The sequence below is a fragment of the Sphingobacterium nematocida genome, from assembly GCF_900168125.1.
GTDB classification, from domain to species: domain Bacteria; phylum Bacteroidota; class Bacteroidia; order Sphingobacteriales; family Sphingobacteriaceae; genus Sphingobacterium; species Sphingobacterium nematocida.
In genome coordinates, this window is sequence record NZ_FUZF01000007.1 from 1 (window position 1) to 57,671 (window position 57,671).

General features: G+C 40.2%; 34 protein-coding genes (1 of these 34 running past the window's edge). 10 read left to right on the top strand and 24 right to left on the bottom strand.

Annotated elements, in window-relative coordinates; all coding sequences use genetic code 11:
• Positions 1-243: IS66 family insertion sequence element accessory protein TnpA (tnpA, locus tag B5X76_RS09335; RefSeq protein ID WP_139375261.1), on the bottom strand; the 243-nt coding region annotated here is incomplete at its 3' end.
• Between tnpA and B5X76_RS09340 the strand changes: the two genes are divergently transcribed.
• From B5X76_RS09340 to B5X76_RS09375, 8 genes are all read left to right on the top strand, one after another.
• On the top strand, positions 243-2,870 hold the full coding sequence (locus tag B5X76_RS09340) for a SusC/RagA family TonB-linked outer membrane protein (RefSeq protein WP_245801015.1): 2,628 nt from the start codon (positions 243-245) through the stop codon (positions 2,868-2,870). The genes tnpA and B5X76_RS09340 overlap by 1 nt on opposite strands.
• 12 nt (positions 2,871-2,882) lie before the next feature.
• Complete coding sequence (locus tag B5X76_RS09345; protein ID WP_079642846.1) at positions 2,883-4,721, top strand: RagB/SusD family nutrient uptake outer membrane protein; 1,839 nt, start codon at positions 2,883-2,885, stop codon at positions 4,719-4,721.
• Between the two features lie 358 nt (positions 4,722-5,079).
• Positions 5,080-5,607 (top strand): RNA polymerase sigma-70 factor, encoded by a 528-nt coding sequence (locus tag B5X76_RS09350; protein WP_079642847.1) that lies wholly within the window; start codon positions 5,080-5,082, stop codon positions 5,605-5,607.
• A gap of 57 nt (positions 5,608-5,664) precedes the next feature.
• Complete coding sequence (locus B5X76_RS09355) at positions 5,665-6,774, top strand: FecR family protein (RefSeq protein WP_176141031.1); 1,110 nt, start codon at positions 5,665-5,667, stop codon at positions 6,772-6,774.
• 134 nt (positions 6,775-6,908) lie between these two features.
• The gene (locus B5X76_RS09360) at positions 6,909-10,343 is read left to right on the top strand and encodes a TonB-dependent receptor (RefSeq protein WP_079642849.1); all 3,435 of its coding nucleotides are present in this window, start codon (positions 6,909-6,911) and stop codon (positions 10,341-10,343) included.
• A gap of 10 nt (positions 10,344-10,353) precedes the next feature.
• Entirely contained in the window at positions 10,354-12,318 is a 1,965-nt protein-coding gene (locus B5X76_RS09365) for a RagB/SusD family nutrient uptake outer membrane protein (protein ID WP_079642850.1), read from the top strand.
• Positions 12,319-12,377: 59 nt separating this feature from the next.
• Positions 12,378-13,787: an alpha-L-fucosidase gene (locus B5X76_RS09370; RefSeq protein WP_139375262.1), complete on the top strand. Its 1,410-nt coding sequence runs from the start codon at positions 12,378-12,380 to the stop codon at positions 13,785-13,787.
• Positions 13,787-15,280 (top strand): sulfatase, encoded by a 1,494-nt coding sequence (locus B5X76_RS09375; RefSeq protein ID WP_079642852.1) that lies wholly within the window; start codon positions 13,787-13,789, stop codon positions 15,278-15,280. Before B5X76_RS09370 ends, B5X76_RS09375 begins: the two co-directional genes overlap by 1 nt.
• A 142-nt stretch (positions 15,281-15,422) precedes the next feature.
• Here B5X76_RS09375 and B5X76_RS09380 read toward each other — a convergent pair whose 3' ends face one another.
• The 18 genes from B5X76_RS09380 to B5X76_RS09465 all read right to left on the bottom strand — a co-directional run bounded on the left by B5X76_RS09380 (position 15,423) and on the right by B5X76_RS09465 (position 46,096).
• Positions 15,423-17,288, bottom strand: coding sequence for a DUF5006 domain-containing protein (locus tag B5X76_RS09380; protein WP_079642853.1), 1,866 nt, complete (start codon positions 17,286-17,288; stop codon positions 15,423-15,425).
• Between the two features lie 10 nt (positions 17,289-17,298).
• On the bottom strand, positions 17,299-19,095 hold the full coding sequence (locus B5X76_RS09385; protein WP_079642854.1) for a RagB/SusD family nutrient uptake outer membrane protein: 1,797 nt from the start codon (positions 19,093-19,095) through the stop codon (positions 17,299-17,301).
• Between the two features lie 11 nt (positions 19,096-19,106).
• Complete coding sequence (locus tag B5X76_RS09390) at positions 19,107-22,721, bottom strand: SusC/RagA family TonB-linked outer membrane protein (RefSeq protein WP_217699642.1); 3,615 nt, start codon at positions 22,719-22,721, stop codon at positions 19,107-19,109.
• 43 nt (positions 22,722-22,764) lie between these two features.
• The gene (locus B5X76_RS09395; RefSeq protein WP_079642856.1) at positions 22,765-23,835 is read right to left on the bottom strand and encodes a FecR family protein; all 1,071 of its coding nucleotides are present in this window, start codon (positions 23,833-23,835) and stop codon (positions 22,765-22,767) included.
• 53 nt (positions 23,836-23,888) lie between these two features.
• Positions 23,889-24,485 carry an RNA polymerase sigma factor gene (locus B5X76_RS09400; protein WP_079642857.1) on the bottom strand — a complete coding sequence of 199 codons (597 nt, stop codon included), beginning with the start codon at positions 24,483-24,485 and terminating at the stop codon, positions 23,889-23,891.
• A 14-nt stretch (positions 24,486-24,499) separates the two neighbouring features.
• A complete protein-coding gene (locus B5X76_RS09405; protein WP_217699643.1) occupies positions 24,500-26,158 on the bottom strand; it encodes a beta-N-acetylhexosaminidase in 1,659 nt (552 codons plus the stop codon).
• Positions 26,159-26,374: 216 nt separating this feature from the next.
• Positions 26,375-27,901, bottom strand: a complete 1,527-nt coding sequence (locus B5X76_RS09410; protein ID WP_079642858.1) for a sulfatase family protein — start codon at positions 27,899-27,901, stop codon at positions 26,375-26,377.
• Between the two features lies 1 nt (position 27,902).
• Positions 27,903-28,289 (bottom strand): BACON domain-containing protein, encoded by a 387-nt coding sequence (locus B5X76_RS09415; RefSeq protein ID WP_139375263.1) that lies wholly within the window; start codon positions 28,287-28,289, stop codon positions 27,903-27,905.
• Positions 28,290-28,294: 5 nt separating this feature from the next.
• The gene (locus B5X76_RS09420; RefSeq protein ID WP_079642860.1) at positions 28,295-30,115 is read right to left on the bottom strand and encodes a RagB/SusD family nutrient uptake outer membrane protein; all 1,821 of its coding nucleotides are present in this window, start codon (positions 30,113-30,115) and stop codon (positions 28,295-28,297) included.
• Positions 30,116-30,126: 11 nt separating this feature from the next.
• Complete coding sequence (locus B5X76_RS09425; RefSeq protein ID WP_079642861.1) at positions 30,127-33,618, bottom strand: SusC/RagA family TonB-linked outer membrane protein; 3,492 nt, start codon at positions 33,616-33,618, stop codon at positions 30,127-30,129.
• 138 nt (positions 33,619-33,756) lie between these two features.
• On the bottom strand, positions 33,757-34,809 hold the full coding sequence (locus tag B5X76_RS09430) for a FecR family protein (RefSeq protein WP_079642862.1): 1,053 nt from the start codon (positions 34,807-34,809) through the stop codon (positions 33,757-33,759).
• Between the two features lie 62 nt (positions 34,810-34,871).
• Positions 34,872-35,426, bottom strand: a complete 555-nt coding sequence (locus B5X76_RS09435; RefSeq protein ID WP_079642863.1) for an RNA polymerase sigma factor — start codon at positions 35,424-35,426, stop codon at positions 34,872-34,874.
• Positions 35,427-35,604: 178 nt separating this feature from the next.
• Positions 35,605-37,722 carry a thioredoxin family protein gene (locus B5X76_RS09440; RefSeq protein WP_079642864.1) on the bottom strand — a complete coding sequence of 706 codons (2,118 nt, stop codon included), beginning with the start codon at positions 37,720-37,722 and terminating at the stop codon, positions 35,605-35,607.
• A 12-nt stretch (positions 37,723-37,734) separates the two neighbouring features.
• Positions 37,735-39,303, bottom strand: a complete 1,569-nt coding sequence (locus B5X76_RS09445; RefSeq protein WP_079642865.1) for a PKD-like family lipoprotein — start codon at positions 39,301-39,303, stop codon at positions 37,735-37,737.
• Positions 39,304-39,315: 12 nt separating this feature from the next.
• The gene (locus B5X76_RS09450) at positions 39,316-40,137 is read right to left on the bottom strand and encodes a DUF4843 domain-containing protein (protein WP_176141032.1); all 822 of its coding nucleotides are present in this window, start codon (positions 40,135-40,137) and stop codon (positions 39,316-39,318) included.
• A 26-nt stretch (positions 40,138-40,163) separates the two neighbouring features.
• Entirely contained in the window at positions 40,164-41,642 is a 1,479-nt protein-coding gene (locus B5X76_RS09455; RefSeq protein WP_176141033.1) for a RagB/SusD family nutrient uptake outer membrane protein, read from the bottom strand.
• Between the two features lie 18 nt (positions 41,643-41,660).
• Positions 41,661-44,930, bottom strand: coding sequence for a SusC/RagA family TonB-linked outer membrane protein (locus B5X76_RS09460; RefSeq protein WP_079642868.1), 3,270 nt, complete (start codon positions 44,928-44,930; stop codon positions 41,661-41,663).
• A gap of 62 nt (positions 44,931-44,992) precedes the next feature.
• A complete protein-coding gene (locus B5X76_RS09465) occupies positions 44,993-46,096 on the bottom strand; it encodes a FecR family protein (protein WP_079642869.1) in 1,104 nt (367 codons plus the stop codon).
• Between the two features lie 85 nt (positions 46,097-46,181).
• Between B5X76_RS09465 and B5X76_RS09470 the strand changes: the two genes are divergently transcribed.
• A complete protein-coding gene (locus B5X76_RS09470) occupies positions 46,182-46,778 on the top strand; it encodes an RNA polymerase sigma-70 factor (protein ID WP_079642870.1) in 597 nt (198 codons plus the stop codon).
• On the opposite strand, the gene B5X76_RS09475 is transcribed toward B5X76_RS09470, so the two are convergent.
• The 5 genes from B5X76_RS09475 to B5X76_RS09495 all read right to left on the bottom strand — a co-directional run bounded on the left by B5X76_RS09475 (position 46,775) and on the right by B5X76_RS09495 (position 56,666).
• Positions 46,775-49,030: a beta-N-acetylhexosaminidase gene (locus B5X76_RS09475; protein WP_079642871.1), complete on the bottom strand. Its 2,256-nt coding sequence runs from the start codon at positions 49,028-49,030 to the stop codon at positions 46,775-46,777. The genes B5X76_RS09470 and B5X76_RS09475 overlap by 4 nt on opposite strands.
• A gap of 117 nt (positions 49,031-49,147) precedes the next feature.
• Positions 49,148-49,348: a helix-turn-helix transcriptional regulator gene (locus tag B5X76_RS09480; protein WP_079642872.1), complete on the bottom strand. Its 201-nt coding sequence runs from the start codon at positions 49,346-49,348 to the stop codon at positions 49,148-49,150.
• Positions 49,338-49,841 (bottom strand): hypothetical protein, encoded by a 504-nt coding sequence (locus B5X76_RS09485; RefSeq protein WP_139375264.1) that lies wholly within the window; start codon positions 49,839-49,841, stop codon positions 49,338-49,340. Before B5X76_RS09485 ends, B5X76_RS09480 begins: the two co-directional genes overlap by 11 nt.
• Before the next feature lie 170 nt (positions 49,842-50,011).
• The gene (locus B5X76_RS09490; RefSeq protein WP_079642874.1) at positions 50,012-50,899 is read right to left on the bottom strand and encodes a PorP/SprF family type IX secretion system membrane protein; all 888 of its coding nucleotides are present in this window, start codon (positions 50,897-50,899) and stop codon (positions 50,012-50,014) included.
• A 13-nt stretch (positions 50,900-50,912) separates the two neighbouring features.
• A complete protein-coding gene (locus tag B5X76_RS09495) occupies positions 50,913-56,666 on the bottom strand; it encodes a BspA family leucine-rich repeat surface protein (protein WP_079642875.1) in 5,754 nt (1,917 codons plus the stop codon).
• 379 nt (positions 56,667-57,045) lie between these two features.
• Here B5X76_RS09495 and B5X76_RS22155 point away from each other — a divergent pair, with 379 nt between their 5' ends.
• Positions 57,046-57,671 carry the 5' end (the start) of a LuxR C-terminal-related transcriptional regulator gene (locus B5X76_RS22155; RefSeq protein ID WP_217699644.1) on the top strand. 682 nt of this gene lie beyond the right edge of the window, so the window shows 626 of its 1,308 coding nt (coding positions 1-626); the start codon lies at positions 57,046-57,048; its stop codon lies beyond the right edge, outside the window.

Consider the following 57,671-nt stretch of genomic DNA (forward strand, 5'->3'; position numbering starts at 1 on the left):
TTTTAAAACCGTAATCTGTAAAGTCTGCTCGGCAACAATCCTTTTGTATTGCGCCAACTCTTTTTCCATTTCCCGCAACTGCTTAAGCTGCGAAACCTCCATACCCGAATATTTGCTCTTCCAAGAATAGAAAGTCCCTTGGCTAATACCATGCTCTCGGCAGATATCCGAAACCGATTGCCCAGCTTCCTGCTGTGATAAAATCTTGATGATTTGTGATTCGCTAAACTTACTTTTTTTCATTGTCCCTAAATTATAAAACTACATTAATAATCGTAGCTATTTTAAGGGAAGATTACACATTGGTATTGGTGGATGGGGTACCTAGAGCTATGGCCGACATAGAACCCGATGAAATTGAAACGTTTACCTTATTAAAAGATGCTGCGGCTACAGCTGTATATGGTGCCGAAGGAGCGAATGGTGTAATTATCATTACATCTAAGCGTGGACGCAATGAAAAAACCAAGGTCACATATCGTGGTGAGTATAGTATGTTAAAGCCTACAAGACTTCCTGAATTTGTAAATTCTGTAGATTATATGACTCTTTACAATGAAGCTTTACGAAATGAGGGAGCTGCACCAATGTTTTCTGATGAATTGATCAGCAACTATCGCAAAGGAGAAGATTTAGACCTATATCCAAATACAAACTGGCTGGATCTAATGCTCGATAACAAAACAAACAACATGCGTCACACGTTAAACTTCAGAGGCGGTGGTGATATTGCAAAATTCTTTGTCTCGGGAGCATATTTTTCGGAAAGTGGAATTTTCAAAGAGAATAATTTGGCGGATTATAACAACAATATCGGTTTAAAACGTTTTAATCTTCGCTCCAATATAGATCTGCAGGTTAGTAAGACTACTTCCCTATCTGTTGATCTATCCGGACAATACCTAACGACAAACTATCCCGGAGTAGGTACATCGACGATTTTTCAACGAATGACTACTATTCCAAGCTATTTATTTCCGGCAGTATATTCAGACGGTACCGTGGCAGGCCACCCAAGACCGAGTGGCAATCGTGTGAATCCATATAACCTCTTGATGGAATCGGGCTATGCAAAAGAATGGCGATCTGGAATTCAGTCTAATGTAGGCGTTAAACAAGATTTAAAATTTCTAACAGAAGGACTATCCTTGCAAGCCAATGTAAGCTACGATGCTGTAATGAATTATTACATGTCACGCACTAAAACACCAAAACAATTCTATGCTACTGGTAGAAATGAGGATGGCTCATTAAAGTTCAAAGAAGTGGTGGCTGGTAATCCGGATTTCGGGGAGCCGGCAGAGAGCAACACGGGCAGTAAGAATATCTATTTAGAAATGTCATTACGTTACAACCGTAAATTCTTTGAAAAACATGAGGTAGGCGGAATGTTGTTATCTTATCAAAAAGAAAACCAACGCCACGACGAAGCTTTAGCATTTAGAAAACAAGGATATGTGGGAAGGGTAACCTATATGTTTGATGATCGTTACGCGCTAGAAGGTAATTTTGGTTTTACAGGATCGGAAACATTTGCTAAAAATTACCGTTTCGGATTTTTTCCTGCTGTCGGTGCTTCTTGGATTGCTTCTAATGAAAAATTCTTTGGTGATGACTTTAAATCTATTGTAAACAACTTAAAATTTAGAGCTTCTGTAGGTAAAACGGGTAACGATAATACAGGGGGATCCAGATTTTTATACCGGGGAACATTTACAACGGGAACAACTGGTTATCCATTTGGTATAGGAGGATCAGGTTCCTTAAATGGGATGAATGGAGTAATAGAGGGAAGATTTGAAGCCCCATACCTATCTTGGGAAATCGAACTGAAACGTAATTTTGGAATGGAACTGGGTCTATTCAATAATAAAATTGACCTACAGGTGGATTATTTTGATAATAACCGTTCAAATATATTATTACAACGTCGTACAGTTTCTGCTGTTGCAGGTTTTCGCCAAAGCCCATGGCAAAATTATGGGGAAGTTGATAACAAGGGAATTGACGGTAGTCTGAATGTACGTCAGAAAATCGGTCAAGATTTTATATTAAGTCTTCGCGGAAACTTAACTTTTGCACGTAATAAAATTATAGAATACGATGAGATTCCACAACTATACCCGTGGATGAATCAAACTGGTAGTAGACTTAACATTTCTAGTTTATATGTCGCAGATGGGCTTTATAAACACGAGGATTTTATTATTAGCGAGGTCAATGGGGTAAAAACATATAGTCTGAAAGAGGGCATAGTCAGTTCAAGCTTAAGCTCAAATATTCGTCCAGGTGATATCAAGTACAAGGATTTGAACGGAGATGGAATAATAAATCAATATGACCAAACTCGTGAAATAGCTGACCCTTCTGTTCCTGAATTGATCTATGGATTTGGTATCTCAGGAGAGTATAAAGGCTTTTATGCAAATGTCTTCTTCCAAGGTGCCGGTAATACATCGACAGTTCTTGGGGCTAATGTACCTCAATCATTTTTCCCGTTCCAATGGGGTGTGGATGAATCCAACTTAAGAGCTGAAGCATTAAATCGCTGGACTGAAGAGGCCCCATCAGACAATGTGATGTACCCTCGCCTTCACTCTTCAACATTTGCCAACAACTCTGCTGCTAGTACATGGTGGCTTAGAGATGCCTCATTTGTCCGTTTGAAAAATGTGGAATTGGGATATCGCTTCCAGCAATCGTTTATGAACAGAGTTGGAATTAAATCTGGACGTGTATACTTGAATGGCAACAATATTTACGTATGGGACAAGGTCAAGATGTGGGATCCTGAATTAGGGAACGCAAATGAAGGAATGAACTATCCATTGCCTTCGACCTACACTGTTGGATTAGAGTTTACTTTTTAAAGACTTTCTGTTATGAAAAAAATTAGAAAAATATATTATTTGCTATTGGCATTCGTCTCCTTATCGCTTGTGCAATGTAATCCAAACTATTTGGACGTTTCAGATGAATTGGCCGGACAATTGACGATGAAAGAAGTTTTCGAGAATGCGGAATATACCCGTAATTGGCACCGTAATATTTTTTCCGGTATTCCAAATAGCTCAGGAATGATTCTAGATGCTGCAGCATTGACCAACCCATGGACGGGCGCATCGGACGAACTAAAAATGGCTCAAGGAACGCTTCGTACATTAAATGCTAACGGATACAATTCGGGGAACGCACCTTTTCACCGTTGGGGAACGCTATACACCCTTATTAGACAGGCGAATCTTTTCTTAGAGAATGCCAAAGAAATTCCCCAAACAGGTGATACAGATTTTATCAGTTCCGCTGAGCTCAATAAGATGAAAGCGCAGGCTCGCTTTTTAAGAGGATATTATCATTACCTTCTTTTTGAACAATATGGCCCTATACCTATCATCGAAAAATCAATTGATCCTTCGTTGAGCGATATCGATTTTGAACGTAATTCTGTTCAGGAAGTTGTTGATTGGATTTACAAAGAATTGACAGATGTCTCCACTGAGCTGGACGAAATAATTACAGATCAAAACTATCTGTCGTTACCAACTAAAGGTGTTGCACTAGCTGTTCGCGCCAAATTGATGATGTATGCGGCAAGTCCATTATTTAATGGTGGCTACACAGAAGCTTTGGCATTAACAAATCCTTCAGGCAAAAAGTTGTTTGACAGCGCGGACCCTGCCCGCTGGGCAAAAGCTGGAGCAGCAATGAAAGAGTTTATAGACTTTGCTGAATCGGGCAAATACGCACTATATAAAGCTTACACGAATGGCACATATGATCCTGATAAATCGCTATACGAATTGTTTATGTCTTACAACACGGAAATTATTTGGGCAAACCCAAATCAATCATGGGGCGCTGTAAATGGTGAAGGGGTTGATAGACGTAGCACACCTCGTTCTGAAAATGCAGGATTTGCTTGTATTGCCGTGACACAAGAATTAGTCGATGATTTCTTTATGAATGATGGTTTACCCATCGAAGAATCTCCGAAATATAAAGAAAGTGGATTCTCTATAGCCGGAGATGATCTTACTGGACGTACAGAGGCCGGAACCTACAACATGTGGGTAAATAGAGAACCACGTTTTTATCAAACGGTATTTTATCATGGAAGAAAATGGCACTTGACTAATCGCATAGTAAAGTTCAATCGTGGAAATGGTAATGACAACACAGCTGCAGATCATCCCTGGTCAGGATATTTACTATATAAGAGAATCTCAAGAAATGTGCATAATCAAGGCTCCTTTCCAAAAAGTCATTATAGACCGTCTATTATCTTTAGATTGGCTGAATTCTATTTACTATATGCCGAAGCAATGAATGAAATTGATCCTTCTAATCCGCTAATTCTAGAATATGTAGATAGAGTAAGAGAAAGAGCGGGTATACCCAAACTTCAGGATATAAAAGCACAAATAAAAGGTAATAAAGATCTACAAAGAAATGCTATTCGAGCTGAAATGCGTATTGAACTAGCAACTGAGGGACAACGTTATTTTGACGTTCGGAGATGGATGATAGCGGAGAATGAAGTCGGCAAAGGTGGTCAAGGAGGACTATTTTATGGCATGAATATGGGGGCTGCTACAGAGGCTGAATTCTTTAAGCGCACATCTTATGAAAACAGAGCATTTGAAAGAGAAATGTACTTATACCCTATTCCTTTGAACGAAATTCAAAAAAGCAAAAAATTAGTTCAAAACCCTGGCTGGTAAATCCAAACTGCCTATCATAAATATCAAAAGGAGCTATCTGTATTAATTGGGATAGCTCCTTTTGTAGTATAACTAACAGAAAATTCCGTTGTAGATCTATATTCACCATCTCCTGAAAGCAATAACGGAGTACTACTATTATGGTTAAGATCTTAATATACTATTAGAGAGATACTAAAACGATTCTTTAATATGCTGTTTGAAGTAGCATCCCTAACTGATTAAGGGCAATTTTCTTCTTTTCATTCATTTTGCCTACAATTACTCTTGCATCAAAATAAAATATTTTAAGTAATATTGTATTGGTTTCCGATTAAACCAAAAATTTATCTTAACATTCGCCTTAGTTATCTATATTATGTCTTTTCCAAGTAATAAGGATTTTAAGAAAGAATTTGATAAAATATATCAAGAGCATTATAGTACCTTATATTTGCATGCTCTAACCATGCTTCAAGATGGAGACGAAGCCAAAGACGTAGTCCAGGATGTCTTTTTGAAATTATGGATGAACGTTGAAACTCTCTCAGAAACCTATAACCTTAAAGCGTATTTAATTAAATCGACCCGAAACAATATCCTAGATCGTTTCGCTAAAGACGCTGTAAAAAGAAAATATCTGCTTCAAATAAACCAAATGGATTTTGTTTTTATCGAAGATGAATCAGAGGTTGAACGACAATTAATGAAAGCTGTCGAAGAAAAAATTGCAGTTCTGCCTGAACAAATGAGACTGGTTTTCCAAGAAAGTAAGTTCAACCAGAAATCAAACAAAGAGATTGCCGAAAACTTAAATATCTCCATAAACACTGTAAAAACTCATCTAAGTAGAGCTATTAAACGACTAAAAATTAAGTCTATAAATTTTTTTTCATTTTTTTTATAATATAGAGTCATCCTTTTGTCCCACTTCCTCGTTATAGCTTTAAAACCTATAATGTTGATGAATCAAGAAATTGAACAATTATTAAATAAGTGGCAGCAGGGTACATTGTCTGAAGAGGAAAGATTAGTTCTAGTAAACTGGTATTTGGCTAATACTAAGTATCAAAAATTAACTAATATTCTTCCCTCTCAAATATCGCAGGACCTAGATGAACTGGCACATTATTCTCCTGAAAAAACGCTTTTAAAAAATCAATTAAAAAAAATATGGATTATTTCTGCAGCCGCGGCAATATTAATATATGCTGCGTTTAGTATATATCAATTTAGTTTTAAGTCCTCTACGTCACTCAATGATAAGGAATTGATTGTAGTAGGCGGAAATAATGCCCATTTGCAACTGTCTGATGGAAGCAAGTTAGATTTAAACACCTTAATCAAAGACAGCCTAATATCTTATAATCATGTCAATATTGAGAAAATAGATGATGGAACAGTCGTGTATACCGCAAATAATATTGCCAATGCCCCTGCTGAAACTTATGACTGGATACAGACCCCTAGGGGTGGAGAGTTTAAAATAATCTTGGTAGATGGAACCAAAGTGTGGTTAAATAGTAATTCTAAATTAAAGTTTTTTACATCAGAATCTGGAACGAACCGTAATGTATGGCTAGATGGAGAAGCTTACTTTGAAGTTGCGCATAACGATAAAAAACCTTTTTTTGTTTTCTCTGACCAACAGAAGATTAAAGTATTAGGAACTAAATTCAACGTCAGATCTTCAGTCGGTAAAACGGAAACCACCTTAATTACAGGCAAAGTATCCGTAAATAATGATCAAACCATTCTAAAACCTGGACAACAGTTGGTAACAGCTAACAATAAAAATCAAAAAATTACAACAGTGGATACTGAACCGTATATCGCTTGGAAAAATGGATATTTCCTTTTTAACTACGAGCCCTTACAATCTGTTGCAGAAAAACTAGGCGAATGGTATAATGTTGATTTTGAATACAATAAAGAAGTTGGACAATTAAAAGTCTGGGCTACGATATCAAAATATAGGGAAATAGGAGAAGTCTTAGGACTTATTGAGCAATCTGGTATTGCTAAATTTTCAATAAAAGGAAGGAGGATACGAATAGAAAGTATAAAAGAATAATAAAAAATACTGGAGAACCGCCATTCTCCAATATCTTATCATTAATATAAACTATTAACTACTAACCAAATATAATGAAAAAATATTATTTAAGGAGAGGTGAGTTTTTATTGCCCTCTAAAGTCATATTGTATATGAAACTAACATTTATTTGTACTGTTCTTTTGACATTAAACTCATGGGCAGCAGTTCATAGCCAATCAATCACAATCCATGGAAAGAATGTACGTATTGCTGATTTTTTTAAGCTTATAAAGGAACAAACGGGTTACGATATTGTATCAAAAGCTCAAGATATACAAAACATTAACCTAAATCTCAATTTACGAGATACACCTTTAGAAAAAGCGTTAGACATTGCACTGGAAAGTGAAGGTCTTACGTATAAGATTAATAAAAAGGCAATTGTCATCAGTCGTAAAACTGCACCAAAGGCAATCAAAACTGATTATAAAGCGACAACCTATATTACCACTACTCAAAACATGGTGACAGGTAAAGTTATAAATGCACAGGAAAAACCTATTGCAAAAGTAACGGTTAAAGTGGTGAATTCGGACAGAATTGCCGAAACCGACAATAACGGAAACTTTAGAATTCACGCAGCTATTGGTGATATACTACAATTCTCGTTTATAGGCTATAATAACCAAAGGATCACCATCTCTTCTAGTCAAGCATTGACGGTTCGTTTAGTTGAATCTAATCAGGATCTAGACGAAGTGGTAGTGGTAGGATTCGGTACACAACGCAAGACGAATATAACTGGAGCAGTGGCTACTGTAGATACCAAAAGATTAGAATCAAGACCTGTAACATCTGTTGCACAGGCTTTACAGGGAACTGTACCCGGATTGAATATCTCGGCACCAGCATTAGGAGGTGAGTTGGGACAGAATATGAATATTAACATACGTGGTACCGGTACTATCAGTACGGGTTCAACAGCTAGTACCCTAGTATTAATTGATGGCGTAGAAGGAAACATCAATAATATAAACCCGGATGATATTGAGTCTATTTCAGTTTTAAAAGATGCTTCTGCGGCTTCAATCTATGGATCCAGAGCAGCGTTTGGTGTCATATTGGTAACCACCAAATCAGGAAAAGCAGGTGTTTCATCAATATCGTATTCCAATAATTTCAGAAATACGAGACCTACAAATCTACCAAAACTGCTGAACTCCTATGATTTTGCTAACTATTTTAACGAGTCTGCTCTTAACGATGGGGGTCAGGTTATTTTTGATAGCAATACTATACAACGTATTCAGGACTATATTGCCGGTAAAATAACAACCACCACCATACCGAATGAAGGGAATGGCAATTGGCAATTCCACGAAAGGGCCAACGACAATGTTAATTGGTATGATGTACACTACAAAAATGCATGGTCTGTAGAAAATAACCTAAATATCAGTGGTGGATCAGAAAAGTATCAATACTACGGTTCTGCTAACTATTTAAACCAAAATGGAAACTTGAGATACGGCGAAGATAAATATAAGCGTTTTCAGTCCATGGCAAAAATAAACGCCCAACTAAATGACCTGATCGATGTTAAATTGACAACTCGTTTTGTACGATCTAATTTAGACAACCCCTACTACAACAGTTTATCAGGCCTATTGTACCACGATATCGTACGAATGTGGCCAATGATGCCTTTTAAAGATCCGAATGGACATTATATGCGAAATGGTAAATTAGCACAGCTGACCAGTGGAAGTCGTTCTATTACAAATAATGATAACTTATTTTTACAAGGACAGATCGTATTGCATCCCGCAAAAGGCTGGAACATATATGCTGAGGCAGGGCTTCGCACCGTCAATGAAAATAATCAAAGTAATGTTAATTCTGTACGCGAGTACAATGTAAAAGGTGAGCCTTTATTATTACAGTTTGACGGATCACGAACAGCTGGTGCTACAGAAGCTTCTCAATATTATGTCAATCAAAACATGTATACCACCAGTGTATACTCCGATTACACAACTAAAATAGATAATCATGCTTTTAAGCTTATGGTCGGAGCAAATACGGAAATGTTCAAATATAGAACACTAGGTGCGCTGCGACCTAATCTATATTCAGAATCTGTACCTGAAATAAGTGCTGCGGGAGGAACAGACAAAATAACGTCTGCATCGGTATATGACTGGGCAACAGCAGGATTTTTTGGCCGTTTGAATTACGATTTTGATGACAAGTATCTTGTTGAATTTAACTTAAGATATGACGGATCTTCCCGATACCTCAGAGATCAACGCTGGTCCTTATTTCCGAGCGTATCGGTAGGATGGAATATGGCTAAAGAATCATTTATGAATACGGGAAATTACCTATCGGTATTGAAACCAAGGATTTCATGGGGCAGGCTCGGCAACCAAAATACCATCGCCATTTATCCATTCTATCTGACACAACCGATTTCAGCAAATTCGGGATCATGGTTAATAGGTGGTTCAAAACCTACGGTAGCGACTGTTCCTGGTATGATAAGTAGCACGTTAACCTGGGAAAAAATAGAAACATTAAACATAGGGTTTGATGCTGTTGCTTTCCAGAATAGACTACAATTGAACTTTGACTATTTTACCCGCACTACGGATGGTATGGTTGGCCCAGCCGCAGAAATAGGTGCTGTATTTGGTACATCTTTGCCGAACACAAACAATGCAACCTTAGAAAACAAAGGTTGGGAGCTTGTGGTCAACTGGAATGATAAAATTGGCAATCTAGGCTATACCCTTGGTGCCAATATCTCAGACAATACAGCAACAGTAAAAAAATACCCTAATGCTTCTAAATCATTATCGACTTTTTACAATGGTCAGGTATTAGGTGAAATATGGGGTTACGAGACCGAAGGTATCGCTAAGTCTCAGGAACAAATGAACGCCTGGTTAGAAAATAATAAACCTACATGGGGATCAAACTGGGGTGAGGGAGATATCATGTACAGAGATTTAAATGGAGACAAAGAAGTAAACGCTGGATCAAGCACGCTAGATAATCCAGGCGACCGTAAGATTATTGGTAATAACAGTCCTCGTTATCTAGTCGGTTTCAATCTAGGAATGGACTGGAAAGGATTTGACTTTAGCGCCTTCTTACAGGGCGTAGCCAAAAGAGATGCCTGGTTAGGTGACCCCAATTTCTGGGGAGTAGGGTCTGGACAATGGCAGTCTACTGGTTTTGAGGAACACCTTGACTATTATCGGCCTGAAGGTACAACTTCAGTGTTCGGAGCTAATACAGATGCATATTACCCTAGGCCGTACATAGGAAAAGGAATGAATCAAGAAGTGCAAACGAAATATTTACAGAATGCGTCTTACCTGCGTTTGAAAAACATTCAGTTAGGATATACAATCTCGGAAAATATATTGCAACGCAGTAAGATCAAAAGAGCTAGAGTCTATTTTAGCGCAGAGAATCTATTCACCATCACAAGCATTTCGGACGTATATGACCCTGAAGCCATCAACGGTCCATGGGGTAACGGAAAAACGTACCCTCTTTCGAAAACGTTTTCTTTTGGTTGTAATATCACTTTTTAATCTTAAAGTCATGAAAAAAATATTTTTCTATACCCTTATAGGTTCCTTACTATTCAGCTCTTGCAACGAATTTTTAGATAGAGAGCCCTTAGGAGAAATTTCAACAGAAACCTATTTAAAAACGGATAATGATTTAGCCTCCTATGCAGCAGGCTTATATACTCAATTACCATCACACACAGCTGGCGCTTATGGGCTAGGTACATTTGCTACCGACAATGGAACTGACAATCAGGCTGCTACCGCACCAAACACAGTTTTTGTGAAAGGCCAGACTCGCGTACCTAACACGGGGGGGGATTGGGATTTTTCAACCATCCGCTCCACAAACTACTTTATTAATACCGTAACCCCTCGTATCGAAAAAGGAGAAATATCAGGTAATGAAACTTTAATAAAACATTGCCTCGGAGAAGTATACTTCTTTAGGGCATTTACCTATTTTAATAAGTTAGTAAGCTTGGGGGATTTCCCAATCGTTACAGAAGCTGTTACAGACAATTATGAAGCTGTAGTTGAGCAAAGTAAAAGGAGGCCTCGTAATGAAGTTGCCAGATTTATTTTAGCCGACCTCGATAAAGCTTTTTCATTAATGCAAGCGACTGCCCCTGCTCAGAACCGTTTAAGTAAAAACGTAGCTGCATTACTCAAAAGCAGAGTGGCACTATTTGAAGCGACTTGGGAAAAATATCATAAAGGTACTGCAAGAGTACCAGGAGGACCCGGCTGGCCTGGCGCTAACAAAGATTATTTGAAGGATTTTAGCATCAATATTGATCAGGAAATCCGATTTTTTCTAGAGCAGGCCAAGGAGTCAGCAAAAATTGTAGCTGAACAATATACTTTGGCTGCCAACTATCAAAGCATGTTTAACAGTAATTCCTTGACAGGCAATTCAGAAGTTTTACTTTGGAGAGCGTACAGCACAAATTCTGAAATCAATATTTTCCACTATGTAGTCGGTAATATCCAACGAAATGGTGGTGGAAATACGGGCTTTACAAAAGATATAGTTGAATCACACCTTATGCAAAATGGCTTACCTATATACGCAAATGGGTCTGGCTACCAAGGTGATAAAACTTATGCTAATACCTTCGCAAGTAGGGACCCAAGGATGGGATATAATATATTAAAAACCGGTGACCTATTGGCCGATGACCCATCGTTCAATGAATGGGCGTTAAATGGCAAAGGCTACTTTTATAGACCTCCGATTGTAATCGGACTGGCAGAACTGAGGTCAACAACAGGCTATTCATTGAAGAAAGGCCTGACGCCAGATGCTAATCAGGCCCCTACTAAAACCAGTACAATCGCGAGTGTGGTTTTCCGCGCGGCTGAAGCATACTTGAATTATATAGAAGCCGATTTTGAATTAAATGGAGTACTAGATCAAAATAGTATAAAATACTGGAAGGCGATTAGAACGCGCAGCAACATGGATACGGACATTGACAAAACAATTCAATATACCGATTTGTCTAAAGAAAACGACTGGGCAAAGTACTCCGCAGGTGTTATCATTTCTCCAACGTTGTATAATATACGTAGAGAACGTAGAATCGAGTTCGCGGCTGAAGGTATGCGATGGAATGACCTTAAGAGATGGAGAGCGCTAGATCAGGTTAGTGAGTATCATGTTCAAGGATTTAATCTATGGGATGAGAACTACAAACTCTATAGTAATCCAGAGCACAACATATCGCCAATACAGTTGATAGAAAACGGAAATGCCAATTCCAATGTATCTGCTCGCACAGATAGCAAATACCTCCGCATATACCGAGCTAACGCAGGAAATATAGCATTTAATGGTTACACGTGGAATCAAAATAAATATCTTAATCCGATAGCTACAACACACTTTAGATTAACAACCGCTGAGGCTGGTAATGAGGATTATTCAACCTCAAGTATTTATCAAAATCCAGGTTGGTCTACCGTGACCAATTCGGTTGCTGTTGGTGACTAATTAAAATACATTCACCTTAAATAACTAGGGTGAATGTATTTATACATTTTTAAAATAATATGATGAACTTTAGAAAACTGCTGTACCAATTCACTTTTTTACTGTTAACTTGTACCCAAGCTATATCCATAAATGCTCAAAATCTAGTAGTACCCAATGCAAGACAGGTCGCTTGGCAACAAGCGGAATTGGGTGTTGTATTTCATTACGATCTACATGTTTTTGACGGTAAAAAATACAGTCAAACGCGTAATAGGCTGGAGCCCATGCCTGATATTCAAATTTTTAATCCAGAAAAATTAAATGTAGAACAATGGGTACTGAGTGCAAAAGCAATGGGGGCTAAATTTGCTATTATTACAGCCACGCACGAAACAGGATTTGCTATCTTCCCTTCAAAATACAATCCTTACAACGTAAGCCAACTTAGTTTTAAAGACGGTAAAGCAGATCTACTTAAGGATTTTGTTGAAGCTTGCAGAAAACATGGAATAAAACCTGGTGTATACGTAGGCATTAGATGGAATAGCTTCTTTGGTGTACACGATTTTAAAGTGGATGGAACAGGACAGATGCAAAAGAATCGTCAAGAGTATTATAATCGTATGGCCGAAGGTATGGTACAGGAAATATGCACAAACTATGGTGAATTGTTCGAAATTTGGTTTGACGGGGGAGCAAGCCACCCTGATAAAGGAGCTCCTAATGTACTGCCTATTGTGCAAAAATATCAACCAAACTGTCTATTCTACCATAACGACCAATTGGCTGAGGCTAGATGGGCAGGATCAGAATCGGGTACAGTTGGCTACCCTAATTGGTCAACATTTACCTACAACTTTACCGGCTCGGGAGAGTCTGCACCTAAGCCCATATCGGAAAACAATTACTACTTACTTAAACATGGAGATCCTGAAGGAAAATACTTCGTACCAGCCATGTCGGACGCTCCCCTACGCGGTGCAAATGGTAGACATGAATGGTTTTGGGAGCCAGGGGATGAAAACTCGGTATATCCGTTAAACGAATTAGTCGACATGTACTGCAAGTCTGTAGGACGCAACTCCACGCTTATCATGGGAATTACGCCAGATAACACCGGATTGGTACCCAAAGGTGATGCTAAACGGATGGAAGAGTTCGGAGAAAAGATCAAAACACTATTTGATATTCCATTAGCAAAAACACAAACAGAAGGTAAGCAAGCTAGGCTTCAGCTCAAGGGCAACAAAGCGGTGAACTATATCATGATTCAAGAAGATATTGCGTTAGGACATCGTATTTCAGAATTTATTGTAGAAGCTAAAATCGGTAAACAATGGAAAGAAATTGACAGAGGAACGGCTGTGGGCCACAAATACATTAAGAAGCTCGCACAAACGTGCAACGCAAAAGAGTTTAGGTTAACCGTATTGCAAGCTAAAGCAACTCCTAAGATTATAAACTTCTCAATTTACGATACAGAATAATGAAATTTAGATTAAAACTTGCCTTTATAGGCATGTTGCTGGCAACATCATCCTTTGCCCAAAAGAAACCTAACATTATCGTCTTTATGGTGGATGATATGGGATGGCAAGATACTTCTTACCCTTTCGATAGTATTGCAAGTGCATTCAACAAGATTTACAATACACCAAATATGGAGCGTATGGCTAAAGAAAGCATAGCCTTTACTAATGCCTATAGTACGCCTGTATGTACCCCATCCCGAGTGAGCCTAATCACGGGGATGAACGCCAGTCAACACCATGTCACCAATTGGACGGCTCCAATGAAGGATCGACCTACGGGTAGAAAAGATGATGAGTTGCAAGAGCCGATCTGGAATCATAACGGCTTAAGTCCAATAGCTGGAATAGCCAATACCATTCATGCAACCTCTCTTTCTCAAATCCTGAAGGACAACGGATACTTCACCATTCATGCTGGTAAGGCACATTGGGGATCTGCTGGCACTCCGGGATCTAACCCCTATTCATTGGGTTTTGTCGTCAATATAGCAGGTACCTCTACCGGAAGACCGGCAAGTTATTGGGGAACTCAAAATTTCGGACGAAATGAAAAAGACTATCATGGTGTTGAAAACCTGCAAGAATATTTTGAAGATGATATCTACCTGACCGAAGCGCTGACTAGAGAGGCTATCAAGACACTAGACTACCCTATTGATAATAAGATTCCTTTCTTCTTAAACCTTGGCCACTATGCTATCCACGACCCTTTAATGGAAGACAAACGATACTACCAAAAATATATCGACAGGGGAATTAGTAAAAATGAAGCAAAATACGCATCTATGATAGAGGGGATGGATAAAAGCTTAGGCGATGTATTAGATTATCTTGCTTCTAAAAAGGCATTAGACAATACATACATAGTTTTTATCAGTGACAATGGCGGTCTAAGTCTAACGTATACTAGAGATGGCATGGAGCACACACACAATAAACCTTTACGATCGGGCAAAGGTTCGATCTATGAGGGAGGAATACGTGTTCCGCTGCTCATCAAAGGGATTAAAGGGAATATAAAAGGACGGAGAGAGAATTCTCCTGTCATTATTGAAGACATATTCCCTACTGTACTGGATATGGCAAACATCAAAAATCCTACAGTCATACAACATATTGATGGAAAATCTCAAATCAACAGACTGCGCAAGCATATCGAACCAGATACGACTAGAGATTTGATATTCCATATACCAAATAAATGGATTGATGGGGACGGCGATGGATTTAACTACCGATCTGCAATCCGTAAAGGGGATTTTAAATTGATCTATTCCTATAGGTCGAATAATTACGAACTTTATAATGTAGAAAAGGATTTAGGAGAGCAACACAACCTAATTGATGACAATAGATATGATAAAATAGTTGAAGATCTAAAAAACAGATTGGACGCTGCTCTTAAAAAATATAATGCTCCGGTACCCGTAAAAATAAGTTCCAAATAAACGATTTTTAGACATTATCAATTAATGAAGATAAATGATTCAAAGTCTCTTTCTCTTCGTCTTGCTTTAATTAAAATCGTTTCAATGATATCAAAATAAAAAGGGAGTTCAAATTTGAACTCCCTTTTTATTTTATAACGTATTAGTAGAAATACATGTTATTATGTGTGTAAGCACTTTTACGATCGCCTATACTATAATTGGCATTCGTGTAGTAACGAATCCAATCTAGCTCCATCCGCGGAGTGCGGCTATTGGTTTTGCTATCGTTAAATAATATATCCGCAAAGCCAGAATCCCAACCTGAAGGAACCGGGCTACCTAGCCCCCACTCACTTGGCGCGCCCATCGTCAATAAGAAATGTAATCCCTCAGGATTGATGGTCTTATCAAAAGGCCATAATGCTGGATTTTTCATATCCGACTTACGTAATGTCACATTCTTTTGTCCATTAATACCCATATGAATCGTATTGGCATCCACCAGCTCTACCCAATAGATATTCCATTCATTCATTTTACTGATGGTACCACTGTAATGCGGATTAAAATCGGCTACTCCTTGATCGGCCAGATGGAAGGTTTGAAATGCTACATTTGTACCCGTCTTAGGCCCTACCGGGTTTTCCAGAATATCAATTTCTCCGTAGGATGGCCAGCTGAGCTTATTTTGCGCATTGCCCTGCAACCAGATGGCACAGTTGAATCCGTTCTTTTCGCCCCGGATTCGAGCACGTACTTCGATACGCATACCGGGATAGATGCGCGTATGCTGTGGTGCGAAAGTAACATTTGCCCCATTATTATCAGCAAACTTGGACGAATAAAAGGCTGCTGTACCATAAGCACGCGCACCCGATGCCCCACCACTTGCTGTAGCACTCTCTTTTACTGCCCACATTTTCATAATACCATCCGGTGTAATGGTAGAATACTTTTCGTTATTGACTGCCATTACTGTCTGCACTAAAGCTGTATTTTGTGCAGCAAATCCCTTCGGCACATAATTGCCGAATGCATTCGGAACGACAGCCGATGCATAAGCTGCCGGGATAGCATGAAATTCCATCGCATTATAGAAGTTCCAACCGGCTAATTTCGGATGTGGATCGCCTAAACGTATCTCCCGCAACTCTTTGTCGTACCAGCCCTGCACAGCAGTCTTATTCTGAGGCGACATAAAAGGAATATCAGGATTATCATAAACCCAGCGCTCATCTACTGATAGGTCTCCCAATGGCGCATCGATATCGCGCTTTAGTATCTGGATTTCATTCTCGTATAATGGATGTATACTGGAACTTCCGACCAGCTGTAAGGTTAAATTCGTATTGCCCGTATAGATGAGGTCTTTCTTCAACAGTACAGCAGTGCTTTCTACCGTAGTAGCTCCGGCAGGAATGATCAATTTTTCAACCAATCCTTCGTAATTGCCCTCTTCGCCAGCTTTAGCCTGTACCTGAACGGTTACAGCTTCTTTTGCTGGTGCACCGATGCTTGCTGTCAAAATAAATGACTCACCCTCCCCTACCTCTTTATCGGGGTTATTCTTCAGCCCGACGACGGTATAATGATAATCGGAAACCAACACCGACTGTGTTGAACCGTTTACTTTATAACCTCTGACAAAAGCAGTTAAATCAAAGTCGTAATTACGATCGATACCCGTTTTCTTGACAGGTATCTGCAAATGCACTTGACGCTCGCCTGCCGGAAAGATGATCTTTTCAGGGAATGACTCGAAAACTGTGGCAGCTACGTTGGCAGAACCCGCTTTGGCCGATAAATAGATATCAAACTCCTCGTTGCTACGGAGCTCGGGATCGTCCACGAAAATATCTATTTCCAGAATATCACCCATGACCAAACTTTGGCTGCTTAGCTTAACGACCAAAGGAACAGGTTTGGGCAGCGGATTTAATAACTCGTCGCTACACGATTGAAATATAGCTACCCCCCCAATGAAGAGGATAGCCAAAAATATGAGGTATGTAATTCTTGATTGCATGGGATAAAATTTAATTCCACTTAGGATTTTGCTTTAACTTCTTATTTAACGAAAGCTCTTCGGGAGGTACCGGAAGTAAATAGTCTCGATTTTCTTTAAACTGATACCCCCCTGGCAATAATTGTTGAAGCGGGTTCATCCAGCCTTGCGCATCTACTAAAACGCGCGCTAAGATATCGGCATCTTTACCCGGAAAGGATTTGTATAGTACCCCATCTTTTCCAAAATAAGCTCCTCTACCCGTCTTGCCCTGAACGACACTATGCCCACGCCAGCGTAATAGGTCTTGCAAACGGTAACCTTGTAGTGCTAATTCGGCCCGTCTCTCTCTCCGTATCTCTTGCATATTGGCCGTGAGTGGATATCCAAAATTGGTAAAATTTGGATCCAATAATGCGGGCTTTATATAAGCAACACCTGCACGTTCGCGCAACAAGCGCAGTGTTTTGTTAAGCACAGCATCATCACAGCGTCCCAGCTCTTCGGCTGCTTCAGCATAGCTAAGCAACGCCTCGGCATAACGTATTAGCGTGAACGCATTTTCACCGTTACCGGATACAAAGTTCTCGTCGACACCGAGACGGATATGAAATCCCGTCACGTTGCGCCCCTGACCATCGCCTCGTAGATAGGGCGGATTTATTATATCTTTCTCTGCTTCTGTATATTCCTTTACAACCAATGGCTTAGCACCGCTAGCAGCTGATTTGAACTTGGTATTGCTATGCATTACCGTTGCTAGAAGCCTGGCGTCCCGCCCAGCAAACATGGTATTAAAGTCTTTGTATTTGGCATCGTTTGGATCGATAAAACTTCCATCCGTATTTAAATAGTTATTGACTAGTGATAAGGAAAGTCCTGCTGGCCCTTCCTGATCCACAACACCGGTACCTAACAAGCCTGTTAATGCATGAAATACGCCCGTAGAACTGGAGTACTGCCTCCAAAAAACAGCCTCACTGATATTGGAAAGGTCTTTAAGGTTAAAAAGCTGACCAAAAACAGCCTCTTCGCTGGTGACCGTCTGGTCTTTACGCTGTAACTGTAGGCTATTTAAAGCAAATAATTCATCGCCCCATTGCATAACCTGCTCCAGAAAATATGTGGACTGGTTATCTTTTGCGTCAAACTCGGTACCTTTATGGTACTTCTGCCAAGTACCCTCATGTAAAGCTACACGCATAGCCAAAATGGAAGCGGCCTCTTTAGATATACGTAACCCTTTGTATCGAGAACGTGGATGTAAGAATTCTTTTGCACGCTGCAAGTCGGCCAAGATAAATTTGGCCATCTCGGTACGGTCTGCAGCTTCTATCTGCAACCCTTCTAAGGTAGCGCGATCGTCCCAAAGGGTATCCATGATGGGCACTCCACCAAAACGAGTCAATAGGTAATAATGCCAATAGGCACGTAAAAAGTAAGCTTCGCCTTTAAAAGATAAAATATCGGCTGTTTCTAGCTCGGGTTTAATTTTGTAGTAGTCGAAAAAGTAATTTATGTTACGTAGATTTTGATAGGCTACGGTCCAATCGCTGCCACCATCAAATATAGGTAGCTCGCCATTGAGACGCTTATCATAATTTTCAGCCAATATATTGTCCGAGTTTTTCTCCTCGCCACGTGCACCCATACCGAACTTAGGTAAAGACGGCAATACGGTATACAGTCCGTTGATATAGTTTAACACTTGTGGCTGCCCTTGCAGAAAATTTTCACTATTAGGCATAGTCAACGGCTCGCGGTCCAAAAAACCGGAACAACCGCTCAAAAATAAACTCACAAGAATGGGTATAAATATTTTTTTCATGTCGTTTGCTATTAAAAGTTCAGATTTAAGCCCAAAACAATGTTCTTATTTAATGGATATACCTTCCCGTTTCCGTTCTGCAACAGAACTGATGTTAAGCCGGGAGCGGCAGCATTACTACCTCCAGCCCAGGTATTAACCTGATTGATGGTCTCGGGATCAAACTGCCCCGGTAGGGAACTTATCGTGAATAAATTATCGGACGTAGCATATATACGTAGATTGCTAATACCCAACTTCTTGATAGACTCGTTGGCAAAGCTATACGAAACCATCAGGTTTTTCATACGCAGATAGGATGCATCGAGCAAGTAACGACTGGTATTATAACCGGTATTAACCTGATAATCGGTCTGAACAGGATCGGACAAACGAGGAAGGTATCCTCCCGGATTATCATAGCTAAAATAATCTAAGTGTTCTTTAAAAAAGTTACGCCCGCCAAAAAGATAGGTACTTCCGGCCATTGGAAAATCGCGCTTAGCTACACCTTGCAAGAACGCTGAAATCTCAAACCCTTTATAACCCAATTTTAAATTAACACCGAAAGAATAACGAGGAGTGGCATTGCCTATAATCGCTAAATCGCCATGATCGGATAACGTACCTTTTCCTGGATTTACCTTTCCATCGCCGTTGAGATCCAGGTATTTTAGGTCTCCCATCTGCCAGTTATTGTTGCCCTTAAAGAAGGAAAGATCGACCTGCGATAAGTAGGCGTCGATGTCACGGTTAGACATAAATAGATCGTCGGCACGGTATCCCCATACTTCGCCTATATCCATGCCTTCGTAATACCCCTTGTTGCGTGTAAGCCCTGTATGGTTGTTAAAAATAACACCTTCTGGGTTATTATACCTGGTGACGATAGCCTTATAATCGAACAGGTTGAATCCTAGTCCATAGCTAAAGCCAGATTTTAGCTTTTCTGCCCAATTAACAGAAAGCTCCCAGCCTCTGTTTCGCAGTGTAGCATTATTCACTTTAGAACGAGACTCTATGGCAATACCGGATAATAGTGGAATAGCCTCGGCAGGGCCAATCATATCGCGGGTAGTGCGCTCATATACATCTGCTGTCAGCGTAAGACGACTATCAAAAGCGCTGAGGTCTATACCCAAATTGGCATTATCTACCTTTTCCCATGTGATATAGGGGCTCACCATATTGGGTGTTAAAGCTATTGTACCACGGCTTGGCGTAGCCGTCGCTCCAGGCAATAACCAAGCATTGGCATGATCGGCTACCAGATTCATCGAGCTGATATAATCGTATAGCCCCGCTCCATTCTGGTTGCCAAGACGGCCATAGGACAACCGCAGCTTTAACTGCGATACAGGTAGGTTTAACTTTTGGAAATAATCTGCTTTGGCCATATCGTAGCCCAAAGACACAGAAGGGAATAATCCCCAACGGTGCCCGGGAGCAAAGCGAGAGGAACCATCGTAACGCCCACTCATCTCTACAAAATAGGTGTCTTGATAATGCCAGTTGAGGCGTGCAAATGTACCCATGGTAGACCAATGGCTACGGGCCTCGTCGCCAAAAATCTGACCATTAGCGTTGTCAAAAGAATAGATCCCCTCGCTCATCATATTGTCTTTGTACATATACTCGCTTGAGTAATTTTGTACTTCGGCCTGAAAACCACCCATGATCTTGAAGAAATGCTCGCCAATTCTGGATTGGTAACTTGAGGAAAGGTTGGGCGACAGATAGTAATTGAACGCCGAACCCCGGGTATAGGATCCAAACTGTGTATTTTGCCAGGTCATGCCGGGATAGTGATAGCCCTGCTTATTGCCTTGCGTAACTAAAAACGCTCCGGTAGGCTGCTCGTATTGCGGTCGCTTGAGGGTGAAATTATTGTTTTCAACGTCAAATCTTACTTTCATATCGCCAATGATATCCCAATTTTTGACCGGAGTTATCGTGCCTGATAACGACAAAGCATCGGAAATACGGGACTGCTTATAAAATGCTTCTTTAAGGAACATCATTTCGTTCCAGTTGGGCAGATTGTAAGATGAGCTAACAGGAAGATGTGTAGGTCTATTGGGATACGCATTGCCTATGGTCCCATAAAATATGGTTTGATTGGGCATAGGACGATCAATAGCATTGTACGAGAGGTTGTTGTTGAAATTGAATTTTAACCATTCTCTTGCGCGAATTTCCAGCTTACTATTAAGATTGTATTTCTTCATCTTATCCGTAACGCTATTCAACAACCCTTGTTGATCAACAAAACCGGTACCCACGTAGTAGTTGATCTTGTCCGACCCTCCCGTAATATTAAGATTGTGAATATGAAGACGGGATACATCTTTAAAATAATAATCAAACCAATCGGTATTCGCATATTGATTGTCGTAGGCACTGGCCCAGTCGGATCCATCGGTATTTAAACCAAGCCCTGGAAGACCTGTACCATATGGATTTGCCAAAAATTGCTCCATCTTCTCGATGGTGGCGTCGGTAAAGATGGGCTTTACCCCCATATTATCATTTCGTTGATTGATATAACGGGCAAACTCTACAGAGCTCATCATCTCGGGTAGATTGATCGGACTGTTAAACCCGACAGTACCCTGATAGCTTAATCGGGCTTTTTCCGCACGTCCGCTTTTGGTTGTTATTAGTACGACACCATAGGCGGCCCGTGCCCCATAAACGGCAGAAGCGGAGGCATCCTTAAGTACGGTAATAGATTCTACATCGGCCGGATTGACATTTTGCAGGCTCTGCTCTACTCCGTCTACCAATACATAGGGCTCACCGCCATTGATAGACCCTATGCCACGTATATTGAAAGAAATAGGCGCGCCAATTTCGCCTCCAACCGCATTTCCAGAGGTGGCATCAGTAGAAAAGTTTAATCCTGCCACATTTCCTTGTAGGACGGAAGTCAAATCGGTAACGGGCCTAGATTCTATATCCTCTTTTTTTATGGTCGATATGGCGGATGTAATTGTATTTCTTTTCTGGCTACCCATCCCCACGACCACCACTTCGTCCATAACGGAAACGCCCGTTAATAATTGTACACGACCAATATCGGCTTTAGCAGGAAGACGAAGTGTTTGGTAACCCAGATACGTTATACTGATAGTTCCCTTAATTTCCGGCACTTTAAGTACAAAATCTCCGGATGTATTGGTACTTGTCTCACTGCTGCTGCCATCTAAACGCACCACAGCAGAAGCGAGTGGCTGGCCATCAGCACCAAGAACCTTGCCTCGCACTTCTTGTTGCTGTCGGGCCGAGGCATCCGTTACTCGTTCTAATATTACGGTTTGCGATTCTATTTTATAACGTAGCGATGTCCCCTTCAATATATCGGACAATGCTGTCTCAATATTCGGGTAATGTGTTTGCTGAGGCTTCACGTCGATAGATTTGGCATGATCGGAAAGATAAATAAAATCATAGCCTGTCTGATCTGAAATAGTCTTAATCGTCGACTCCAGCTTATTCACTTTCTTTTCTAATTGAATACGCTGAAGTATTTCCGCATGGGCTACTTGGCTTAAGGCCAATGCAGACGAAAGCAGCAAGAAGCTATACATCTTGTCTGCCGCCCGCAGATGCCTCGACACTGTAAAAAATTTACGCTGTTTTATCATAATTAGGAATTATATTTTTTTAACTGAGATGGCTAGGATGCAACTAGCCCTTCTTAAGCAATAAGGTATTATTGACTAAACGGAACTGTATTCCGGTAGATAGTGTAAACACGCGTGCCAGATCCATTAAACTCTTCTTTTTTGATATTCGACCGTTTAACTTCACGCTGGTATCGACATTGCCACGATCGATCTTGACATTATACCATTGTGCTATTTTCTGCAACACTTCTTCTAATGGCTTGTCTTCAAAATAGAAGAAACCATCACGCCAAGCCAAGATTTCAGGAATAGAAACTGTCACAAACCTTTGATTGTCCCCTTGTGCGGCAATGCTCTGTCCCGGCTTGAGCACAATTGTCCCCGCTCCGTGTTTATTACTGGCCCACACAGCGCCATCAATTAGCGTGGTGATCGTTTGCTGGTTATCGGATTTCACATTAAAAAGTGTTCCCTTTACCTCGATATGTTGTTGGTCCGTATGTACATAGAAGGGCTTATTATGCTGATGAGCAACTTGAAATAACACTTCACCTTCCACATACACCTCTCTTTTGGTAGCAGTGAACCGGTTTGGAAAACGTAAACTTGATTCTGGACTTAACCATAATACGGACCCGTCTTCCAATTCGACCTTAAATTCTGTCCCTTTCGGTGTATGTAGCAACTGCCAACTTTCGCCCGAATATTCTTCCTGCTCGGTTAACAAGCCCGAAATCTTCATAGAAGAACTATCTAAGGCTGTATAATTTTGTTCGTTTTCACCTTTAATATATGCCTTAAAGACACCTGCCGCCTTGTCCACCTCGCTTTCTATGGGCAATGTGGCAATGGATTCGGGTTTAATAGGCACATATTGATATACCATATAAGCAGCGGCTACAAGCACTATACTAGCGGCATATCGTATCCAGACTTGCTTATAAAAGGGCTTTCTCTTATGTAATGAAGTAGGGCTCATGGTTTCCATATCTTTTGATAACTCATCATAAGACCAGCTTTCGGTAGAATGGCCACGAAAATCTGAAATACGAGAATAAAGCTCGTCCTTCTCGGTTTCCGTGATAGTACCTTCACGGTACTTATTTAATAAATCTTGGATAGACTTCTCCATATGGGCAAAGGTTTATACTATTGAGACGGGACTAATGGTGTAAAGTGGTATATCTAGTATATAAAATTTAAAAGAAATACGAGGAGGATAATGAAATAGATAATACGTTGCCTAAGACGCTTGAGTGCCATGTATATCTGCTTTTTGACGGTACCCTCGGCAATTTGAAGTTCCTCGGCGATCTCTTTATAGCTTTTTTCATCTATACGGCTCAGCAAAAAAACTTTACGCATCTGTTCGGGCAAACGTCCCAATTCGGAATCGATAATATCTTCCAGCTCTCGATATTGGTATTTATCTTCGACTTCCTCTACTGGCTCTCCTTTGTGCTGCAAGGCATCACGATAATCAAGACGTACTTTTTCCTTGGCGAAAAGATCTAAAACTCTATTGCGTATTGATTTGTAGAGATATGCTTTTAAACTTATAGCGATATTTAACTGCTCCCGCTTATCCCACAAAGCAGCAAATAAATCATGGACAACATCTTGTGCCAGATCGGTATCAGAGAGCATCCGCTCGGCGTGTATATACAATAAAGGGGCATAGCGATTGTAAATCACTATATAAGCCTGTTCATCGCCCTCACTTAAGAGTCGTAACAATCTACTATCTTCTGCTTTTTCTAAACTTGCACCTTGAGATAACATAGCGTGCTGATTGATTACTGCCTAAATAGCTTCGAATGAAAACGTACACCACTTTGTTGCCAGCGCTGAAAATGCCCTTGGTTAAGGCGCTTTACAAAATCTTGATAATCTTTTTGAGCGGGACCTGTCCAAATAGCTTCGGCCAATGCAGGCAAACGCGGCAGCATCATGTATTCTAGATGTTCTACAGAAGGTACAAACTCCGTCCATATGGCAAACTGAACACCTTTTACAAACTTATCATACTCCGCTCCTCCTAGATTCCTGTATGGCCAATAGGCATATACTTTATCTAATGTGTTTATTGAAAACCGGGCTGCCCAAGGCTCAGCTGCTGGATCATCTTGATACCTATTAAAATACAATGGATCACTTGGAGACATGATTACATCGTGCCCCATCTGTGCTGCTTTTATGCCCCCTTTTTCACCGCGCCAAGACATAACGGTACTGCTCTCGGGAAGCCCACCTTCTAGTATTTCGTCCCAACCGATTAACTTACGCCCTTTTGAACTCAAAAACTTCTCCATACGCTTGACAAAGTAGCTTTGCAGTTCATCTTCATCTTGCAGACCTAAATCTCTTTTACGTGCTTGGCATGCAGAACAGCTTTTCCAGTGTGCTTTATCGACCTCATCGCCTCCGATATGAATATATTTGCCCGGGAAAAGAGAGATTACCTCTTCCAATACGTCTTCCAAAAAGTGAAACGCCTGTTCTTTTCCTGCACAAAACTCCATGTTTACAGTGGCCTGATCGACAATACCGCCGACAACAGTACGGTTGGGCACGGCCTGTGCCTTTCCGTTGCAGGAAAGTTCGGGATATGCCGCCAGCACTGCTCCTGAATGTCCTGGCATCTCGATTTCGGGCAATATCGTAATGTTACGCTGAGCAGCATAGGCAACAACTTCTCTGACTTCGGCTTGTGTATAATAACCGCCATACCGGTAGGTATCGCGAAGATTGATCGTACTATCTTTACTATACATTCTACTGCCTACGACCTCGTTGCGCCAAGCGGCTACTTCAGTTAGTTTAGGATATTTCTTTATTTCTAATCGCCAACCTTCATTGTCACAAAGATGCCAGTGAAATACATTCATCTTGTACTGTGCCAGCAGATCTAGGATATGAAATAGGGATTCTTTCGTATAAAAGTGACGGGAAACATCCAACATCATCCCTCTCCAGTTGATTTTTGGCTGATCTTCTATATGCCCCGCCCTTAGTACGATCTTTTCATTCGTACGGACAGGAGGCAACAACTGTCGCAAGCTTTGCAATGCGTAGAATACCCCTGCATGGCCCTTCGCTTGGATAGTAATATCTTTTGTACTGATATCTAAGATATACCCTTCACTATGTAGCGGAGTCTTTATATTGTCCTGGACACGAATAGTTATTACACCGGCACCACCTTTTGCTGTACTCACCGGCAGCCCAGTCAGTTTATGTAGCTGCTCCTGATAAAGCGTTATAGTCTTTTGAATAGTATCATTTTTCCCTTTGTACTGGATATATATATCTTTATTTACTAAAAGACTATCTTCAGTCCATTGCTGTACCTGCGGTTTCGGAATAATCTGGTAACGCTGGGCTTGCACACGAAAAACCAATAATAGCATAATTGCCAAAATACAATGACGAAAAATCATCCGCATCAAATTCATATAATTCTTGTTTTATTTATCACTAAATAGGTCTAAAGGCCTTCTTCTTTCATACAAAAAGTGAAGGCTTTTATATATAGACGGGTATAGTAATGAAAGGTGGTATAAGGATAGCTCTTTTTTTTAAAGTTTTTTTAGAAAGACTTTTTTATAAGCTATTTTGTTGCAATGCGATTAAAAAAGCTTCTGAAGTTCATCACTTCAGAAGCTTATCTATTATATTTTTTGTTTAAAGATGGTTGCAGCATCTTGGTCATCAAATGCCTTTATTTGCTGTGCCAATTTTTTCTTCATTTGCTTCAGCACTTTTGCATACTTGGGCGATGCCACTACATTATGAAGCTCCTGCGGGTCGCTATTAAGATCAAATAACTCCCACGACTCTACTCGCTTGTAAAAACGGATAAGTTTATATTGTCCTGATTTAACGCCAAAATGCGGGGATACTGCGTGCTCTCCATTTTCGAAATAATGGTAATACACATCTTTACGATGCGCTTTGGATGGAGACGCTAAAACCTTAGCAAATGATTTTCCCTGCATATCTTTAGGAGCTGCTACACCTGCTAACTCTAAAATAGTAGGTGCAATATCGGCATTGACAACATTGGCGTCGATGTGTACCGAAGCTGGGATCAACTTAGGGTACCGCATTACCATAGGCGTACGGAAGGATTCTTCGTACATGAAGCGCTTGTCAAACCAGCCATGCTCGCCCATATAAAACCCTTGATCGGAAAGATAAATAACCAAGGTATTCTCTTCCAGATTATGCTCTTTCAAATAATCCAATACACGACCGATATTACGATCCATGGACTGCGCCGTGTTCATATAATCGATCATATACCGCCTGTACTTCCATTCGGCCAATGCTTTCTCATCCTTAGGCAGCGTATTTAATTGCTCAAATATAGGTTTATAGTAAGCGGCATATTGACGTTTCTGATGCTCGTTCATACGGCTAAAATTTCCGTCTTTCATCATTTTCTCCCATGAATCAAACATCTTTAAATCGTAGCCCATACGCATATCCTTTGCAATAGACATCTCCTGACGCTGAGCGGCCTCACGGCCTTGATAATCATCATAAAAGCTGGAAGGAATAGCTATACTATCTCTATCATAGGTTCCAAAATCTTTTGGGTCGGGCATCCAGGTACGATGTGTCGCTTTATGGCCTATGACAAGGCAAAATGGATTGTCTTTTTGCAACGTGTCGAGCCAGCTTAGAGCTTTGTCCGTGACAATATCGGAAACATATCCCTCGACACGCTCTCTGCCTTTTTGAGATATGAAATCGGGATTAAAATAAGAACCCTGTCCAGGAAGGATGTCGTAATAATTGAACCCTTGAAGTTCTTCGCCTAGATGGATCTTACCAATCCATGCGGTGCTATATCCGACATTTTGTAAATCTTTGACAAACAAAGACTGCGAGAAATCAAAAGTTGAGGTCTCATTATCTTTAAAGCCATTTTTATGGCTGTACTTTCCTGATAATAACGTTGCCCTAGCTGGGCCACATATGGAGTTGTTAACGTAGGCGTGTTCAAATGTCGCTCCATCTTTGGCAATACGATCGATATTGGGCGTACGTGCTACTTTTGAACCGTATGCTCCAATCGTCTGATAGGAATGATCATCGGATATAATAATCAACACATTGGGTTTCTTTTGCTGAGCAAAGGCTCCTAGGCCAATGACAGTAAATAATAATAATGTGCTTATTCTTCTTCTCATATTATTTTGACTGTTTGATTTCAATAATTTCCTTTTGCCCACCTGTTGAATGGACAGTGATGGCCACAACCCGATCTGCATTACTGGAATTAGCACCAATCTTCACATCTTGTGTAGCTTTGGATGATCCATATTTACGGGCGATAGTGACCCAGCTTACATTGTTTGCTACATCGATCCACCAACCATTGGTGCTGCCATCAATCGTTAATGTATAGGTTGCTCCAGCACTAGGCACTGTAGCAGGAATAGTACTCGTTACTGCAAATGGGCCAGCCACAGGCTTGACATGCTGATCTTTTTCGCAGGAAGACAATGTTAAAAAGGCCATAAAGCATACTAAGATACTAAGACCTATATTAAATCTGCTTATATATTTTGAATTCATAGTATTTACCAGTTAGGGTTTTGGATCCATTTTCCATTTGTTAATTCGATCATACGGTCTTGTATAGGCAATAAATAGTCCCGGTTTAGCTTGAAGCCGTATCCATTTGGCATAACCTGTTTGTACGGATCGATATATCTTGTTGAAGCACCTGCTGCACCGGTTAAATAAAAGTTGATGGATTTACCTGCCGGAGCCGTATCGAAGTACAGCAATGCATCTTTATAAAAACCAGTGGACGTGTTCTGCGCAGCTAAATTACTTCCTTGAAATAGTGCACCTAAAGGTCGCTTGCCTACAATAAGTACATCGGCAGCTGCCCAACGCATAATATCTGCCAATCGGGTACCCTCAGCCACTAATTCTACCCTGCGCTCGCGTCTGATAGCCTGAAGCTCTTTAGATAATGTACGAAATGGATAATCACTAGATGTATTATATTCTCTATCAAAATTGACATCTGGCATACCTACGCGTTGACGCAAAGGACGCAATGCATTGGCAGCTAGCGTTGGGTCGTCGCCAAGCTCGATGCTAGCTTCTGCATAATTTAATAATACCTCTGCATATCTAAACAACACTACAGGCGCTGCACTCATGCCATCATCGGCGGTAGCAGCTTGATTGTTATACTCTATATATTTATACATAGGGTAGCCTGTTGTACTTCTGTTGAACCCACTTTGATTGATAGGAGGATATGCTGCTACTACACCGCCTGGACGTATCGGTTGTCCAGGGACACCAACTGTCTGAAATAAGCGGGGATCTCGTAATGAGGGTTGCAACTCGGCACCATATGTGGCCTGTGCAGTCTCGCGAGGAGCCCCAACAAATGGCTGCCCGGCAGTAGTTAGATAATCATCGACCAAACTCAATGTCAACCCTATATCTCCACCTCCAGTAGATAAATACTTGGACGTACCATGACCTATATTTTCGGCAGGATTGTATTTACGCCACAAGAGCACCTCATTATTGCTGCGCAAATCCGTGCTGATAAACATATTCTTATAGTCTTCGTTTGGCTTGTTTGTACTATAGACCCTCCAACGCCCAGCGTCCATTATTTTCTTGGACGCGTCACGAGCGGCTCTCAAATACGATTGAATCTTTTCATCGGTTACATCTTTACTAGCAAAACCCGTGGCTTTGGCTTTATGGTACTTCTGCCATGTACCTTCATACAATCCAACCCTGGATATCATGGCCAAAGCTACATCTTTATGAATACGCATGGTATTGCTGTTAGACTGTACAGATAACAGTTCGCTGGCATATTCTAAGTCTTTTAATATGGAATCCACAATCACGAGGCGACTGTCGCGCGCTAAAAGTGTAGACTCATCATCAGCACTCAAAATCGAGTTGACCCAGCTCACATCGCCATATTTATTGACTAAACTGAAATAAAACCAAGCTCTGAAAAAATAAGCCTCGCCCAGGTATTGATTGACATCAGCAATACTTCCTTTGGCTAATGGAGCCTTGGTCAAAAAGAAGTTTATTCCTCTAATTTGATTATATTCCGTCAAGGCGACTGCATTTGAACGCGTGAGCTGTCCATTTAACCGGGTATTGACCGCAGTAAAAATCATATTGTCGGTGCGAGCGTCATCAAATGCAACACCTACCCCTCCTGTAGTGCTAGGATGGCCAGGCAACTGTTCATAAAACTGATTCATATACAATCGTAACTCATTGACGGTGGCTAAACTTCCTGTAGTCGAAAGCTGATCTTGAGGCATACGATTTAGAAAATCATCATTGCAGCTTGCAAAAACCAGCAATGTGAATAGTAGATATAAATATTTAATAATTTTCATTGTTCCAAGATTTAAAAGGTAAGGTTCAATCCGAAAGAATAGACTTTACTCAAAGGATATAATTTTCCTGTGCCCGGTCCGCCAACTGTTGTTTCTGGATCAAACATGCCCATAAGTTTAGTGAAGGTGAGTAAATTTTCTCCGCTACCAAATACGGTCAATCGGTTAACCTTAAATTTATTGGTCCATGTATTGGCAAAGGTATAATTGACCGTTAAATTTTTGAGCCTAATATAGGATGCATTCTGTATGTACCTGCTGGAAGGGGACTGTGTCTTATTCGCATAGGAATTGATGGCTCCAACTGGTGAAATATAGGGGTTAGGATAGTAAGCATCAGGATTAGTCTCGCTATAATAGTCCAAATGCTCTTTAAAGACATTGACCTGTGCCAAAGAACCGGAGCCCCAGAAGTAGGCGTCTAATGCTCCAGGCAAGAACTGCTGTTTACCAACGCCTTGCCACAACATATTCATACCCCATCCTTTATAATTCAACCCTCCGGAGAGATTGAAATTGTATCTTGCGCTACTATTGCCAATAATACTATAATCGCCCATATCTCCAACACGGTTTGCACCTATATTTATTTGCCCATCGTTATTGATATCTTCATATTTGACATCTCCAGCTACCCAATCTCGTGCCGATAGGTAAGATCGATCTAACTTATTGTATTCTGTCGCCTCTTCGGCAGAACGAATAAGACTATTTGCAGTATACCCCCAGATCTCTCCCACTTCTTTGCCTTCATACCAAGCTCCAGAAGGATTAAACTTAGTCGGGTTTTGATACTTGGTAACAATAGACTTGTAGTCTGTCAGCATAATACCGATATCATAGCTCAAGTCGTCTGAAATTTTATCACGCCATTTTAACGAGAGCTCCCAGCCTCTAGTTCTCAGATCGGCATTGTTTGTTTGCGGTGGCGTAGCTCCGAACATATCGGCCACATCCCTAGATGGCCCCAACATATCGCGCGTATTACGCTGATACCATTCTACTGTACCTGACAACCTGTTATCTAATACGGTAAAGTCTGTACCAATATTAAAACTTTGCACCTTTTCCCACGTAATCAACGGATTGAATGCGGATGGAGATTGGATATAACTCTCTCTTTTATCGCCAAAATAATATTTTCCACCTGCACCTAAATTAGGCACAACAATGTTCAGTGATTCTAGGTAAGCGTATCTACCTGCCCCTGCTTGATTCCCTAAATTGCCATAAGAACTACGTATTTTGAATTGATTGATCCAGCTTATTTTGTCTTTGAAAAATTGCAACTCGCTCATATTTACCGCAGCAGACACAGACGGAAAAAAGCCCCAACGCTGATCTTCGGCAAAGCGCGATGAGCCATCATAACGTCCGTTTACTTCCAACAAAAAGGTGTTTGCATAGTTGTAATTTGCACGGGCAAAAAAGCCTCTGGTGGCCCAATGGTTTCGCACTTCTTTGGATGATTTAGTACCTGTAGCAAGATCAGTACCTGGTCTATCAAAAGAAATAAGTTCGGTAGCCGATGCGCTAAGCTCCTTTAATTGGTTATACTCCTGTTGAAAACCTGCAGTAAAGTCAATCTGATGCTTTTCAAGGTCTACCTTATAATTCGTATATATGTTGGGAGAGATATAGGTCTCTTCTTGCATAGTACGAGCAAAACTACCCGAAAGAGGGATATTGTATTCTGAACGATTTACCAGTATAGGCGTATTATCAATTCCATAAATCGTACCTGGTATTTTCAATACCGAATTTTCATAATTGAACTTACGAAGATTCAGGTCCGTAAAAATCTTCCAATTTTTAAGTGGGGTAAATTCCAGACCACCAAGTATAGCTAAGGTACCATTACTCGTCTTATCTTCGGCGCCTGATTGCAAATAAGGAACAATAGATTGCTCGGTAAAATTTCCATAAAAGTCGTAAGGGGAAACATTGGGACGCATACGTGCCAGATTGTGAAAAAACATACCTTCAAAACCTGCTAGTGGAGATAGATTGTTACCCTGCGTATACTTTACATTTGTTTTTAATTTAACAAAATTGGTTAGCTCAGAATTGACGGATACGTTGAAATTATAACGGTTGTAGTCGATATCTGCATAGCGTAACGATCCGCCTTCATTATAATAACCACCAGATACAAAAAACTGGGTACCATCGTTTCCGCCACTCATATTCATATTATAATTCTGACGGACAGCATAAGGCTTGTAATGAAAATTAAACCAGTCTGTATTGGCCACCCCATTGGAACTATTTTCCCAACTTCCGTAATTATTGGTATTAACTTCTGGAAAGATGGATACCGATGTCGGATCGTTGATATACTGCTGCAATAAAGCTATTTTTTCTTCGGAATATTGCTTCGTTCCTAAGGCATTGAACGTACCAGCATTAAAGTAATTTGCAAAATCAACCGAATTGGCCATATCGAGCAAGTTAACCGGGGAAGTAAAACCGGTATTGCTACTGATGTGAACCTGCTTACGACCCGATTTACCTTTTTTGGTAGTTACCAAAATAACACCGTAGGCCGCTCTAGACCCATAAATGGCTGCGGCAGATGCGTCTTTCAAGACAGAAATATTCTCTATATCGCTCGGATTTACATCAGATAACGACATCTCCATTCCATCGACAAGCACATAAGGTTGATCTGAACCACTTAAATTGCCCGTACCACGTACATTTAATTTAAAAGATTGCCCGGGCTTGGTGTTACCATTAACACTTACGTTTAAACCAGGCATCACGCCTTGAAGACTTTGCGTAACATTGACAACTGGACGATTTTCTAGATCTTCGCCAGAGATCGTAGCCACTGAGCCCGTTAAATTGACACGCTTTTGGGTACCATAGCCGACGACTACAACTTCTTCTAATTGTGCTAAATCTTCTTCTAAAACAACCTTTAGTGGATCTTTTTGGTAAGCGACCTCTTTTCCTAAGTAGCCCAAATAACTAAACTGCAATATGGCATCAGCCTTATCTACTTCGATAGAAAACTGACCTTCATTATTTGTTCTTGTAGCTCGGCCTGAACCTTTTATTTTTACAGAAACCGATGACAATACTTTCCCATACTTATCGACAACGACACCTGAAGCAATCTTAGCTTGTTGATCTTTATAAGCAATAAGAATGCGGTTGCCGCTTAATGTAGTGAGTTTAAAGGATTGCTCTTCAAGAATAGGAATCAATAAGTCCTTCCAATTGACTTGGTGTACATTGATATCTTTAACACGAATATCTTTTAAAAGATTGTCATGGTAAATAAATGACACATCAGTCTGCTCTTCTATAGATAGTAGCAGGTTCTTTAGATTGATATCTTTGAAACGAAGTGATACCGTACCCTGCGCTTTAACGTCCAAAGTGACATGGCTCGCTGCGAAAGTGGTAAAGAATAGGAGAATAAATTTGACCATCAAGATCCATTTAAGATAACACGTTATCGGCACATGAGTACCGATGTGTGGTTTTTTTTTCATAATTTTAGAATAAATTTTAATCAATTGAGCATCTTACTTTCCTAGGGCTCGATGCTCGTGGTTAACTACATTGGGTACAATTTCTCTGAAAATTGTGCCCTTTTTTTACGGATATTTTCTTATCATTTTGGCATTATTTTAATCAATAAAAATAGTGTCTCTTTCTACAGTATATTTAATCTGTCCACCGGTCTGATTCAAAAACTTTAACACATCTTCGCACTCAGGCTCCTGAAAAACACCACTAAACTCTTTATTTTGCTGTTTATCGCTCTTTAATATAATTACCCGATTGTACCATCGGCTTAATTTCTCCACTACCGAAGGTAGTGGGTCGGCATTTAACACCAGCTTATTTTCAATCCATTTTAGCTCTAAACCTTCGTTGGTTAAAGGGTTGATCTTCTTGTAAACGACCTGCAGATCTACCGCTTCTACCGCGTGCTGCGAATTCTTATGAAGTTCATGAGTTCCTCTTTTCGAAACAACAACCCGATCTCCGGGTGTTAAGATATATTCTTGCTTCGTATTGTCCGTAACATTTAATTTTACCTTGCCCTCGATTAACGAAGTTTCAGTCTGATGATCGTCGGGATAGGAACGAACGTTAAACACGGTACCTAACACTTCAATGAGAGCTTCTGCAGTATGTACATGTAAAGGCAGATTCTTGTTTTTAGCGACAGAAAAATATGCCTCACCTACTAAACTAATGTCTCTATGTTTGCTGCCATAGCCACTTTTTACTTTTAACTCACTCTCATTATTTAGCCATATCTCTGTACCATCAACAAGTTTAAAAAACTTGCGCTCGCCTTTCTGCGTGCGTACAGTTTGCCATTGTTCCTTGACAGCTACCGGTTTGCCTTTGTAAAATGTGAACCAACAAAAAGCGAAAGCTACTATTACAGCGGCTACTGCAAATAGAGGCCTAAGATACCTGCGAATAGACTTCGTAGGAACAGGTGATTCGATTAAATTCAACGAGTTAGGCCTCGTTTTTTCATAAACGATTTGAGCTTCAATATCTGTTGGTAATGAGTCTGCTTGCTTTTCTAAAAACCGAAGCATTTCAGCGACATTGTCGTCTTGTATTGCAGCATAGTGCAAGCACTCCCGCTCTTGTTCAGAAAGGGTACCTTTTAGAAGTTTTTCGAAAAGCTCTAATAACTGCTGCTCAGATAAAGACATACATAATCGTTGTTTACTATAGATATAGACACCAACGAATCAGAAAACCCCCAATACTATTTTTACTTTTTGTATTTTAATGTCTCCCAAAGTTTTTTGATAGCGATCTGGATATGGCGATCCACGGTTTTTACGGAAATATCCATCTTTTCGGCCGTCTCTTTGTAGGATCGCTTTTCCTCTTTGACATATTGGAATGCCTGCTTTGTCTTTTCGGGCAATTGCTCGATAGCATGATGAATACGACTCAACGATTCGGATTGTATGAAAATATGCTCTGGCGAACTATTGTCTAGTCGTGTGTCTTGATCTTCGAGCTCTTCCGGAGTTGAAAAAGTGAGTGACCGTACACGCCCAATATTCAGGCATTTATTCTTTACCGACCGCAGCATATAGTGTTCAACAGATGAAATGTGTACCAAATCTGGCCCTAAGTGCCACATCTTCCACATAATCTCGGAAGCTACGTCTTCAGCTAAATGGCTGTCTTTGAGAAATGAATACGCATAAATACGTAGCGGTTGAAAATTTGAAATAAAAAAAGTCTTAAAAACGGACTCATCCCGATTTATACCGATAGCTTTTTTATCATAATCTGAAAGCGGTTTAATAGTCATCTCGTTAATTTAGACTCCGCAAGTTAACTATAAAAATAGTAACATTCAAAATTGCTAAAAGCTTCTACCTCAGAAATTGGTTGAGCCAAAAGGAACGGCTAAGAATTAAAAAAACTCAAAAACAGTACTGTTTTTGAGTTTTAAGATCAATTTCTGATCACTTGAAAAGTCCTTTAATTTAACCTTTTTGTAGAGAGTCTGCCGGTATTCTATCCCTAAACATGGTAAAGGCTTCGATATTCATCTGATCGGTCTCTACAGACAGTATATTATCGAGTATTTTCTTTAACAATCTGTTCTGTTCAGCTGTCCCCTTATTGGGTACACTTAAAGCTCTATAGCTAGCAAATACTCTATTTTTACCTTTGAACTTTACTAAATTTTTATCCAAAAATTCAAGAACACCATCCATATCTTCCTTTTCCGAGAGACGAACCAATTGCAATAGATTTTTTGTTTCGGAACTAGCATTCAGTTGAAAGGACTCTAACAATGGAAATTGTTCATCCAAGAACCGAGGTTGCCTAAATTGTGCCTGATAATTCATCACAATCTTAGGAAATACCGAATCTACTAATTCCTGAAAATCATACCAACCTAAATTCTTGGTAAACTGAGCGTGATTTGTCATAAAAAACTGCATTCTTTCTGACTTAGTCGACTGGGCGTACTTATAAACAAATGCGTATTCTTTGGATAGACGCTGTGTTGAGCTTAATGTTTTAAAAAGTGAATCAACTAACATCTCACCTCTACCACGCTGACCTGCTTCAAAATACCCTTTAGCAAGTTGATCTATCAGATCTGGTGTTCTAGCAGACTTGTCTTGATAGGTCTTAATAAGGTCCGCTAGTGGCGTAGACTTTAGACCGCTCTCTAACTTCTGGATCAACTCATCGCCACTCATAAAGCCAACGATACGGTGTAATTCCTTCCCTTGCAAATCTAGAATAAGATAAGTAGGATATGCATTGATAGCATATTTTTTGCGTATTTCTACACCTTCTCCCTTTTCGGCATTGACCTTGAGTGCCAAAAACTTGTCATTGATATAGCTTCCAACTTTAGGAAGAGGAAAAACGGATCGATCCATTTCCTTACAAGGTCCACACCAATCGGTATAAGCATCTAGAAATACCAGCTTACGATCATTAGCGGCCTGTTGTAAAGCTTGGAATAGCGGTATAGTTTTAAAGTCTACTCCGTCTTTCATCTTTACCTTTTGAATATCACCTAAAATACGGGTTAGCATTTTTTGGTTGTATTCCGATTGTGCAGGGATATAATTTACCATTAGCTCTTCTTGAATATCGTTGATTACTAAGGAATCGATAGTCTTATCGGCTTTGAATCCTAGCATGATGATGAAACGATCTGCTTCTCTCAACTTTGGAAAAGTTGATTTTAACACTTGAAGAGCGGGTAATGTTCTACCATAGGCAAGACGAGCATCCAAAATAGTCAGAAGAGGACTTACCTCTGGCAAATCTTTAATCTGAGCTTGCTGTGCGAATGTTTTAGCATGGGCTATTTTTTGCGCGTCTGCAGTAAGATTGCCATTAACATAAGGCATGATTTCTACACGCAGCATACGTGTTAGATAACTGTTTACCGTCTGCTCTCCCACCGACTTGCGATAAGCATCTTGTCGTTTGAGTAAATCGGAAATACGTGTATCGGTAGCTTTTTGGGTATAGCGTTCAAAGATATACCAGTTTTCAGGAAGTACACGTTTCGCATCTGACAATGACTTATAATAAGCATCGATTACAGCAAACCCCTCGGTTTCATTATCTGACTTCATGATAGAAAAGGCATAGTCATTGACTAACTGAGCGCTGCGCTCGCCTTTTTTATATCGCTCCACAATACGCTCCTCTGATCGGTCTTTATCTAAACCCTTTTCTACAGACTCAATAAATAAGGCTACGCTAGATGACCCTACAACACGATGTACTTCTGTACCACTAGCATCTTGCATAACAAAAGTTGGGTAACCCGTTACTTTGTTTGATTTGGCCAATTGTACGCCCTCGCCCTTCTCTGCATTAATCTTAACAAAGACGAAGCGCTTACGCATCATATCCTGCACTTTAGGATCGGTAAACACTTCCTTATCCATGACTTTACACGGAAGACACCAATCCGTATAAAAGTCAATAAACAAAAGCCTATTGTTCTTCTTTGCTTCCGCCAGCCCTTCTTTATATGAAGTAAGAACCTCGACTGGTTGCTGTCCCAATAGCATAATTGGACAGCAGAATAGTACGATAAGTAATTTTAGTTTGTTTAACATTTCTTTTATTTCTTAGCTAGCATTTCTCCAACTCATATTTTTGATTTTAGACAGTCCTGTCCAAACCACTGTTTCGTCTTCTTTCATTTCGATCGTATTCGTGTTGTTTTGTAAGATCATCTTGTGCAGTCGTCCCTTACTCGTTGAGTTATAGGTGGCAACGTAGAGATCAAGACTAGTTGTACTCGCCTGTATATCCGAATGTAACATAGTGATTTCATCTCCATAATCCTTTATCATCACAATACGCTCACTTCCTGTGTTATAATCATAAGCATATAATTTACTACCTATAGCAAAATACATGGCAGTACGTGTACTAGCGAATGCAAAAAGTTTTGATTTATTAAGCTCGTCGCTAAATTGCCTATTAACCGTATAACCATTTCGCTTGCTTGGTGTTCCATAGGCATAAAATTTATAAATATAGAATAGGCTATTCTGATCTTTCATTAATGCAAATGAATTACCACTTGATGACCCCCCGTCCGTATTTTTAGTATTCTCTGCATATAACATCGTTCTACCTGCGGGCTGAATCCAAGGAAATGCATCGTTTGGTCCATCAGCGAGCACGGTAAGGTTGGCTGAACTAGCAGCTGTAGTGCGTAAGAAACGATTATTATCTTTATCAAAAACGATATAACCTGACAAAGCACTTGATCCTCCATGTAATATATATGGGGCCAACTTCAATAGTGGAGCCCCACTCACCGTAGTCAAGCGGTTTATAGGATTACTATAAATATCACCAGAAATAATACCTGCAGTAAATAAATCACCAGTATTTGTCAACATTACCCTTTGGCTTCCGACAATTGTACCACTATATGTCGCTGTTTTTGGCGCATAATCCACTGGAAATATCTTATCTGCAAGGCTATAGCTTGTATACATCATGTTTTTAAAAACACTCAGAGCGTTGGTTTGGAATGAGTTTTTGTCTACATAATACCCCGCATCTGTCCCAGAAATCCACACCTTTGCTTGGGCATTTACAGAAGAGTTTCCATTACCGGTATGAAAGATACTGGTAGCACCTTTAAATCGAGGAACACCATTGTCATGCAACAATTCTCTGATTATAACAGTATCTCCTACAACATAAGAAATCATCTCTGCTTCAGCATATCCAGCTTCATCTTCACCAATCAACAGAAAGCCTGTGGCTGTCTGTGTCGTTACATTCAAAACAGTTCTAGTAGTCCAAGTAACCGAAGTCTCTTTATCCTTAACCTTATAATAAATACTGTAGGAGCCCGGGACGGCAGAAACTAAATAATCTAAATCCCGCTCAGTGCTAATAATCGTACCTTTCCAATCCAAATCGGTAGTGGGAGTACTTTTTACCAACTTCCACTCATATGTATAACGATCTGGTGTATCCGTGTCTTCTGAAAACACAAGAGTTGGAGAAATACGAATCGTATCACTTTTAAATACTGCGGTATAGCTTTGTTCAAGACCAGCAATATTTACTTCATTAATATCGTGGTAACTATAATTGCCCAAGTCCTTACTACAAGACCCCAGCAAAAAGACTATCACAAAAAAATGTATGGTATATAATTTCTCTTTCATATTTATTATTCATTAAGGTTTATATGGAACACCTACTGTAGAAGTCCATGATACATTCATTACCCACATTAACCGGCCATCTGCTTCTAAAACCGGCCGCCCCGCATCATACTCTGTTTGCAAATATGTTTTCATGACCTGATTGATAACATTAACTCTTGCAGTCGGCATGCTTGTAGCATTAGCAAAATCATTGTAAACCAAATTATTTATTGCGCAAATAAGTCTAAACTTCTTCTCTGTAAAAACACCTAGCAAACCCGCCTCAACTCCATTATTTGCCTGTCCAAACCATATTGCTGGCCTTGTTATAAAATCGGATATCAGTACTTGATGATAGGTCGCATTAAAAATTCGATCACCTGAAGTTGCCCAATGAGGAGAAACTGGATACCAAGTAGGAATTGCTAGAGTAAAGTGTTCATTAGGTACCAAATTAACACCTAGAGTTTTAGTTTGCGACTGTAAAGCTTCTGTACGTTTTACAGTGACAGGTATATCGACAAACAATGAACCTGCTGGAATCATATAAGAAGATTCCAATTTATCAAAGTCCACATCAACCACTGCATCAGTACTATCTTTATTCACCTTTATACTAAACTCTCTATCATAGTCCTTTACTCTGCCAGTAGCCATCACACGAAGTTTAACGGTTTGTTCATCTCCTAAAATATTGATAAACTCCACAGATGTATAGTGTTGGTAAGCCCAAACCGTAGAATCGCCGTGCTCTGGTCCCCATTGTACGCCAAAGTATATACCCTCTGTTCCTTCATAGGTTATTAAGTCTTTCTCGCAGGAAATAAACAGAACGGGAATTATTAATCCCAATAATTTAATTATTATATTTTTCATGATTAGTTTCGTTGACTGATTTCACTATCTGGGAGTGGCATTATATAGTTAACCTTATCCATCTGAACCACATCTATCCCTGGACGCACTGGACTAGGGATAGCTACTTTATTTAATCTTTTAAAATAATAGTAAGTCTGCCCTTCGCCGATAAATTCCCTTAAGTATTCATTTTGAATTGCCGCATTTAGCTCCTCCCTAGTTTGAAAGGTCTGTTCGGGAGAACCTCTATGAACTCCTACCTTATTGAAATACTGGGTACCTTCTGTTAATAATGTTGCCGTCTCAGCAGCAATTAGGTACATCTCAGAAATACGCATCAAAGGCATCATGAATTTATAAGCATTTGATATACCGTTATTATCGGATACCGGCGCAAATTTTGCAAAGTAAAGAATATCCCTGTTATTGGCATATCCCTTGGCCCAATGACTTACATGACGATAGTCATTTTCCTCGGGATATAGTACTTTAAATCTTCCATCATCAAGTGTCCCAACAAAAGTTAATTGTGCGACAGGATTCAATGAATAATTAAATAGTCTATTATATAAATTTACCCGATCAGAGTTATAAAGGGCAAACATAACTTCTCCAGAAAAAACACGATCTGGGTAATTAGGTCTATTTTTGACCGCATCTGATGTCACAAACTTAAAGATTTCAGCATCCACCTTTTGTCCCTGACTAATCACTTCAACCGCATATTTATTTGCATTTACAGTATCTCCAGCCCATAAATATACGCGCGCGAGCAAACCACATACTGCAAAATAATTCATGCGGTATTGTCTATAATTCAGGTAATTATTTTGTGTTCCTTCCTGATTCAATACACCCTCAGTAAGTATAGGATCAACTTTTGCTAATAGGTCTTTTGCTTGCAGTAGATCTTCAATAACCTTATTTAACAACTCTGAGTTACTCAAAAGTGGTTGAACTTCACGATCGGTAACTATAACATAAGGTATTACTTTTTTGTCTTTATCTTCACTGTAAGTGGAACCATACAATCGCAACAAATCAAAATGCAAATAGGCACGCATAGCTAATGCTTCGCCTTTAAATAAATGATAATAAGTATTACCTAACATGGTTTCCTGTTTATCGGAATTTAGCACGATTGCATTCAAGTTGACAATTAAGCTATACATCTTTTGCCAGATTTCTTCATTTTTCTTCTTGAACTCACTGTCCGCATAATTGTAGGTATTGAAATACCTAAACTGATGTTCAGCTGTTGTCGAAACGTCATAATATTGAGCCATAACATCCAATAATCCTACGGACAGATTCTCTCCGTAAATAGCTGGTGTATTCAGTTCTGAATAAACTCCATTTATCGCTGTATTAAATCCCTTAATGGATGAAAACAGTTCGTCCTCCATAATACTATCTAATGGTTTAACATCTAGAAATTTCGAACATCCAGTCAATGTTAATACGATAGCCATTATGCTTATAACTATTTTATTTTTCATTTTCATACTAGTAATTATTTAGAATCGAGCCCCAATAGATAATGATAATGATCTTGCAAAAGGATAATCTATACCACGTTCATTTTTCACGGTCGAAATCCTGAAAATCTCATTCATGTAGAAGCGGGTATTGAAAGAAGATAATCCTATTTTCTTTGTCCAAGGCGCGTTAGTTTCGTAACCTAACGATATCGACTCACAAGAAAATGTATTTTCATCAGCAACAAACCGAGACGACATCTGTGTAGGTTCAGTTAATGATATTGATTTAAATTGTGTGACATCTCCTGACTTTTGCCAACGGTCATACAAAGCCCTCTTATCCTGATTTTGCTGTAATCTACTCAAGGTGATATTTTCGACCTTATCAAATAGTGTGTTTAAGAAAATCTGTCCACCTACGCGATATCTGAAGTTGGCGGAAGCGCTAAACCCTTTGTAAAATAAGCTAGAACCAACTACACCTTCGACAGTTGGGGTTGTGTTGCCCATTTCCTTTTCGTCACTATAGTCGTGTACAAATGTCTGCGTACCATCTTTCTTTTCAAAAACTTCTCTCCCGGTTCCTGGATCTATCCCAAGAGATTTAACCGCCCACAAAGCAGTCGTACTTCCTCCATCATAATAACGCTCTAAATTTTTAGAAACGAGCTTATTATTATCATTTAATTGATCTAGTGTTGTTCCAATGTTGTGATAGGTAGAATTTAAATACCTTGTATTAAAGTTCGCCGACCACATGAATTCATTGCGCTGGAGGATACGATAATTGAATGTAGTAGTAAAACCAGATGTTTTTTGTCCACCAACATTCAAAGCAGTAGTCCCTGTACCAGTAGAAGTTGGTACTTGAACATATATCAATAAGGGGTCTGTCATTTTGTTGAAATAATCTAGATTAATACGTAACTTTCTACCCATAGTTTCCAAATCAAGACCTAAATTACGATCCAGGGTCTTTTGCCATTCCAGATTTGAGTTACCATATTTACTGATCAATGCACTTAATCCAAATGGGTTAGTATAAGACACATTATAAGTATACATATTCAATACCATGTATGCATCAAAATTCTGGTTTCCAGGATTTCCAATTGATCCGCGAAGCTTTAACATAGAAATTTTGTCATGAATCCCCTCGAACAACTTCTCGTTATGTATATTCCATGCTAACCCCAACGACCATGTATTAGTAAATTTATTATTAGTACCAAAAATTGAAGATCCATCATACCTAACGTTAGCGTCTAATAAGTAAGTGTTTTTAAATGAATATCCTGCATTTAAATAGTAACTCAAAGATCGCTTGTCAGCGAAAGAATAACTCGGTTTGGATCCGCTAAGATAACCATTGGAAAAATTCGGTGCCCATAAATCATCGCTTTTATATCCATATACGGTGTAACCATTAGTCTCTATCTCATTCTTAACAGCACGAGTACCAATTACTGCATTTACAATATGCTGCCCAGATATACCAAAGGATTTACCATAAGTAGCACTAAAGTCAAAATCGAAACTATTCCCATTTCCCTGCGTTTCATTAAAACTTCCCTTTCTTTCAGAAGAAGTTGTTTCAAATTCACTTGCTAAAGGGGATTTGAAAAGTTTTGAATTGTTACTTGTTTTAGCGAAAGAAAATCGTCCTCTTAAACGTAATTCGCTTAATACTCGCCAATCTGTTTCAAAATTGTTCCGTAGATCTAAATTGGTAGCATTGTTGAAACTTCTTAAATAGTAGTCATACATCGGATTATAAATCTGACTATTCCCTCCCGTCGCTTCCTCTAAAACCCGTAAAATCTCTCCATACTCATCATATTTTTTATAATAAGGATTAGTTGCAGAAAAACTTGAAAACGGAACTACATTATTTTCCGCTTTATTATAATCTACGGTAAAATAGTTTGTAAACGAGAAATTATTTAGCCGGTAAGTCAATCTCACATTCCCGGAGATTAGATTTCTATTCGATCCCTTCATAACCCCCCTCGTATTACCGTAGTTAAAACCTAAACCGTAGCGCATACGATCATCTCCTCCTTCAGCAAACAAATTATGACGGTCTGAGATGGTCTTACGTAAAGGTTCATTCATCCAATAGGAATCTACACCCCTCGCAACTTCAGCCAGTCTGTTATTATAAGTAATCGCTTTGGTTTCGTTTAGAATATTTCCATTTTGATCCAAATTTCCATAAAAACCAGATAGCTTTTCAAACTGCAATTTCTCCCTGGCATTCATTAAATTATAATCGGTCAAATCTGCAAAGGTGAAGTTTGTACTGTTATTATAAGACAACCTCAGCTGACCGGCCTTAGGTTTTACCGTCTCCACAACGACAACTCCATTAGCAGCTTTAGCCCCGTAAATAGCTGTCGCTGTTGCATCTTTAAGTAAAGTCACCGATTCAATTCTGTCCATACTTAAGTCAAAGATTGCTGCTAAACTGGATTCAAAACCATCTAAAATAAACAGTGGTTGATTAGGATCTGTATTGAATTCCTGTTGAAGACCTATTACACTTGTTTTCCCTCGTATATTGATATCTGGTAATGCGTTTGGATCTGAACCCGCCAAATTATTCTCAGCAATTGCAAAGGAAGGATCTAAAGTCTTCAATGCTTGCAATACATTAGTATTACCTATCATCTTTAATTCCTTCTGTGAAAAAGTTGAAGATGAGCCTGTAAAACTATCTTTATTCCTTGTATATATCCCTGTAATTACAGTTTCCTCTATCTCATTTTCTTTTTCTTTTAGTTTGATCTGTAGCTTAGTTTGGTTGCCAATAGTTACGACCTCATCCCGGTATAAGATATGCTTAACAAGAACTGTTTTAACGTCTGTAGGAATATCTCCCTTGAAAGTTCCATAACTATTCGTTTGACCAATAGCTTTCTTTGTAACTGTCGAAACAATTGTTGCCCCAGAAATAGGATCTCCCTTTGATGATTGCACAAGAAGTTCAATTGAACGTTGTTGTTGCATTTTCTCTTTTTTTGATAGCACGATCGTCTTTTCTCGTACCGTGTATGCGACATCCTTGCCCGCAAATAATTTTGCCAAGGCTTCGTCTAAAGATGTATTCTTAAGGTCTTCATATACGACACTTTTTTTATCGAAGGTATTCTCCAAATGCACGATGGAATACCCTGTCTGTTTTTTAATTTCATTCAGACACTCTTGAAGCGTAAGTTGCTTCTTTTCAATATGGACTCGCTGGAATGCCGCCGCCCAGGTTAAGTTGGCAAACATGGCAAAACAAATCCCTAATGTATACTTCATTATCTATTTAATTATAGGTTAGTTCTAAAAATTAAGTTAAATTCAAATTATCGGTTATTGTACTACTTTACCATAACCCTCCTTCCTTTTACTTCGAATGTATTTCCTTTAGCTAATGAAAGAATGTCCAATACGGTATGTATATCTGAAAATTTAGATATATTACCTTGATAACGCACCGCTAGATTTGCATCTGCATAATCTATATCTACATTATACCAATTGCCTACCTCGTCCATAATTTCCGCTATATTTTTATTGTCCAAAGAGAAGTACCCCTCTTTCCAGGCTCCGACCTGCTCGTTTACAAAACTCTTAACAGAATAATTACCGGACTGATCTGCTAGAAGCTCCTTTCCTGGCTTAAGATAAACCTCAAACTTAGGATTAGAGACCAACACAGCTCCTTCAAATAGGGCTGTCCGAAGTCCCTCACCCTCTTTATAATTTACATTAAACTTGGTGCCTAACACTTTAATTGACGTACTGCCTAACGATACAATAAATGGCCGTTTATGCCTATCTTTCTTGACCTCAAAAAACACCTCGCCTATTGCACTGACTCTTCTTTCTGAATCACTAAATCTAGCAGGGAATGAAACGCTGGAGTTAGCATTTAAGGTCAATGCAGAGCCGTCCTCCAACTGCACCATGAAGTTTCCTCCCTTCGGCGCATGTATATGCTGTAGGGTACCACTTGCATGGTCCATAGCCCTGACTTTAATCTGATTATCAGAAATACGTTCAACCAGCAACTGATCAAACTGATAGACCGAATCAGCTTTTAAGGTATTCAATAGAACTTCTTCTCCTCCTTCGCGGTACAATATCCCTTTATCTTCTCCTGGTTTAATGCTGTCTACTTTTGCTACGATGGGCTCATTTGGGCTAGACTGATGATTATTATAAAATAAATAGCCCATACCAAGTAACGCTATTAGGGAAGCTGCGACAGCTACTCTATTCCATAAAGGAGTTACAGTTTTGACCTTAATATCCGACAGTATTCCCTTTTTAAGTTTCGATTTTTCAGCAGAAGTCCAGGTAGATTCGGAATAGGGATACTGAATACTATCCAACCATTCGTCAAGGACCTGCCGTTCTCCTTGAGTAAGTTTATTTTCTTTATAACGACGAATTAATTCGTCAAAATAGTCCTTTTGCATTTTTAAATGTGGTTGTTATCAGTAACTTTGTCATATAGTAACTTATCTAAACAAGTACACACACAGTAAATAACATTTTTTTTAAGTGAAAGCGAGCAACAACTGGGAAGCAAAAAAAGAAAGGGATTTGCTGTCTGCACTGCGAAGCAATCCTACCAGAGGGTTTGAAAGAGCTTATGATGAATATGCTGAAAAACTACTTTACTATATATATTCCAAAATTGGCGATAAGAAACATAGTGAAGATATTCTACAGGATGTTTTTGTAGACTTTTGGAAAAAAATAGATCAGGTAGATACTTCCATCTACGGCTTCCTATTTCACCTCACCAAGTATCAGGTTTTAAATTATTTCAGATCGGAACGTGTTAGGAATAAATACATACTGCACCTAAGCAGTTTTCTGCACGACATCAACTTAATAACCCCACACAAATATGTGGAAGCCAAAGAAATAATGGAACAGATTGAACGACTGGTCGATCAAATGCCTCCACAGTGCAGGAAAGTATTTATCATGAGTCGCTTTGAGCATAAAAGTAATGAGCAGATCGCGGAAGAGCTCCAGATCTCTAAGCGAACAGTAGAAAACTATATCACCAAAGGTCTTGCCTTTATCAGGGAGAATAATATCAGTATTTACCTGATATTATCCCTCCTCCTTGATAAAAATAAATTTTAATATACAATGATCTCGTCTGTAAATAGATAACCTCGCTTTGGATTAGAAGCTTTAACTTGTATATATCGCGCCCGTTGCTGACTATTTAGCTTTAACTCAAAACGCTTGAATGTAAGCTTGGACTCTTGATCAGATATATCATTTAAAACCTTGCCCACTGACCTGAATTTCTTTCCATCTTCTGATAAAAGCACCTCAAGTTCACCTGGCATATAGACGCCTGGACCTATCATCTGCATAAAATTCATCGCAACACGATTTACATCTTGTATTTCCTGCAAATCAACAACCAAATCTATGGGCCGCGTAAATCCTTGCCATTGCCCGTCATGATAGGTAAGACCTCCTTGTATGCCGTTGGTCATACTACGCTCCTTTTGAGCAGCATAACCATCCCACTTACTATTATAAGTGACAGGCTTGCCTATCGCTTTATGGATATCGGTATCCACAATCAACACTGGTCCAATAGCGATAGAGTCCAGAAAATACTGTGCCGATATACGGGCGCTCTTGTTTAAGACAAAAGGTCCTGAATAGCGAGGCGAATTGAATTGTGGGCTAGTACCATCTACTGTAAAACGGATATTGTGCGGATCGACCTGCTCGGTAGCTAAGTTAATCGTATTTTCCCTTCTTACGGAATCATAGATATTGGTATATGTTACATTATAAGAAGGACGGTAATAGTTGACATGCAAATCTTGAAGCACTTTGTAATGCTTCTGCATGCGAGCATGAAAATCTGTCCAATCCTTATCTTTTGTAGCTGTCCAATTGACTTCTGATAATGCAAGCGCTCTCGGGAAAACCATATACTCCACGTGCTCTGTGGTGGGTACATATTCGGCCCAAATATTGGCCTGCGCCCCAATGATATGATGCTTCTTATCCGAAGATATCGCCTCTGGGACTGGGTTATAGCTGTATACCTTTTCTAAAGGCAGATACCCTCCGATAGCCTCAGGCTGTGTGCGGGGATCTGTCTGATAGGAATCAAAATACAAATGTGACCCCGGGGTCATAATCACATCGTGACCTGCATTTGCAGCTTCTATCCCCCCTTCTTCGCCTCGCCAGCTCATCACCGTAGCCCCGGCGGTAAGCCCGCCATCAAGAATTTCGTCCCAGCCGATTAATTTGCGTCCTTTTGATTGTAGAAAAAGATCCATCTGTTTAATTGCATAACTCTGCAGCTCATCCACAGATTTGAGCCCCTCTCGCTGCATCAAAGCCTGATCTTTAGGACAAGCTTTCCAGTGCTTCTTATCGGCTTCGTCTCCACCAATATGTATATATTCTGAAGGGAATATTTGTAGTACTTCATCGAGTACATTCTTTAAAAACACAAAAGTCTCCGGATTACCTATACAAAACTCAGCCTGCGTATAGGGTTTGCCCGAACAAGAAAGATGTGGATAAACCGCCAACACCTCTTCGGAATGTGCAGGCATTTCAATTTCAGGAATGATATTAATACCTCTCTTTGCAGCATATGCCACAAGCTCACGAGCTTCATTTTGTGTGTAGAAGCCACCGCTCGCATTGGGCATACCCCGATCAACATACTGACGACCATTATTCCACCAATCTTTCCAATTGCTATGGGTGCGCCATGCTGCTTTTTCTGTCAACTCAGGGTATTTTTTGATTTCGAGACGCCAACCTGCTCCGTCTGTGATATGCCAATGTAGATTATTGAACTTATATAATGCCATCAAATCAATATATTTCTTGATAAAGCTGACTGGCATAAAATGTCGCGAAACATCTAAATGCAAACCTCGGTATGAAAAACGAGGCTGATCAATAATATCAATAGAGCCGATCTGACTTGCGTCATGCTGCAAATAACCAAGCTGTACCAACGTGTATATAGCCGAAATAATATGTTCCCGACTCCAGGCTTTTACTGTAATACCTGAAGGACGAATGGATAGAGAGTAAGCATCTTTAGCAAGATTATCCTTGGAAGTAGCTTTGGTAATAACTATTCCACCAGATGCAGATTTACGTGGCAAAAGCTTTATTGAAAGCTCTTTGATAGCGGGGTGCTCGGTTAGTAAAGAAGCTGCGTCTTTAAACTCAGGACTAACTCTAACTTCTTCTATAGCAGAAAAATAATAACTTCCCGATTTCAAATCTAAGGAACTGGGCTTTGGAATAATCGCAAAATTATGTTGGCTTAATACCTGAGTTGGCAAAAAAGCCACCGTAAGAACTACAAAAAGCCATCGTTGGTACAAATTCATAATTAATCGTTTTAGTAGAATCAAAATTAATCATAATCAACCTAATTGTACTAAAAAACGTATCCTCCTAAGCGGACAAACTACATTTTTATCAACGCCAAAATTATCCTTCACCTTTTAATCCGTATCTTCTAATTCAAATAGCTCTTCAATATTCTTTTCCAGGACCCGGCTGATCTTTAAGGACAAGACTGTGGATGGCACATATTTACCCGCTTCCAATGCATTAATGGTCTGGCGGCTAACATCCACCAACTGGGCCAACTGATCTTGCGAATACCCTTTAATCAATCTGTTAATCTTTATATTATTCTTCACGTGATGCCCTCCTATTCAACTTATAAATACTCGTATGAAAGATAAGGTTGTAAATCAACAATAAAATAGTGAGGTAATGAAAACTAATTACTAAATAATATCCATCATAAACAAAAAGTGTGGCCAAGATCATGAAAACAACGGAACTAATTACAGCCCAGGACCAAGAGTACAAACGTATGGAATTGATCATCTCATCCTCTATTTTATTTCTTGAAAAAGCAATGAAAGTCAATCCCACCTGAATAGAGAGCAAATTGAGCGTAAGGTTCATATCTGTTTCAATTATCTTAAAATATCCAGCCTGCGATACCAACGCAAACATCGGGAACGAATAATCTAAAACGGATGACGTCCCACCAAACGAGTTGACAGAAATAACTATCCACTGTTTCTCAACTAATAAGTTGATTAAAGAAAGAACAATAAAACAAAAGATTAAAGCCAAACCGATCCATCGGAAATAGTGGGACAATAAAGGGACTCTTTTCATAAGAAAATAATTTAGTTTATGATTGTTTTATAATTAACGAATCAAATGTAAGAAACTCCATACATAATGTAAAACAAACTTTACATTTTTTTTTTAATCGATAGAAAATAGAGTGTGCACAAAAAAAGCCATCTGGCAAACAGATGGCTTAAATATAACCTACCGAAACACTACAGCAAGCCTATACCTCCGATTCTGTAGCGAAATCCGACCTCATGGGTATTATTCGATATACGTTGATTCAAGGTTTGGCTTTTTGGACTAAACTGGTAGCTATACCCGATTCCAAAATTCCCGAAATTAACCTGCATCAATGCGGAAAGGTCTCCTTGATTTTGTACCCCCATACCCAAGCCTAGCTTTTTTGCCATAAAAACCAGTACACTTAAATCGTATCGTGGATCCTGATTGTCCATATGGCTGACCAGTAAAGAGGGTCGTAAATGGAAAGCATTATCGAGCGGAATAAGCGCACCGGCGGTAATGTAATAGACGTTGCGGAATTCGTAATCTGTTTCTTCCTTCCTATTCAATGAAAAACGGGGCATGGATATACCTACGTAATAGCGGTCTTTGCGATAATAGGATGTACTGATGCTCAAGATTCCTGCTGTCTCGGTAATATCCTCACGAAAAGCTGGATCTTCGGGATCCACCTGGTTATAATTTCCCTGAAAATGCAATAGACCGCCTCCCATCGAAAGACTGAGGTATTCGGTCTCGGAAAGTGGTATTGACTTGGCAAAGTAAGCACTGATCTCACTCTCTTTGACTACACCAAGTGCAGCATGCTTAAAATCCATACCCACAGATGCGCCTATCCGCTGCAGGCCCACGCTGCCATTGGCCCAGATAGATTTGGGAGCTCCATCTACGCCAACCCATTGGGTACGGCCCAGGATGGAGAAACTCCCCTGTTCGTCCATCCTGCTCAATGAATTGTTAAAGGTATTGCGTAATTGTCCAAATTGATTGTAGCTCACTCCGTGCTGTGCAATACTATAAAACGGCATGAGGAATAGTATGCTTATCGCTATAATTATAGGTAGTTTTCTCATTTATATTCTATTTTTAGTTCACGGTGCGCTTGACAACAAAAAATCCTTTTTCTCTCTTCCACTGCCCGCCATCATTCACGTCGATATAATAATAGTAGGTTCCATCGCGGTGATACTCTCCTGTAAACACCCGGTCTCTATTATCATATCCTTCGATCTCTTGGAGCACACGGCCTGACTTATCAAAGATCGTTACCTTGTTTTCGGAGAAATCTCCTATTCCCTCGATCATCAAGAATTCGTTGATACCGTCTCCGTTGGGAGATACAGCCTTATGTACCCGTACGGGTAGCTTGGCATCGGCTGCAGCAGCTATACGGATTTTCAGGGAAACGGTTTCAGCCGGTTCATGGTTTGCATCTCCTTCCTGCATAGCGGTGACGGTCACGGTACCCAATCGATGTACCTGCAGATTAACTCCGGATACGGTAGCAATCAGAGGTTCATCTACAGTAAGACGTATCGGCAACCCACTACTTGCGGCGACGTCCAAAGGAACCTCTCCTGCATCACGGCCTAGTACCCCTGGTGCGTTGAATGTAATGGTCTGCGCAGCTTTCTTAATTTCTAATCGCGCCGCAAGTGAAATCCCTTCATAATTGATCGAAGGCTCTATAATTGCCGTTACTTCATAAATGCCCGCATTCGTTTTTGCATTATTTCCATAGATAACCGTTAGTCCGTTCGGAATAGCTCCTGCCACCTGTAATGATTTGGGACTACCATCATAAACGTATTGGGCATCGCGCAGCGTCAAATGGTTTAAGTTGGCTTTCTGGATGGTCAATTTTGCCGAAAGGGCTGTATTGTTATAGTTGGTACCCCCATTTATATTTGCGGTAACGGTGTATATACCCGCATCGGTCTTTCCATTATTCGTATAACTCACGGATGCGCCTTGTGGCAATGTACCTGTTATCAATAAAGATTTAGCAGTACCGTCATAGACAAAACTACCATCGGCTAACGTAATATTCTGAATCTCCGCTTTGCTGATCGTTAGGTTGGCTTTAAGTACGAGGTCTTGGTAGTTTGCTCCGTTCACTGTAGCCGTAACTTCCTGCGTACCGACATCCGTACGGCTATTATTTTGATAACTGACTGTAGTACCTGTTGGCAGTGTACCTGTGATAGCAAGTGACCGCGCTGTACCGTTATAGACATATGTACCATTAGTCAGCAAAACGCCACTGACCTCCGCTTTGCTAATCGTTAGGTTGGCTTTGAGTACCAAGTCTTGGTAGTTTGCACCGCTCACCGTAGCCGTAACTTCCTGTGTACCCACATCTGTACGGCTATTGTTCTGATAGCTGACGGTAGTTCCCGACGGTAGCGTACCCGTAATGACCAATGAACGTGCTGTTCCACTATAAACATATGTACCATTGGCTAGCGAAACGCCACTGATCTCCGCTTTGCTGATCGTTAGATTGGCTTTGAGCACCAGGTCTTGGTAGTTTGCACCGCTCACCGTAGCCGTAACTTCCTGTGTACCCACATCTGTACGGCCATTGTTCTGATAACTGACTGTAGTACCCGTTGACAGTGTTCCTGTGACAGCAAGTGACCGCGCTGTGCCGTTATAAACAAATGTCGCATCTTCTAAGGAAATACCGGTGATCATTTTATTATATTGTACATTCAAGACATTGGAAGCTGTATTTCCGTTGGCAGCTATATTCACCGCAATATTCTCCGGTAATGAAAGCTGCACGAGACCGCCAGCTGTTGGCGTCACTAAGAACGAATAAGTGATATTATTCGCTGTTTGCAGATTACTGATTGTAGCATTACTTGCAGTAATGTCAGTAAGGGAAAATCCAGTCACCGCCTCACTAAAGGTTGCTGTTACCGAGAATGGTGCATTAACCAAAGTCATCGCGGTCGATAGGGTTACTGTTGGACGAACCGCATTGACCAATACATTATTGGTCGGTGCTATCGATTGTAACGCAAGTACCGCATTATTCTGAGCAGCATCTCGGATAGTACCGCCATTTAGATTGATAGCGGAGCCTAGTGCAACACCATCCATATCTACTTCTCCAGCTTGAACGGTATAGCTAAAAACAAGTTGATTCGTACCCAACCCTGTGCTATACTGCGCCATCCTGACTGTCGAACCGATCGTTATGGGGATATACGGCGTTCCACCCACCATTACGCCTTCACTGAAATTCACAGCGAATTCCAATGGATCCCCTTCCCGATAGTAGCCATTAGCAGGCACTGCTACAGAGGTAACAACAGGAGCAATATCATCTACGACAGTAATCGTAAAATCTTTTTCGAAAAACTTGTTATTGTTATCCGTCGTGCGAATCCGGATAGTATAAGCCTGCGGAGACATAATTCCCGAATTATTCGCCCTTAATACCCAACTACCATTATTGTTGAATATATTAAACTTTGCATTATCAACTCCGATTGCCACTAAAGTATACGTATGGGTATCTTGAATATCGGGATCCACCGTACTGAGCGTACCTACGACCCCATTTATTCCGACGCTCTGTGCAACCGTACTGTTGCTAAGTTGAATGTCTATAGGAGCCTTATTTACGGCTAAGACCGTAAAACGTACTTTGGCCGTATCACATAGCGAAGGTACACCATTATCACAGACCTGATAGAACAAACTATCCATGCCACTATAGTTATTATTGGGCGTATAGGTAAAGCTACCATTGGCATTCAAAACCACTGTCCCGTTGATCGGTGCTGCGATTAAAGATGCCGTCAACGCATTGCCGTCAATATCCGAGTCATTTGTTAAGACATTACCTGTCGCTGGGGTATTTTCAGTTACATTCACCTCATCATCAACCGCAACTGGGGCATCGTTTACAGGTGTAATGTTAATTTTCACTGTTGCAATGAAGATATCCGTCCCACCGCCAGCTCCAGTGTTGCCGTTATCATTAATAAAAACCTTCACAGAGGCTACGTTATTACCGCTGAGATTGGGATTAGGTCGGAAATAGATGTTACTAGGGCTATGTATATAATGATTTAGGTTTGTCAGATTACCTTTGAGAGTTAGCCGAGGTGTTAAATGACCTGTTACAGTAATACCTGTCCCCGTAGCAATATCGAATATTCCACCGGTGGCCTCTAAGGTCAACGTCAGTTCTCCAGATCCGGCATCAGTATCCTGAATATTGGCAGAGGAGATGTCAAATGGATCCTCGGTAGCATCTTCTCTGACGGTAACCACAGCAGGCAGTCCAGCTAAGGTCGGAGCATCATTGACCGCTGCCACAGTAAAATGTACCCATGCCGTATCGCAAAGCGAAGGTGTACCATTATCACATACCTGATACCTTAAACTGTCCAATCCACTATAATTGCTGTTTGGCGTATAAGCAAAGCTACCATCGGCATTCAAGACCACCGTCCCATTGACCGGAGCTATCACTAAAGATGCTGTCAATGCGTTTCCTTCTGGATCCGAGTCGTTAGTCAGTACGTTCCCTGTGGCGGGCATATCTTCCGTTACGCTCACCTGATCATCATTCGCGACAGGTGGGTTATTCAACACCACACATCCTTCTCCCGCATCGGTGATAGTCCAAAGCTTGGTATTTATAAGCGATTGTCGAGCTGTTTTACCCTGGCAATATTTTAATCCTACTGCGCCCAATGATATATTTTGCGGCACATTGGTTTGGTTGGCCCAGCCAATTAGTGTTGCATCGTAATTGGTTGTAGAAAGTCCGGAATTGCTTAAGAAATCTCGCATATCCGTCACTTTAGAAATATCCCAGCTCCCCAAATCTTGATTAAACGAAGAAGCCGTATTGAACATATTCCACATCATGGTCACATTGGACACATTCCAATCGCTAATATCTTGATTGAACGAGGTTGCCTTATAAAACATTGCTCTCATGCCGTTAACATTTGAGACGTTCCAAGCTGTAATATCTTGATTGAATGAGGTCGCATCTTCAAACATCCACTGCATTGAAGTTACATTAGACACGTCCCAAGCACCGATAGGTTGATTAAATGAGATAGCTCGTTGAAACATGTGATCCATAGTCCTAACATTCGAAACATCCCAAGCGCTGATATTCCGATTAAATACTGTTGCAAAAAGAAACATACCATCCATATTGGTCACGCTTGAGACATTCCAATTCCCAATATTTTGATTAAATGCTTTTGCAGAATTAAACATCAAGCTCATATCAGTCACATTGGATACATCCCAGCCGGATAGATCCTGATTGAAAGATGCTGCTCCGTTGAACATGCTCTTCATATTCGTCACGTTGGATACATCCCAACTATTGATTACTCCATTGAAAATCGTTGCGCCGCCGAACATATAGGCCATATCAGTCACATTAGTGAGGTTTGGATTGTCGGTCGCCAAATACTGCATCTCTGAAGCATTATTAAACGCATTATTCATACTCGTCCATTGAATAGCGCCCCATTGATTCAACGCAACTAGCTTGCGAGCATCAGTGTCGCCAATATCGAATTGGATTTGCCGAAAGTCACCTGAGATTTCTACTTTATAGGTACCTACACTTGGAAAGGTAATGGTTACATTTCCCGATACCCCAGTGATTGTACCATTTACAGAGGCGTTAGACACATCCTGCCAATACACGTTAAAGCTGTTCCCACTTGCAGGAATCAAAATTTGATTAATATTGGAAACGCCCGGATTATCTGTTCTCCAGGTCGTGATGAAATTGCCCGGATCGCCGGGAGTAATCCCCCCTCCACCATTACAAGCGACGGCCCCAGCATCGTTTATGACCCATCCCTTATCAACCAATTGTTGCCGTGCTGTAGCTGCTGCTGAACCGGCACAATACGTTTGTCCCGTCGCGGTTAGCTTCACATTTGTCCGCACTGGCTGTGATGCCCAACCAATCAATGTCGCGCCGTAGTTCGCTGAAGAGAGACCCGTCGAAGGTAACATCCCTTCCATATCGGTCACACTCGAAACATTCCATGTACCTAACGATTGGTCAAAAGCAAGGGCAATGAAAAACATGCTGTTCATCGTGGTCACTTGAGATACATTCCAACTGCTCAGATCCTGATTAAAGACGATCGCTTGATAGAACATAAAGGACATATCTTGTACCTTGGCCACATTCCATCCACCAATATTCCGGTTGAAGGCTGACGCATTCCAGAACATCCCCTGCATATTGGTTACATTGGACACGTTCCAATTGTCAATATTACCATTGAAACCGAAAGCGTCGTAAAACATATGGCTCATGTTGGTGATACCCGAAACATCCCAGGAACTGAGGTCGCTATTAAATGCTTTAGCGCCAAAAAACATTCTTTCGAGCGAAGAAACCGTGCTTAAGTTTGGCTTATCTGTTGCATTCAGCACCATATTGCGTGCCCCCGAAAAAGCCGCCTCCATAGACTTCCACTGGATATCCCCCCATTGCTCAATACTCACCAGTTTATCCTTTACCACACTTCCCTCACTTTGGAGTTGGATAGCTGGAAAGTTTCCGCTAATGGACACCGTATAGGTCCCCGCATTTGTATAAGTATGTTCAGCAGAAGCAGTCTGTCCTGCAGAAGAAGTCCCATCTCCCCAGTTTACGCTATAATTATAACCTGTTAAACCTGAATTTATCGGAATTGTAATTTTCTCTCCCGAGCTATTGGTTTTCCATTTGGTAATAAATGGACGCTGCGCCATCGCGGCGAAACTAAAAAACAGTAGAAATAAAGGTGCGCATAAACGCATTATCCTCTTTGATGGGTATATCTTCATTTTCAGATTATATCTTGGTTTGCCTGCTATATAAGCCAACCGGTTTGCATTTCATAAGTTAGTCGCCTTTTCGGACATCTGGAGACAAACCTAAGGGTAGTTTGAAAAAAAACACCTATACTTTTCGGATAGTTTATCATATTTTTCGACAAAATAGATTAATTTTGAACTGCAATTATTTCGATAACTACCTCAATACGATCTAGCTATGGCCAATTGGTTAATAAACCAAAAAAGATGCTCCTCTACATGCTATTTGGGCAGGTACTTTGCCTTTTCATTCTTTATTTTTCTAGTTTTATTTTCTTATCACGCTGCATCGGCAACCGTACCTGATCTTTCGAAATTAAAATTTGAGGCTTTAAATAACCATCCCCTCTTGTCTGTCGCTAAGGATGAGACGGGCGACTCTTGGATAAAAGGAGAGCTTCCGAAGGAGCTGATCCGTACCTTTGCAGTCCTACAAATTCCGACTATCCATATTCCGGATTTTGAGATGTATGCCTACAAAAATGGATTGCTAACCCCTATCCAGAAGAATACGAATCTCAATAATAGAGTGATCAAAAATCGGTATCTCACCTATTATTTCAGAACTGACAGCACACTGTACTACCTAAACATAAAGAAACATCCGGTCAGCAGATTGGATATTATCGTGAACGAGACCGGACAATTCTCCCACATGGAATCAACCAGCCTGATACAAAACGGGCTATATTACGGGCTTTCTCTCATGGTGATCATATTCAATATCGTCCTTTATTTTGTGTTCTATGATCGGCGCTTTGTAATCTATGCCTTATTCCAACTCAGTCTGCTTTCCATTTTTTTTTATCAGGATGGGATGTACTACTACTTCTCGGATGGGCGCTGGGACTTCCCCCACTTTTTAGTTTGGAACATTGCTGCCTGCGCTATCTTATCGGGTATATTCACCTATTATTTCTTAGGCCTGAAACAACAGATTCCTTATTTTAAAAAAATGGCGCTGTGGCTGATTGG

Coding starts and splice junctions, on each gene's coding strand:
- B5X76_RS09345 (WP_079642846.1), top strand. CDS start 2,883: ATGAAAAAAATTAGAAAAATATATTATTTGCTATTGGCATTCGTCTCC.
- B5X76_RS09350 (WP_079642847.1), top strand. CDS start 5,080: ATGTCTTTTCCAAGTAATAAGGATTTTAAGAAAGAATTTGATAAAATA.
- B5X76_RS09355 (WP_176141031.1), top strand. CDS start 5,665: ATGAATCAAGAAATTGAACAATTATTAAATAAGTGGCAGCAGGGTACA.
- B5X76_RS09360 (WP_079642849.1), top strand. CDS start 6,909: ATGAAACTAACATTTATTTGTACTGTTCTTTTGACATTAAACTCATGG.
- B5X76_RS09365 (WP_079642850.1), top strand. CDS start 10,354: ATGAAAAAAATATTTTTCTATACCCTTATAGGTTCCTTACTATTCAGC.
- B5X76_RS09370 (WP_139375262.1), top strand. CDS start 12,378: ATGATGAACTTTAGAAAACTGCTGTACCAATTCACTTTTTTACTGTTA.
- B5X76_RS09375 (WP_079642852.1), top strand. CDS start 13,787: ATGAAATTTAGATTAAAACTTGCCTTTATAGGCATGTTGCTGGCAACA.
- B5X76_RS09380 (WP_079642853.1), bottom strand. CDS start 17,288: ATGCAATCAAGAATTACATACCTCATATTTTTGGCTATCCTCTTCATT.
- B5X76_RS09385 (WP_079642854.1), bottom strand. CDS start 19,095: ATGAAAAAAATATTTATACCCATTCTTGTGAGTTTATTTTTGAGCGGT.
- B5X76_RS09390 (WP_217699642.1), bottom strand. CDS start 22,721: ATGATAAAACAGCGTAAATTTTTTACAGTGTCGAGGCATCTGCGGGCG.
- B5X76_RS09395 (WP_079642856.1), bottom strand. CDS start 23,835: ATGGAGAAGTCTATCCAAGATTTATTAAATAAGTACCGTGAAGGTACT.
- B5X76_RS09400 (WP_079642857.1), bottom strand. CDS start 24,485: ATGTTATCTCAAGGTGCAAGTTTAGAAAAAGCAGAAGATAGTAGATTG.
- B5X76_RS09405 (WP_217699643.1), bottom strand. CDS start 26,158: ATGAATTTGATGCGGATGATTTTTCGTCATTGTATTTTGGCAATTATG.
- B5X76_RS09410 (WP_079642858.1), bottom strand. CDS start 27,901: ATGAGAAGAAGAATAAGCACATTATTATTATTTACTGTCATTGGCCTA.
- B5X76_RS09415 (WP_139375263.1), bottom strand. CDS start 28,289: ATGAATTCAAAATATATAAGCAGATTTAATATAGGTCTTAGTATCTTA.
- B5X76_RS09420 (WP_079642860.1), bottom strand. CDS start 30,115: ATGAAAATTATTAAATATTTATATCTACTATTCACATTGCTGGTTTTT.
- B5X76_RS09425 (WP_079642861.1), bottom strand. CDS start 33,618: ATGAAAAAAAAACCACACATCGGTACTCATGTGCCGATAACGTGTTAT.
- B5X76_RS09430 (WP_079642862.1), bottom strand. CDS start 34,809: ATGTCTTTATCTGAGCAGCAGTTATTAGAGCTTTTCGAAAAACTTCTA.
- B5X76_RS09435 (WP_079642863.1), bottom strand. CDS start 35,426: ATGACTATTAAACCGCTTTCAGATTATGATAAAAAAGCTATCGGTATA.
- B5X76_RS09440 (WP_079642864.1), bottom strand. CDS start 37,722: ATGTTAAACAAACTAAAATTACTTATCGTACTATTCTGCTGTCCAATT.
- B5X76_RS09445 (WP_079642865.1), bottom strand. CDS start 39,303: ATGAAAGAGAAATTATATACCATACATTTTTTTGTGATAGTCTTTTTG.
- B5X76_RS09455 (WP_176141033.1), bottom strand. CDS start 41,642: ATGAAAAATAAAATAGTTATAAGCATAATGGCTATCGTATTAACATTG.
- B5X76_RS09460 (WP_079642868.1), bottom strand. CDS start 44,930: ATGAAGTATACATTAGGGATTTGTTTTGCCATGTTTGCCAACTTAACC.
- B5X76_RS09465 (WP_079642869.1), bottom strand. CDS start 46,096: ATGCAAAAGGACTATTTTGACGAATTAATTCGTCGTTATAAAGAAAAT.
- B5X76_RS09475 (WP_079642871.1), bottom strand. CDS start 49,030: ATGAATTTGTACCAACGATGGCTTTTTGTAGTTCTTACGGTGGCTTTT.
- B5X76_RS09485 (WP_139375264.1), bottom strand. CDS start 49,841: ATGAAAAGAGTCCCTTTATTGTCCCACTATTTCCGATGGATCGGTTTG.
- B5X76_RS09490 (WP_079642874.1), bottom strand. CDS start 50,899: ATGAGAAAACTACCTATAATTATAGCGATAAGCATACTATTCCTCATG.
- B5X76_RS09495 (WP_079642875.1), bottom strand. CDS start 56,666: ATGAAGATATACCCATCAAAGAGGATAATGCGTTTATGCGCACCTTTA.